This is a genomic window from Shinella sp. WSJ-2, assembly GCF_003432075.1.
Lineage (GTDB): Bacteria > Pseudomonadota > Alphaproteobacteria > Rhizobiales > Rhizobiaceae > Shinella.
In genome coordinates, this window is sequence record NZ_QWBU01000008.1 from 1 (window position 1) to 54,818 (window position 54,818).

General features: G+C 63.6%; 56 protein-coding genes and 1 tRNA gene (1 of these 57 running past the window's edge). 23 read left to right on the forward strand and 34 right to left on the reverse strand.

Annotated features, from left to right (window positions below; all coding sequences use genetic code 11):
• The 5 genes from D0Y60_RS17155 to D0Y60_RS17175 all read right to left on the reverse strand — a co-directional run.
• A partial coding sequence (locus D0Y60_RS17155) for an electron transfer flavoprotein subunit beta/FixA family protein (RefSeq protein WP_147324535.1) occupies positions 1 to 631 on the reverse strand: 631 nt, incomplete at its 3' end.
• A gap of 172 nt (positions 632 to 803) precedes the next feature.
• Complete coding sequence (locus D0Y60_RS17160; RefSeq protein ID WP_117371196.1) at positions 804 to 1,592, reverse strand: rhomboid family intramembrane serine protease; 789 nt, start codon at positions 1,590 to 1,592, stop codon at positions 804 to 806.
• 33 nt (positions 1,593 to 1,625) lie between these two features.
• Complete coding sequence (locus tag D0Y60_RS17165) at positions 1,626 to 2,204, reverse strand: cob(I)yrinic acid a,c-diamide adenosyltransferase (protein WP_117371197.1); 579 nt, start codon at positions 2,202 to 2,204, stop codon at positions 1,626 to 1,628.
• Positions 2,204 to 2,404, reverse strand: a complete 201-nt coding sequence (locus D0Y60_RS17170) for a twin transmembrane helix small protein (protein WP_117371198.1) — start codon at positions 2,402 to 2,404, stop codon at positions 2,204 to 2,206. The genes D0Y60_RS17165 and D0Y60_RS17170 overlap by 1 nt, the downstream gene beginning before the upstream one ends.
• A gap of 100 nt (positions 2,405 to 2,504) precedes the next feature.
• Positions 2,505 to 3,347, reverse strand: coding sequence for an SDR family oxidoreductase (locus tag D0Y60_RS17175; protein ID WP_245409214.1), 843 nt, complete (start codon positions 3,345 to 3,347; stop codon positions 2,505 to 2,507).
• A gap of 101 nt (positions 3,348 to 3,448) precedes the next feature.
• Between D0Y60_RS17175 and D0Y60_RS17180 the strand changes: the two genes are divergently transcribed.
• Positions 3,449 to 4,393 carry a YihY/virulence factor BrkB family protein gene (locus tag D0Y60_RS17180; protein WP_117371200.1) on the forward strand — a complete coding sequence of 315 codons (945 nt, stop codon included), beginning with the start codon at positions 3,449 to 3,451 and terminating at the stop codon, positions 4,391 to 4,393.
• Here the strand turns inward: D0Y60_RS17180 and gluQRS are convergent.
• Positions 4,340 to 5,263, reverse strand: a complete 924-nt coding sequence (gene gluQRS / locus D0Y60_RS17185; RefSeq protein ID WP_199564223.1) for a tRNA glutamyl-Q(34) synthetase GluQRS — start codon at positions 5,261 to 5,263, stop codon at positions 4,340 to 4,342. The genes D0Y60_RS17180 and gluQRS overlap by 54 nt on opposite strands.
• Before the next feature lie 45 nt (positions 5,264 to 5,308).
• Between gluQRS and D0Y60_RS17190 the strand changes: the two genes are divergently transcribed.
• Positions 5,309 to 5,959, forward strand: coding sequence for a DNA-3-methyladenine glycosylase (locus D0Y60_RS17190; RefSeq protein WP_117371381.1), 651 nt, complete (start codon positions 5,309 to 5,311; stop codon positions 5,957 to 5,959).
• A 104-nt stretch (positions 5,960 to 6,063) separates the two neighbouring features.
• Entirely contained in the window at positions 6,064 to 6,621 is a 558-nt protein-coding gene (locus D0Y60_RS17195) for an HNH endonuclease (protein WP_117371202.1), read from the forward strand.
• Positions 6,622 to 6,688: 67 nt separating this feature from the next.
• Here the strand turns inward: D0Y60_RS17195 and D0Y60_RS17200 are convergent, their stop codons facing one another.
• Positions 6,689 to 7,198 (reverse strand): disulfide bond formation protein B, encoded by a 510-nt coding sequence (locus D0Y60_RS17200; protein ID WP_117371203.1) that lies wholly within the window; start codon positions 7,196 to 7,198, stop codon positions 6,689 to 6,691.
• A 179-nt stretch (positions 7,199 to 7,377) separates the two neighbouring features.
• Between D0Y60_RS17200 and D0Y60_RS17205 the strand changes: the two genes are divergently transcribed.
• Positions 7,378 to 7,462, forward strand: a tRNA-Leu gene (locus D0Y60_RS17205).
• A gap of 256 nt (positions 7,463 to 7,718) precedes the next feature.
• Here the strand turns inward: D0Y60_RS17205 and D0Y60_RS25240 are convergent.
• Positions 7,719 to 8,633: a calcium-binding protein gene (locus D0Y60_RS25240; RefSeq protein WP_117371204.1), complete on the reverse strand. Its 915-nt coding sequence runs from the start codon at positions 8,631 to 8,633 to the stop codon at positions 7,719 to 7,721.
• Between the two features lie 175 nt (positions 8,634 to 8,808).
• Here D0Y60_RS25240 and D0Y60_RS17215 point away from each other — a divergent pair, with 175 nt between their 5' ends.
• A complete protein-coding gene (locus tag D0Y60_RS17215; protein WP_117371205.1) occupies positions 8,809 to 9,072 on the forward strand; it encodes a BON domain-containing protein in 264 nt (87 codons plus the stop codon).
• A 74-nt stretch (positions 9,073 to 9,146) separates the two neighbouring features.
• Positions 9,147 to 10,790, forward strand: a complete 1,644-nt coding sequence (locus tag D0Y60_RS17220; RefSeq protein ID WP_117371206.1) for an AMP-binding protein — start codon at positions 9,147 to 9,149, stop codon at positions 10,788 to 10,790.
• Between the two features lie 10 nt (positions 10,791 to 10,800).
• On the opposite strand, the gene D0Y60_RS17225 is transcribed toward D0Y60_RS17220, so the two are convergent.
• The 3 genes from D0Y60_RS17225 to secA all read right to left on the reverse strand — a co-directional run bounded on the left by D0Y60_RS17225 (position 10,801) and on the right by secA (position 16,356).
• Complete coding sequence (locus D0Y60_RS17225) at positions 10,801 to 12,072, reverse strand: GNAT family N-acetyltransferase (RefSeq protein WP_117371207.1); 1,272 nt, start codon at positions 12,070 to 12,072, stop codon at positions 10,801 to 10,803.
• Positions 12,062 to 13,489: an oligosaccharide flippase family protein gene (locus D0Y60_RS17230; protein ID WP_117371208.1), complete on the reverse strand. Its 1,428-nt coding sequence runs from the start codon at positions 13,487 to 13,489 to the stop codon at positions 12,062 to 12,064. The genes D0Y60_RS17225 and D0Y60_RS17230 overlap by 11 nt, the downstream gene beginning before the upstream one ends.
• A 149-nt stretch (positions 13,490 to 13,638) precedes the next feature.
• Positions 13,639 to 16,356 (reverse strand): preprotein translocase subunit SecA, encoded by a 2,718-nt coding sequence (gene secA, locus D0Y60_RS17235; RefSeq protein ID WP_117371209.1) that lies wholly within the window; start codon positions 16,354 to 16,356, stop codon positions 13,639 to 13,641.
• Positions 16,357 to 16,593: 237 nt separating this feature from the next.
• Here secA and D0Y60_RS17240 point away from each other — a divergent pair, with 237 nt between their 5' ends.
• The 6 genes from D0Y60_RS17240 (at position 16,594) to D0Y60_RS17265 (ending at position 20,679) form a co-directional block, all read left to right on the forward strand.
• Positions 16,594 to 17,493, forward strand: coding sequence for a peptidylprolyl isomerase (locus D0Y60_RS17240; RefSeq protein WP_117371210.1), 900 nt, complete (start codon positions 16,594 to 16,596; stop codon positions 17,491 to 17,493).
• 54 nt (positions 17,494 to 17,547) lie between these two features.
• Positions 17,548 to 18,780 (forward strand): bifunctional glutamate N-acetyltransferase/amino-acid acetyltransferase ArgJ, encoded by a 1,233-nt coding sequence (gene argJ / locus D0Y60_RS17245; protein WP_117371211.1) that lies wholly within the window; start codon positions 17,548 to 17,550, stop codon positions 18,778 to 18,780.
• Between the two features lie 36 nt (positions 18,781 to 18,816).
• Entirely contained in the window at positions 18,817 to 19,575 is a 759-nt protein-coding gene (locus tag D0Y60_RS17250) for a GNAT family N-acetyltransferase (protein ID WP_117371212.1), read from the forward strand.
• Positions 19,572 to 19,994 carry an 8-oxo-dGTP diphosphatase MutT gene (gene mutT / locus D0Y60_RS17255; protein WP_199564224.1) on the forward strand — a complete coding sequence of 141 codons (423 nt, stop codon included), beginning with the start codon at positions 19,572 to 19,574 and terminating at the stop codon, positions 19,992 to 19,994. Before D0Y60_RS17250 ends, mutT begins: the two co-directional genes overlap by 4 nt.
• Before the next feature lie 154 nt (positions 19,995 to 20,148).
• Positions 20,149 to 20,466 carry a hypothetical protein gene (locus D0Y60_RS17260; RefSeq protein ID WP_117371213.1) on the forward strand — a complete coding sequence of 106 codons (318 nt, stop codon included), beginning with the start codon at positions 20,149 to 20,151 and terminating at the stop codon, positions 20,464 to 20,466.
• A 33-nt stretch (positions 20,467 to 20,499) separates the two neighbouring features.
• Positions 20,500 to 20,679: a Flp family type IVb pilin gene (locus tag D0Y60_RS17265; protein WP_117371214.1), complete on the forward strand. Its 180-nt coding sequence runs from the start codon at positions 20,500 to 20,502 to the stop codon at positions 20,677 to 20,679.
• Between the two features lie 7 nt (positions 20,680 to 20,686).
• Here D0Y60_RS17265 and D0Y60_RS17270 read toward each other — a convergent pair whose 3' ends face one another.
• Entirely contained in the window at positions 20,687 to 21,553 is an 867-nt protein-coding gene (locus D0Y60_RS17270) for a methyltransferase domain-containing protein (protein WP_117371383.1), read from the reverse strand.
• Positions 21,554 to 21,614: 61 nt separating this feature from the next.
• On the opposite strand from D0Y60_RS17270, the gene D0Y60_RS17275 reads away from it, so the two are divergent.
• From D0Y60_RS17275 to D0Y60_RS17295, 5 genes are read left to right on the forward strand one after another with little or no spacing between them, the layout of a single operon-like run.
• Complete coding sequence (locus tag D0Y60_RS17275) at positions 21,615 to 22,406, forward strand: ComF family protein (RefSeq protein WP_117371215.1); 792 nt, start codon at positions 21,615 to 21,617, stop codon at positions 22,404 to 22,406.
• Between the two features lie 32 nt (positions 22,407 to 22,438).
• Positions 22,439 to 22,696 (forward strand): glutaredoxin 3, encoded by a 258-nt coding sequence (gene grxC / locus D0Y60_RS17280; RefSeq protein ID WP_117371216.1) that lies wholly within the window; start codon positions 22,439 to 22,441, stop codon positions 22,694 to 22,696.
• Between the two features lie 11 nt (positions 22,697 to 22,707).
• A complete protein-coding gene (locus D0Y60_RS17285) occupies positions 22,708 to 23,565 on the forward strand; it encodes a carbon-nitrogen hydrolase family protein (protein WP_117371217.1) in 858 nt (285 codons plus the stop codon).
• Positions 23,562 to 23,990, forward strand: coding sequence for a DUF1178 family protein (locus D0Y60_RS17290; RefSeq protein WP_117371218.1), 429 nt, complete (start codon positions 23,562 to 23,564; stop codon positions 23,988 to 23,990). The genes D0Y60_RS17285 and D0Y60_RS17290 overlap by 4 nt, the downstream gene beginning before the upstream one ends.
• Complete coding sequence (locus D0Y60_RS17295; RefSeq protein ID WP_117371219.1) at positions 23,990 to 24,568, forward strand: DUF3291 domain-containing protein; 579 nt, start codon at positions 23,990 to 23,992, stop codon at positions 24,566 to 24,568. Before D0Y60_RS17290 ends, D0Y60_RS17295 begins: the two co-directional genes overlap by 1 nt.
• On the opposite strand, the gene ubiG is transcribed toward D0Y60_RS17295, so the two are convergent.
• The 4 genes from ubiG to D0Y60_RS17315 form a co-directional block, all read right to left on the reverse strand.
• Positions 24,569 to 25,318 carry a bifunctional 2-polyprenyl-6-hydroxyphenol methylase/3-demethylubiquinol 3-O-methyltransferase UbiG gene (gene ubiG / locus D0Y60_RS17300; RefSeq protein ID WP_117371220.1) on the reverse strand — a complete coding sequence of 250 codons (750 nt, stop codon included), beginning with the start codon at positions 25,316 to 25,318 and terminating at the stop codon, positions 24,569 to 24,571.
• Positions 25,319 to 25,392: 74 nt separating this feature from the next.
• Entirely contained in the window at positions 25,393 to 26,517 is a 1,125-nt protein-coding gene (locus D0Y60_RS17305) for a mandelate racemase/muconate lactonizing enzyme family protein (protein WP_117371221.1), read from the reverse strand.
• Positions 26,518 to 26,529: 12 nt separating this feature from the next.
• Positions 26,530 to 28,029, reverse strand: coding sequence for an aldehyde dehydrogenase (locus D0Y60_RS17310; protein ID WP_117371222.1), 1,500 nt, complete (start codon positions 28,027 to 28,029; stop codon positions 26,530 to 26,532).
• Between the two features lie 9 nt (positions 28,030 to 28,038).
• Positions 28,039 to 29,181, reverse strand: coding sequence for an iron-containing alcohol dehydrogenase (locus D0Y60_RS17315; protein WP_117371223.1), 1,143 nt, complete (start codon positions 29,179 to 29,181; stop codon positions 28,039 to 28,041).
• A 95-nt stretch (positions 29,182 to 29,276) separates the two neighbouring features.
• Here D0Y60_RS17315 and D0Y60_RS17320 point away from each other — a divergent pair, with 95 nt between their 5' ends.
• From D0Y60_RS17320 to D0Y60_RS17330, 4 genes are all read left to right on the forward strand, one after another.
• Positions 29,277 to 30,251, forward strand: a complete 975-nt coding sequence (locus D0Y60_RS17320; protein ID WP_245409215.1) for a LysR substrate-binding domain-containing protein — start codon at positions 29,277 to 29,279, stop codon at positions 30,249 to 30,251.
• Positions 30,252 to 30,368: 117 nt separating this feature from the next.
• Complete coding sequence (locus tag D0Y60_RS24635; protein ID WP_147324536.1) at positions 30,369 to 30,566, forward strand: hypothetical protein; 198 nt, start codon at positions 30,369 to 30,371, stop codon at positions 30,564 to 30,566.
• 108 nt (positions 30,567 to 30,674) lie between these two features.
• Positions 30,675 to 31,484, forward strand: coding sequence for a DUF6030 family protein (locus D0Y60_RS17325; protein ID WP_147324537.1), 810 nt, complete (start codon positions 30,675 to 30,677; stop codon positions 31,482 to 31,484).
• 6 nt (positions 31,485 to 31,490) lie between these two features.
• Positions 31,491 to 32,123, forward strand: a complete 633-nt coding sequence (locus tag D0Y60_RS17330) for a hypothetical protein (protein WP_117371226.1) — start codon at positions 31,491 to 31,493, stop codon at positions 32,121 to 32,123.
• 4 nt (positions 32,124 to 32,127) lie between these two features.
• Here the strand turns inward: D0Y60_RS17330 and D0Y60_RS17335 are convergent, their stop codons facing one another.
• The 9 genes from D0Y60_RS17335 to D0Y60_RS17375 all read right to left on the reverse strand — a co-directional run bounded on the left by D0Y60_RS17335 (position 32,128) and on the right by D0Y60_RS17375 (position 43,040).
• Positions 32,128 to 33,555, reverse strand: coding sequence for a mannose-1-phosphate guanylyltransferase/mannose-6-phosphate isomerase (locus D0Y60_RS17335; protein ID WP_117371227.1), 1,428 nt, complete (start codon positions 33,553 to 33,555; stop codon positions 32,128 to 32,130).
• 227 nt (positions 33,556 to 33,782) lie between these two features.
• Positions 33,783 to 34,190 carry a F0F1 ATP synthase subunit epsilon gene (locus D0Y60_RS17340; protein ID WP_117371384.1) on the reverse strand — a complete coding sequence of 136 codons (408 nt, stop codon included), beginning with the start codon at positions 34,188 to 34,190 and terminating at the stop codon, positions 33,783 to 33,785.
• Positions 34,191 to 34,260: 70 nt separating this feature from the next.
• Positions 34,261 to 35,790 (reverse strand): F0F1 ATP synthase subunit beta, encoded by a 1,530-nt coding sequence (gene atpD, locus D0Y60_RS17345; RefSeq protein ID WP_117371228.1) that lies wholly within the window; start codon positions 35,788 to 35,790, stop codon positions 34,261 to 34,263.
• Positions 35,791 to 35,816: 26 nt separating this feature from the next.
• Entirely contained in the window at positions 35,817 to 36,698 is an 882-nt protein-coding gene (locus tag D0Y60_RS17350; RefSeq protein WP_117371229.1) for a F0F1 ATP synthase subunit gamma, read from the reverse strand.
• Between the two features lie 101 nt (positions 36,699 to 36,799).
• Positions 36,800 to 38,329 carry a F0F1 ATP synthase subunit alpha gene (gene atpA / locus D0Y60_RS17355; RefSeq protein ID WP_117371230.1) on the reverse strand — a complete coding sequence of 510 codons (1,530 nt, stop codon included), beginning with the start codon at positions 38,327 to 38,329 and terminating at the stop codon, positions 36,800 to 36,802.
• The gene (locus tag D0Y60_RS17360) at positions 38,329 to 38,895 is read right to left on the reverse strand and encodes a F0F1 ATP synthase subunit delta (RefSeq protein ID WP_117371231.1); all 567 of its coding nucleotides are present in this window, start codon (positions 38,893 to 38,895) and stop codon (positions 38,329 to 38,331) included. Before D0Y60_RS17360 ends, atpA begins: the two co-directional genes overlap by 1 nt.
• Before the next feature lie 259 nt (positions 38,896 to 39,154).
• Positions 39,155 to 39,538, reverse strand: coding sequence for a DUF4345 domain-containing protein (locus D0Y60_RS17365; RefSeq protein WP_117371232.1), 384 nt, complete (start codon positions 39,536 to 39,538; stop codon positions 39,155 to 39,157).
• A 103-nt stretch (positions 39,539 to 39,641) separates the two neighbouring features.
• The gene (locus tag D0Y60_RS17370; RefSeq protein WP_117371233.1) at positions 39,642 to 41,846 is read right to left on the reverse strand and encodes a primosomal protein N'; all 2,205 of its coding nucleotides are present in this window, start codon (positions 41,844 to 41,846) and stop codon (positions 39,642 to 39,644) included.
• Between the two features lie 57 nt (positions 41,847 to 41,903).
• A complete protein-coding gene (locus D0Y60_RS17375) occupies positions 41,904 to 43,040 on the reverse strand; it encodes an AAA family ATPase (protein WP_117371385.1) in 1,137 nt (378 codons plus the stop codon).
• A 147-nt stretch (positions 43,041 to 43,187) separates the two neighbouring features.
• On the opposite strand from D0Y60_RS17375, the gene D0Y60_RS17380 reads away from it, so the two are divergent.
• Positions 43,188 to 44,123 (forward strand): tyrosine recombinase XerC, encoded by a 936-nt coding sequence (locus tag D0Y60_RS17380; protein WP_117371234.1) that lies wholly within the window; start codon positions 43,188 to 43,190, stop codon positions 44,121 to 44,123.
• 132 nt (positions 44,124 to 44,255) lie between these two features.
• Positions 44,256 to 45,269, forward strand: coding sequence for a TraB/GumN family protein (locus D0Y60_RS17385; protein ID WP_245409218.1), 1,014 nt, complete (start codon positions 44,256 to 44,258; stop codon positions 45,267 to 45,269).
• Here D0Y60_RS17385 and D0Y60_RS17390 read toward each other — a convergent pair.
• From D0Y60_RS17390 to sucD, 9 genes are all read right to left on the reverse strand, one after another.
• A complete protein-coding gene (locus D0Y60_RS17390; RefSeq protein ID WP_117371386.1) occupies positions 45,253 to 45,753 on the reverse strand; it encodes a DUF2867 domain-containing protein in 501 nt (166 codons plus the stop codon). The two genes, D0Y60_RS17385 and D0Y60_RS17390, sit on opposite strands and share 17 nt — an antisense overlap.
• A 115-nt stretch (positions 45,754 to 45,868) precedes the next feature.
• Positions 45,869 to 47,275, reverse strand: coding sequence for a dihydrolipoyl dehydrogenase (gene lpdA, locus D0Y60_RS17395; protein ID WP_117371236.1), 1,407 nt, complete (start codon positions 47,273 to 47,275; stop codon positions 45,869 to 45,871).
• A 23-nt stretch (positions 47,276 to 47,298) separates the two neighbouring features.
• The gene (locus tag D0Y60_RS17400; protein ID WP_117371387.1) at positions 47,299 to 48,051 is read right to left on the reverse strand and encodes an SDR family oxidoreductase; all 753 of its coding nucleotides are present in this window, start codon (positions 48,049 to 48,051) and stop codon (positions 47,299 to 47,301) included.
• Positions 48,048 to 48,536, reverse strand: coding sequence for a hypothetical protein (locus tag D0Y60_RS17405; RefSeq protein WP_117371237.1), 489 nt, complete (start codon positions 48,534 to 48,536; stop codon positions 48,048 to 48,050). The genes D0Y60_RS17400 and D0Y60_RS17405 overlap by 4 nt, the downstream gene beginning before the upstream one ends.
• 3 nt (positions 48,537 to 48,539) lie before the next feature.
• On the reverse strand, positions 48,540 to 49,184 hold the full coding sequence (locus D0Y60_RS17410; RefSeq protein WP_117371238.1) for a LysE family translocator: 645 nt from the start codon (positions 49,182 to 49,184) through the stop codon (positions 48,540 to 48,542).
• 13 nt (positions 49,185 to 49,197) lie between these two features.
• A complete protein-coding gene (locus D0Y60_RS17415) occupies positions 49,198 to 49,605 on the reverse strand; it encodes an MAPEG family protein (protein WP_117371239.1) in 408 nt (135 codons plus the stop codon).
• Positions 49,606 to 49,616: 11 nt separating this feature from the next.
• The gene (gene odhB / locus D0Y60_RS17420; protein ID WP_117371240.1) at positions 49,617 to 50,846 is read right to left on the reverse strand and encodes a 2-oxoglutarate dehydrogenase complex dihydrolipoyllysine-residue succinyltransferase; all 1,230 of its coding nucleotides are present in this window, start codon (positions 50,844 to 50,846) and stop codon (positions 49,617 to 49,619) included.
• A 53-nt stretch (positions 50,847 to 50,899) separates the two neighbouring features.
• Positions 50,900 to 53,896 (reverse strand): 2-oxoglutarate dehydrogenase E1 component, encoded by a 2,997-nt coding sequence (locus D0Y60_RS17425; protein ID WP_117371241.1) that lies wholly within the window; start codon positions 53,894 to 53,896, stop codon positions 50,900 to 50,902.
• 143 nt (positions 53,897 to 54,039) lie between these two features.
• Positions 54,040 to 54,818, reverse strand: partial view of a succinate--CoA ligase subunit alpha gene (gene sucD, locus D0Y60_RS17430; RefSeq protein ID WP_117371242.1) — the 3' portion only. 124 nt of this gene lie beyond the right edge of the window; 779 of the gene's 903 nt are visible here — the last part of the coding sequence; the start codon falls outside the window, past its right edge; it ends in the stop codon at positions 54,040 to 54,042.

Genomic DNA, 54,818 nt, shown 5'->3' on the forward strand with positions numbered 1-54,818 from the left:
TGTCGACGCCGAAATCGGCCGGGCTCTTCTTGTCGAGCGGCTTCTTCTTCGCCTTCATGATGTTCGGCAGCGAGGCGTAGCGCGGCTCGTTGAGGCGAAGGTCCGTCGTGACGACCGCCGGAAGCTTCACTTCGATCGTCTGCAGGCCGCCGTCGACTTCGCGCGTCACCTGGGCAGAACCCGAACCGATCTCGACCTTGGAGGCGAAGGTCGCCTGCGCCCAGCCGAGCAGCGCCGACAGCATCTGCCCGGTCTGGTTGGAATCGTCGTCGATCGCCTGCTTGCCGACAATGATCAGGCCCGGCTGCTCGGCTTCCGCCACACCCTTGAGGATCTTGGCGACCGCCAGCGGCTCGACGGCGTCGTCCGTCTCGACCAAAACGGCGCGGTCCGCACCCATGGCGAGCGCGGTGCGCAGCGTCTCTTCAGCCTTCGCAGGACCAATCGACACCACAACCACTTCCTCAGCCTTGCCGGCTTCCTTCAGACGCAGCGCCTCTTCAACCGAAATCTCGTCGAACGGGTTCATCGACATCTTCACATTCGCAAGCTCAACGCCTGACCCATCCGCCTTGACGCGGATCTTTACGTTGTAATCAACAACGCGCTTCACTGGGACCAAGATCTTCATGGCTTCCTTCCTTCATATGCCCGCGAGGGAAAATGCGCCTTTCAGGGGCGTCCTGATTGTCGGTTGGCGACATCGATACGTGTTTTTTCCCCAAATACAATGCATCACGGGCCCTCCCCACGTGAAAACGCCGGCGTTATAAATTACCTTTACGTTCACGTCAATTTGTATCTTATTGCCGTCCCCAATGGGTCGGAGGAACGGAAGACCGGGTAGCAGCTTCCTCCACCGGCACCGGCGTCGCCTCCACATGCCGCACCGCCTTGGGCGTCACGATCGTGCGGTCGAAGAGCGGCACGCCGCGGCGGCGCAACACCAGAACCAGCAGCGCGCCAGCGACGATGCCGCCGACATGGGCGCCCCAGGAAACGCCCCCGTCACGGTTGACCGCCAGCATGTAGAACTGCTGCGCGATCCAGAAGGCGAGCGGAATGACCGCCGGCAGCGGCAGCGGAATGCGGAAGAACACCAGCACCCACACACGCACCTTGGGATGCAGCAGGAAATAGGCGGCCACCACACCTGAGATCGCCCCCGACGCGCCGATCAGCGGCGCCTCGGACTCCGGCTGAACGAGGCCGTGCACCAAAGCACCGGCCGCAGCACACAGGAGATAGAAGAGGAGAAAGCGGAAGTGTCCCAGCGCGTCCTCGACATTGTCGCCGAACACCCAGAGGAACAGCATGTTGGAGGCGAGATGCATGAAATCGCCATGCAGGAAGGCATAGGTGATGTAGGTCGCGTCCTCCGGCACCAGCACGAGACTGGGCTCGAGATCGGCGAAATCGAAAACGACCGCCGGGATATAACCGAGCCCCACCACCGCCGCATCGGAAAAGGCCTGCGTCGAAACGAGCCCCGTCACCAGCCAGACCACAACATTGATCGCGATCAGGCTGATCGTGACATATTGCACCTTGATATATTTCAGGGCGTTCGCGTCATGCAGCGGTATGAACATGGATCCCCTTCCCCAAGGCCTTGGCGGACGAGCTTACCTGTTCTGCCCCGGAACCCACAATATGTCCGTGCGCCCCTTGTCGTTCACAAAGCGCGCGGCAACGAAGAGGAAATCCGAAAGCCGGTTGATATAGGCGACGGCCGCAGCCGACACCGCCTCGCCCTCGCTCTCCTGCAAGGCGACGATGCGCCGCTCGGCCCGGCGCGCGACGGTGCGCGCCAGATGCAGCGCCGCCGCCGCCGGCGTGCCGCCCGGCAGCACGAAGGAGCGCAGCGGCTCGAGATCGGCATTGAGCGCATCGATCTCCTGCTCCAGCCGGTCGACCTGCGACTGCACGATGCGCAGCGGCTCGTAATCGAGCGTCTTGCCGGTTTCGGGCGTTGCGAGATCGGCACCGAGATCGAAGAGGTCATTCTGGATGCGGACGATCATCCGGTCGAGATCGGGGTGATCGGCAAGATGCTGGCGCACCAGACCGATGCAGGAATTCGTCTCGTCGACCGCGCCGTAGGATTCGACGCGCAGGTCATGTTTCTTGCGGCGCGGGCCGGCGACGAGGCCCGTCGTGCCGTCATCACCCGTGCGCGTGTAGATCTTGTTGAGCTTGACCATCAGCCGCGCCCGCCGCCGGTGATCCAAAGCGTGAGCATGATCAGCACGATGGCGATGGCCTGCAGCAGGACGCGCGCCTGCATCAGCTTGTTGGACGTGTTGCCGCTGCCGCCCTTGGCCATGTTGACGAGGCCGCGCACGAGCACGATGACGACGAGGCCCATGACGAGCAGGGTCATGAAGGTGAGGAAGGAAGACATGCCAACAATCCGGTTTGATTTCTGTCAGCCCTATTCACATAGGGCATTTCACGCAAAGTGCACGTCTTTTGCGGCAAAAAGCCTGCGACGCCGCGCCGCGTCAACCAAGCCGGCCGATGATGCGGTAGAAAAGCCCCGCCGGCAGTAGCTTTTTGAGCAGCACGCCCTGCTTCGCCGGCCGCGTAACGACGTAATGCGGCCGCGGCGCATTGGCGGTCAGCGCATGGCGCAACACCGCATGCACGGCCTCTGGCCCGAGCTTGCCACGCGCCGGTTTCGATTCGCCGCGCAGACGCTGGAGCTGCCGGCGGTATTCTTCCGCATGCACCGAGTTTTCGAGATCGATATTCTTCTCGATATAATGCAGCGCATTCGCGGTAAAGCGCGAGGCGATCGGCCCCGGCTCGATCAGGCTGACATGCACGCCCGAGCCCTTGAGCTCCATGCGCAGCGTCAGCGAAAGGCCCTCCAGTGCGAATTTCGACGCATTGTAGGCGCCGCGCCAGCGATAGGGCACGATGCCGAGGATCGATGAGCACTGCACGATGCGGCCATGGCCCTGGCGGCGCATGACGGGAATGACCCGCCGCGTCAGGTCGTGCCAGCCGAAGACATTCGTCTCGAACTGTTCGCGCAGCACCTCGACCGGCAGGTCCTCGACCGCGCCGGCCTGGCCATAGGCGCCGTTGTTAAAGAGCGCATCGAGCCGCCCGCCGGTGCGCGCAAGAACCGTCTCGGCAAGCGCCGCGATCGTGTCCGGCCGGGTATAATCCATCAGCAGCGCTTCGATGCCGTCGGCCTGAAGGCCCGCCAGATCCTCCTCCCGCCGCACGGTCGCAAAGACCCGCCAGCCTTCGGCCTTCAGGGCGCGGGCGCAATAGGCGCCGATCCCGGAGGAGCAGCCGGTGACGATGATGCTTCGCATGGTTTCTGGAGAAGACATGGTCATTTCCTGTACAAATTCGCCTTCGTTTCCCATATTCAACCGCAACAGACAATGAGAGTGCGGCCAAGCAACGGCCGTGAAGGGACTGGACATTGCCAATGCCGACCGCCATCCGACTAACCTACAAAGTCGTCTTCGATGCGATCTGGCATTTTTCCGAGGATGACGGCTGGGCGATGGGCAGCCATGTCGCGCTCTCCACCCTGCTCGCCATCTTCCCCTTCCTGATCTTCGGCACCGCCCTTGCTTCCTTTCTCGGCGCCGACCAGTTCGCCGAAACAGCGGTGCATCTCATCTTCGACACCTGGCCGGAATCGATCGCCGCCCCCATTTCGCGCGAGGTCGTCGCCGTCCTCACCATCCCACGGGGCGGCCTCCTGACGGTCTCCGTACTCGCCGCCGCCTACTTTGCCTCGAACGGCGTGGAGGCGCTGCGCATCTCGCTCAACCGCGCCTATAGGGTCGCCGAGACGCGCTACTGGTATGTCACGCGCCTCGCCAGCCTCGGCTTTGTCATCGCCAGCGTGCTGGCGCTTGCCGTCATCAGCATCGTGCTCGTCGCAGCACCGCTCGCGGTGCGCGCCACCGGCGACTGGCTGCCCTGGCTCACCTATGTCTATTCCTGGGTGGAAAGCTGGGGCCTGTTCGGTACGATCCTCGTCCTGTTCATCGGCCTCCTGATCGCCCATCTCTGGCTACCGGCCGGCCGGCGCAAAATCGCCGACGTGCTGCCCGGCATCGTCCTCACGCTGCTCGCCTGGGGGATTGGCGCCTACACCTTCGCGTCCTATCTCGCGACCTTCGCCAATTACGTCTCGACCTATGCCGGCCTCGCCTCGATCATGATCGCGCTGGTCTTCCTCTACATCGTCGGCGTGATCTTCATTCTCGGGGCCGAAATCAATGCCGCACTCCTGAAATACCGCGTCAAGCATGTCATCCTCGACAAGATCAGGGGCGTGAAGAAGCCCGCACCCGTCGTCGACGATTCAATGGAAGACGAAGCCATAGCCCGCGAGCAGGGCGCGAAGGCCGGTCGGTGACAGGCCCTTCTCCCGGTAGGCGGCAATGCCGGTATCCTGATTGCTCTTGGACAGTTTTCGCCCATCCGGCCCCGGCACCAGCCCGTGGTGCCGATAGGCCGGCGCCGGCAAGCCGAGAAGGCTCTGCAACAACCGGTGCACGGAGGTCGCATGAAAGAGGTCCTGTCCACGCACGACATCGGTGACGCCCTGCTCCGCATCGTCGAGCACCACGGCGAGATGGTAGCTGACCGGCGCATCTGGCCGCGAGAGGATGACGTCGCCCCAGCGCTCCGGCCGCGCCGACACGACACCCGTCTCGCCCTCCGGTCCCGCACCGGCCTCCGACCAGCCCAGACTGGCAGGCGCAAGCGCCAACGCCTTGTCCATATCGAGCCGCCAAGCGTGCTGCCGTCCCTCGGAAATCCATGCCAGCGCCTCGTCCCGGTCGAGCCCCCGTTCCTGCTTCGGGTAGAGCGGCGCACCGTCGGGATCGCGCGGCCAAACCCCGCCGATGGCCTCGTGCGCCTGCACCTGCGCCTTCACCTCGCCACGGCTCAAAAAACCCGGATAAAGCAGACCCATCGCCTTCAGGCGCTCCAGCGCCGCAGCATAGAAGCCAAGATGCTCCGATTGCCGCCGCACCGGCTTTTCCCAGTTAAGTCCCAGCCAGGCGAGATCGCGATAGATCGCCGCCTCGAATTCGGGTCGCGAGCGTGCCGGATCGATGTCTTCGATGCGCAGCAGGAAGCGGCCGCCGCAGGCTGCGGCAAGATCATGGTTGAGGATCGCCGAGAGCGCGTGGCCGAGATGCAGGAGCCCGTTCGGGCTCGGCGCGAAACGGAAGACACGCGATTTTGACAAAGCATTGTGCATGAGGTCTTCTGCCATGACGAGGCGCGCACGACAACAAAAGGGCGGCTCACGACAATGCAATTGCACATGATCAAAACGGATGCCGACGTCGCGGCCGGTCTCGTCGATCTCGCGCTGATCGACGTGCGCCTTTTTAACGTCATCGATAAGGCCGGCCCTGTGCCGCTACGCCGTCTGCCGCCCGGCTATCGCGGCCTTGCCGGCATCATCGTCGCGCAGATGGTGTCCCGGGCGAGCGCCGATGCGATATGGCGCCGGCTGGAAGAGACGGCGGGCGACATCACGCCTCACCACATGCTTCGGCTTTCCGATGAGGACTGCCGCACCATCGGCCTGTCGCGCGCGAAGGCCGAGACGTTGCGCCGCGCGGCCGACAGTGTCGATCGCGGTGACCTCGATCTCGATGCCATTTGCCACATGGAAGCCGCCGCCGCGACGCGGAAGCTGACCGCCATCAAGGGCATCGGCCGCTGGACCGCGGATGTGTATCTGCTGTTCTGTGGCGGCCACCCGGACATCTTCCCCTCGGGCGATGTCGCGCTTCAGAACGCGGTTGCCCACGCACTCGGGCTTGGAATGCGGCCAACGCCGCAGGAACTCGACACTATCGCCGAAAAATGGGCACCCTGGCGCGGCGTGTCGGCCCGGCTTTTCTGGGCTTATTATGCGCGGGAAATGCGCCGTGAGGTCGCGCCGATCCTGGAAGGATGAACCCGCGAAAATCCATAGTTTCCGCTTTTCCATTCCGGCTTCACAATGCTGTAACAACGGGCCTAATATAGAAGGGCAGATGCCGAATCGATCAGGAGAAGCCCTTGACGATTTCTGTTTCACCACAGGCCCTGCCAGCTCTCGTACTGAATGCTGACTACCGGCCGCTGAGTTATTACCCCTTGTCGCTTTGGTCCTGGCAGGACGCGATCAAGGCCGTGTTTCTTGACCGCGTCAACATCATCGCCGAATACGAGCATTCGGTGTCTTCGCCGAGTTTCACGATGCGCCTGCCGAGCGTCGTGTGTCTGAAAACCTACGTGCAGCCATCACGTCATCCGGCCTTTACCCGGTTCAACGTGTTCCTGCGCGACAAGTTCGAATGCCAGTACTGCGGGTCGCCGGACGACCTGACCTTCGACCATGTCATCCCGCGCGCCCATGGCGGCGAGACGACCTGGCAGAATGTGGTCGCCGCCTGCTCCCCGTGCAATCTGAGAAAAGGCAGCAAGCTGCCGAAGCAGGCGGGTATGCACCCGCATCAGAAGCCCTACCAGCCGACGGTTCAGGATCTGCACAATAACGGGCGACTGTTTCCACCCAACTATCTGCATGAAAGTTGGATGGACTATCTCTACTGGGACGTCGAACTGCAACCCTGACGCATCAGGCGCAAAACCGAAAAACGGTTTTGCGGCGATAGCATGCGTTTGAAACGGGTTGCGGGCATCACGCTTTCGTCGACTGCACGCCCTTGAAGGCGATCGCGGCGAGGATGAGGCTTGCAATCACATTCCAGCCGGCAAACGACAGGCCGAGCAGCCGGAACGACGCCTCCGTGCAGGACGGACCATGCTTGGTGTTGATGTCGGACAGGAGGTCGCCGGCATTCTGCGTGACGCCCTGCGCCGTCGTCGCGCAGGTTGCCGGTCCCTCCCAGAAGCCCCATTCGACACCCGCATGATAGACGCCCATGCCGGCACCGACGAGCATCATGATGCCGGCGACGGCGAGCAGCAACCGCGTCAGCCAGACCGGCCCATTGAACAGCGCTGAAAGCAGCGCCGCGACGGCAACGGGAATGCCGTAATAATAGGGATCGCGCTGCAGAAGGCAGAGCGCACAGGGAATGTAGCCGCCGATATGTTCGAAGGCGAGCGCACCGCCGACGGTCGCGGCCATGCCAAGGGAAAGCAGACCGGCGGAAGCCTTGCGGGAGAGATCGAGGGAAGCCGTCATCAGTTCGTCCAATCGAGCCGGCGGAGATGCCGACGAAACGGCGCCGAGTTCTATCAGGTGCGCCAACATTGTAAATCACCGCACGGAGAAGTGATAGCGTCGGTCTCTTCCGATCGCAGGCGATTTGCCGGTTGCCGCCCGCCCAAGCATCGTGTAAACGGCGATGGCTTCAGTGCCGTGCCCCATTGGCGGAACTGGTAGACGCGCTCGACTCAAAATCGAGTTCCGAAAGGAGTGCTGGTTCGATTCCGGCATGGGGCACCAAAATCACCACATCGCTATTCGACTTGAGACGGTTTCCTCGTGGGAAAACCGCGCCGTTTAGGGCGCGGTTGTAAAATCTCCATACCTTGGAGAAAAAATTCGTTTTTTAGCGGGAACAAATTTTGCAGGGCCGCATTTACTGTGTGCAACTGCAGACACCCCCGGATGCGGTTGTGAGGGGGACCCGAGAGCGATGTGCACGCTCTTGGGTCTCAACCATTTCAGGGGGATGTCTTCGCAGATATATGCGAACCTCTCAGAAGATGAAGTCGGTTCCGATAAGCTTCAGCGAAGTATCAAGCACTATCGTAAAATCGGCCTTGCCGTTTCCATCGGTGTCCCCATGGATGAACGTATCGCCGTTCTTGATCTCATACCGCAGTTCACCGGCCTTGTTATGGAATTTCTGCGTGCCGATGAAAGAGAAGTCCTGCAGGCCTTTGGCGGTGCTCGCATCAAAGGCGCTGAGATCGATCTTGTCTTTCTGTGTTCGGCTGAAATCGAAGATCTTGTCCGGCGCGGTCGTCAGTGAATCCGTCTTCGTGCGGAAGACGAACGTGTCCGCACCGGCACCACCGTAGAGCTTGTCAGCACCGGCACCGCCTTCCAGACGGTCGTTGCCCGCATCTCCCTTAAGCGTGTCGTTGCCGGCATCGCCCTTCAGCTTGTCATTGCCGTTGCCGCCTATGAGCGTATCGATGCCGTTGCCACCCGACATCGTGTCATTGCCATCGTAGCCGTAAAGCGTGTCGTTGCCGTCGCCGCCCCAGAAGACGTCGGCATATTTCGTCGCCTTGATGACGTCGTTACCCGAAAGAAGCGCGTTCAGGAACGTGCTTGAGTTGCCGCTGTTGATGGCCTTGGTCAGAGCCGGGCCGGAAAGCGAAAGGCCCGTGATATCCAACACCTTCGCACTCTCGGCAATCGCCGTAAAGGACGTAAGCGTACCGGTCTTGACGCCGATGACTTCGCCGTCGGCATCCTTGGCATAGGTGAGACCCTTGCCGAGGAATGTCATCGACGTGTCTTCGTCAACGTCCCAGAACTTCATGGAAGTCGTCGTAAATTTTTCTCGGTCGAAATCAAAGATCGACTCGAGCTTCTCGGAAATGAATTCGCTGAAACTGGCGCCCGACTTCGAGGTAAAGCCGCTGATATTGATGTTGCTCATATGCTATTCCCGGTTGCGATGTAAGAGGTCTAACCGCAACACGCCGTCGGCGGCAACGTCCATTCCGGGGCGGATCTGTTCGACTTCGAAACAATGCTAATCCTCTCTTAAACCGCAGCGAACAAATGCCGTCGATCGGCGTTTCCTTCCGTTAACCCGACCATAGGAGCGCGTCATGGTTTTCAAGGAAGCCACTTTCAAGGGCGAAAAACCCGAGCATGCCGAGCCGCCCCATCCTGCCTGGCTGGAGGCGCAGGTGGCCGATGCCCTGTCCGTCGCCGGTGACGTGGATGCCTCCGATGTCACCGTGACCTGCAAAGGCCGGCGGATCATTCTTTCGGGCAGTATCGGCTCCGCAGAAGAGGCCGAGCGCGCTGTCATCATCGCGGCGTCGGTGAAGGAGGTCGAGGAGATCGACAACCGTCTCGCCTGGCCCTGAGCCCGCAAAAAGCCGCCATTGCCGCCACCCCCTCCGAAATGCTAGTTGCAGTGCAGCAAACTGGAGTGGTGCGGATGCTCTTGGAGAGATCGACCTATGATGCGCTGTACGGGGATTTCCGATGGGACATCCCCGACAGGTTCAACATCGGCACCGCCGTCTCCAATGCCTGGGCCGTCCGCGCGCCGGATCGTGTCTGTCTTCAGCATTTCCTGCCGGATAGCGCGCCCCTTTCCATGACCTATGGCGAACTCGCCGCCCGCTCCGATGCCTTCGCCGCGGCGCTTGTCGCTGAGGGCGTCCAGAAGGGCGACCGCGTCGCGATCCTTTTGCCGCAGGGCTTCGAAACCGTGATCGCCCATGTCGCGATCTACAAGCTTGGCGCCATCGCGTTGCCGTTGGCGCTGCTGTTCGGCGCAGATGCGCTGCTGTTCCGGCTGAAGAACGCCGAGGCCAGAGCGATCGTGACGAACCGCTTCGGTGCCGAACGTTTGGGGCCGATCCGCGCCGAATTGCCGACGCTCGATCTCGTCGTGACCACGCAGCCATCGGACGATCCCTTGGCAAAATCCTTCCAGGATCTTGTCGAGAGACATGCCGGCCCCTTCGCCGCCGTCGACAGCGGCCCCGATGATCCGGCGATGATGATCTACACCTCGGGAACGACCGGCCCACCGAAGGGCGCGCTGCATGGCCACCGCGTTCTGCTTGGCCATGTGCCGGGCTTCCAGATGCACCACGAATTCCTGCCGCAGCCGGGCGACCGCATCTGGACGCCGTCGGACTGGGCCTGGGCGGGCGGACTTCTCAACGTGCTGCTGCCGGCGCTGCTGCTCGGCGTGCCCGTCGTCTCCTCGCCGGGCCAGAAATTCGATCCCGACATGGCCTATCGCATCATGCAGGACATGGATGTGCGCAACGCCTTCATTCCGCCGACGGCGCTGCGGCTGATGAAGACCGTCGCCAATCCGCGCGAAAAATACCGGCTGAACCTGCGCACCATCGGCTCGGCAGGCGAATCGCTCGGCCGCGAGACCTGGGAATGGGTGCGCGATACGCTCGGCATCACCATCAACGAATTCTACGGCCAGACCGAGTGCAACATCGTGCTCGGCTCCATCGGCAAGCTCGGCGTTTCCCGGCCGGGGCCGATCGGCAAGGCGGTTCCGGGCCATGTCGTCGCAATCATCGACGCGGCCGGCAAGGAAGTGTCGCGCGGCACCGTCGGCCAAGTCGCCGTCAAGCGGCCCGACCCCGTCATGTTCCTCGGCTACTGGAGGAACGAGAAAGCTACGGCGAAAAAGTTCATCGGCGACTGGATGACGACGGGCGATCTCGGGCGCATGGACGCGGAGGGTTACGTCACCTTCTTCGGCCGCGACGACGACGTGATCACCTCCTCAGGCTATCGCATCGGGCCGAGCGAGATCGAGGATTGCCTGGCCGGCCACCCCGCCGTGCAGCTCGCCGCCGCCGTCGGCAAGCCGGATCCGGTGCGCACGGAGATCGTCAAGGCCTATGTGATGCTGCGCCCGGGCTATACGCCCTCGCCGGCGCTGGCGGTGGACATCCGAGAATGGGTGAAGTCGCGGCTCTCCATGCACGAATATCCCCGCGAGGTGGACTTCGTCGACAGCCTTCCGCTCACGACATCGGGCAAGGTCATCCGCCACCTGCTGCGCAAGCGCGCAGCGGAGGAGACGCCCTTCGCCGCCTGAGCCTCTGGCTTTAGCGGCGGGCGAGCGAGCGGATCTTGTCGCGCAGCAGGCGCGCCACGTTGCGTGTGTTGCGGTAGAGGTGCAACTGGGCTGCCACCTGACGCACGTCGCGGTCGCGGTTCTGCTGCAGGCCGACGACCAGCGTGCCCATGTCTTCGCGCTCTTCCCAGAACCGGCTCATGACCGGGTGATCCGGCACCGCGCAGGAATCCGAGCGCGCGATATTGGCGTCGTCGAGATGCCATTCGGTCAGTTCCGCCACCAGAAGCTTGCCGGGCGAATATTTTGCGAAGTCCTCGTCATAGGCCGTCTTCCAGGTATAGGCCTCGCCGCCCATCATGAAGACTATCATCGAGGCGATAGCGCGGCCGTCGAGGTCGAGCGTGTGGATGCGCACGCCGTCGGTCTCGGCGAGATTGCTGATCGCCTCGCGCGCGAAGGCGGCGCGGTAGCGGTCGTTGATCATCGCCGTGCGGCCACGGCCCTTCCAGCCGCCGGCCTCGAGCAGCAGGAACTCCTCCATGCGCAGCCGGATATCGGCCGGTTGGCGGGCGACATTGTAGTTGAGCACGCCCAGCGCATCGAGCTTGCGCCATTGCCGGCGCAACTCGCGGAAATGCTCCGGCGCGATGGCCTTTTTCAGATAGGTCTGGCCATCGAGCAGGCTGTCCAGCATCGGCCGGCGATAGGTGTCGGTCACGGTGACGGGGAGGTTCCGGCCAATCGCGACGGCGCGGATCAGCTGGGCGAAGGCGCCGTTGAGGCGCAGATCCGGAAGGACGAGAATGGCGGGAAGCCCCGTATTGGGACCGCCCATCACCTCCAGAAAATTATCGAGCGTTTCAGCCGCCTCCTCGGCATCGACCAGTGGCGTGCCAAGAGGACCAAAGGGATTCGACCACGCGCGCAGGATGCTCGAGCCGATGGAGAAGCCGGGCTTTTCGACGGAGAACGGCATGAGGAAGCGCATACGGCTGCGCCCGCCCGCCTCATCGCGAATGACCGAAAGGCGCACCATGCGATCTTCCAGGCGCGGCATGGCGGGCGCCAGGAAACGGCCGGTGAAGAAGACGTTCGGCTCCATCACGCGGTTCGACAGGAAGTCGAGCTCCTGCTGCAGTTCATAGCCGGCATTCGCGGGATAGATGGCGAGCGAACGGCCGGAACGGCCGATGGCAAAACGCTGGTCGGCCGGGGGCTGGGCCAGCGGCGGCGCCGGTGGAATGGCCGCCTGGGCGCGGCCCGCAGCGATCGTGTGGTCGAAGCCGTGACTATCGGTCATGGTGGTCCGTCCCGTTGGCAAGTTTTGCCGTCACCGGATCGGCGAAGGCGAAGAGAAGAATGGAAAGTTTTTGCCGCACGGCGATATGCAGCAGCAGCGCCTCGACGACCATCGCGCCGGCCGTAGCGGAGGCCGCCCCGACGAGGCCGAAGAGCGGAATGAGCGTGACGTTGAAGGTGATGTTGGCGGCAAGTGCGGTGGCATAGACGGCAACGCAGAGCCTCTGCTCGCCGCACATGGTCAGCAGCACCTCGCCCGGCCCGACAAGCGCCTTGGCGAGAATGCCGGCAAAGAGGATGAACATCAGGCCCCAGCCCGCCGTGAAGGCCGGGCCGAATAGCGATAGCAGCAGATGACCGGCCGCCAGCACGGAAAGCCCGACGGCCAGCGACGGCCAGAAACTCCAGCGCGCCGTCTCGCCGGCAAAACGCGCCAGCCCCACGCGGTCGCCGGCGGCGAACATCGCGGAAAAACGCGGCGCGGCGGCAGCCTTCACCGAGAAGAACACGAAATGCACCAGCGCCATCGTCTTGGCGGCGGCGAAATAGATGGCGACGCTTTCCGGATCGAGGAACAGGCCGACGACGATGACATCGGAATTGGTGAGCAGGAAGCCGAAGCCCTCGATCAGGAAGATCGGCAGCGCCGCCTTGATCCAGAGCCCGAACTCGACCTTGTGCGGGCCGGCGAGATAGCGCTTGCCGAGCCTGCGCACGATGTTGAAGAACTGCGCCACCGTGGTGAGATAGGTGGCGGCAAGCGCTGCCACCATCGCCGTCAGCGCCGTGTGCGGCTCGCCCAGCCACACGGCCAGGACCATGAAAACGAGGATCAGCAGCGGACGGATGATATAGGTCGGGCTCAGCGCCACGACGGCCCAGCTATGGGCGCGCGCTGTGCTTTCGAGCACGTCGCCGAGCGCGATCATCGGCATGCAGAACAGGCCGACGAAGAGCGGCACGACATAGTAGCCGGCGACGTGGTCGCGAAAGAGCCAGAGCACGAGAAACCCGACCACCGCCAGCGCCGTCGATGAGAGCATCGCGAAAATGCGGGCCGTCGAGGTGAGGCCGCGGATTTCCGCATAGGCGCTGCGGCCGACATAGTCGGGCAGGAAACGCACGACCGTGGTGTGGAAGCCGAGACAGGACATGTCACCGAAAATGACGACGATCGCCCAGACGAAGACGAAGATGCCGTATTCGAACTCACCCATCACGCGGGCAAGGATGATCTGCGAGATGAAGGCGATGGCCGCGCTGGCGACGCGGATGGCAAAGGCGATCAGAGCCATGCGCTGCGCCAGGTTGCGCGGGTCGTCGCTGGCGAGAATGGCCGCGACGGCGCGCAGCAGAGGCTCAGCCTTGCCGCGAAGGCTCGATGGCAGCAACCTCTCCGCCGATTGAATGACCGCCATCAACACAGGAACCCGAACGCTACGCAAAACTCTACCAGCGTCAGTCTTGTCAGATCAGGGTTAACAAACGGTTGGATACGCGCCCTGTGGCGGCCAGCGCCCGAAAGAAAAATGCCGCCCGAAGGCGGCATTTTCCGTTTCCATTTCCATCAGGCCTGTTCGAAGGCGCCGTGGCAATGTTTGTACTTCTTGCCCGAACCGCAGGGGCAGGGTTCGTTGCGCGCAACATGGCCCCAGGTCGAGGGATCGTTCGGATCGCGGTTCTCAGCGGCAACAGCCATGAAGCCACCACGGCCTTCGCCGAAATCGTCCTCGCCGGTCGTACCGTCGATGTGATGGCCTTCCATTTCCGGCGGCACCGGTGCCGGGCTGTCGGCCGCCTGGCGCACCAGTTCTACGCGCATCAGCTGCGACGTCACGGTCTGGCGGAGGTTGGCGAGCAGCGCCTGGAAGAGTTCGAAGGCCTCGGCCTTGTATTCCTGCAGCGGATCGCGCTGGGCATAGCCGCGGAAGCCGATGACGGAGCGCAGGTGATCGAGGTTGACGATGTGCTCGCGCCACAGCATGTCCAGCGTCTGGAGCAGCACGGAGCGCTCGACATAGGTCATGATCTCGGGGCCGAAACGTTCCGCGCGGTCGGCGGCGGCGGCATCGGCGGCCTTGTGCAGGCGCTCCAGGATGTCCTTTTCGTCGATGCCTTCCTCGGCCGCCCAGGCTTCGATCGGCAGGTCGAGGTTCAGCTGTTCGAGCACACCCTTCTTGAGGCCGGCCACGTCCCACTGTTCGGCATAGGCATTTTCCGGAATGCTCAGGCGAACGAGGTTTTCGACGACTTCGTTGCGCATGTCGGACACGATCTCGGACAGATTTTCGCTGTCCATCAGCTCGATGCGCTGTTCGAAGATGACCTTGCGCTGATCGTTCAGCACGTCGTCATATTTCAGGAGGTTCTTGCGGATGTCGAAGTTACGGGCTTCGACCTTCTTCTGCGCACGCTCCAAAGCCTTGTTGATCCAGGGATGGACGATCGCCTCGCCTTCCTTGAGACCCAGCTTCTGCAGCATCGAATCCATGCGCTCGGAGCCGAAGATGCGCATCAGGTCGTCCTGCAGCGACAGGAAGAACTTCGAGCGGCCCGGGTCGCCCTGACGACCGGAACGGCCGCGCAGCTGGTTGTCGATGCGGCGGCTTTCGTGACGCTCGGTGGCAAGAACATAGAGACCGCCGCCGGCAAGCGCCTTTTCCTTGAGCTGCTTGACCTCTGCGATGATCTGATCGCGCTTGGCGTCACGCTCCGGGCCTGGCTCCATTTCGGCGAGATCGCGCTCGAGGCGCATTTCAAGGTTGCCGCCGAGCTGGATGTCCGTGCCGCGGCCGGCCATGTTGGTGGCGATCGTCACGGCGCCGGGAACGCCGGCCTGCGAAACGATATACGCTTCCTGTTCATGGTAACGGGCGTTGAGGACCTGGAAATCCTTGAAACCGGCCATGCGCAGACGCTCGGCGAGGTATTCGGACTTCTCGATCGAGGTCGTGCCGACGAGAACGGGCTGGCCCTTCTCGCGCGCATCCTTGATTTCCTGGATAATCGCCTTGTACTTCTCCTCGACCGTCCGATAGACCTCGTCGTCCTCGTCGCGGCGCTGGATCGGCAGGTTGGTCGGCACTTCCACGACTTCGAGGCCATAGATGTTGCCGAATTCCTCGGCTTCGGTGGAGGCCGTACCGGTCATACCGCCGAGCTTGGAATACATGCGGAAATAGTTCTGGAAGGTGATCGAAGCCAGAGTCTGGTTTTCCGGCTGGATCGTCACTTTTTCCTTGGCTTCCAGCGCCTGATGCTGGCCTTCCGAATAGCGGCGGCCCGGCATCATGCGGCCGGTGAACTCGTCGATGATGACGATCTCGTCGTTGCGGACGATGTAGTCTTTATCGCGGGTGAAGAGCTTGTGAGCCTTCAGCGCATTGTTGATGTGGTGAACGATCGCGACATTCTCGACGTCGTAAAGCGATTCGCCCTTGAGAAGGCCGGCCTGGCGCAGCAGATTTTCCAGCTTCTCCGTACCCACTTCCGAGAAGTTGGCGGAGCGCTGCTTCTCATCGATCTCATAGTCACCCTCGTCCAGCATCGGAATGAAGGCGTCGATGGTGGTGTAGAGGTCCGAGCGGTCGTCGAGCGGGCCGGAAATGATGAGCGGCGTACGCGCCTCGTCGACGAGGATCGAATCGACTTCGTCGACGATGGCGAAGAAGTGGCCGCGCTGCACCATCTGGCCGCGCTCATACTTCATGTTGTCGCGTAGATAGTCGAAGCCGAGTTCGTTGTTCGTCGCATAGGTGATGTCGGCGGCGTAAGCAGCGCGGCGCTGGTCGTCGTCGAGGCCATGCACGATGACACCGGTGGTCAGGCCGAGGAAGCCGTAGATCCGGCCCATCTGGGCGCTGTCGCGGCTGGCGAGGTAATCGTTGACCGTCACGACATGTACGCCCTTGCCGGCCAGCGCATTAAGATAGACGGGAAGCGTCGCGACGAGCGTCTTGCCTTCACCGGTCTTCATTTCGGCGATCGACTTCTCGTGCAGGATCATGCCGCCGATCAGCTGGACATCAAAGGGGCGCAGGCCGAGAACGCGGAACGCCGCCTCGCGGGCGACCGCGAAAGCCGGCACCAGAATGTCGTCGAGCGTCTTGCCGTTGGCGAGCTGCTCGCGGAATTCCACTGTCTTGGCGCGCAGGGCTTCGTCGGACAATGCCTTGATTTCAGGCTCCAGCGCATTGATGGCGTCGACGCGCGGCTTGTAGGAACGGACGCGGCGATCGTTCGAGGAACCGAACAACTTGCGGGCAATGCCGCCGAGGCTGACCATCAGGATGGTCCTTTCTTTATGGCGCCCGGCGCGTGACAGGTCGCACGTTTATTTGCGCGCAAAGCCGTGAAACGCCCGGAAACTGTTCTGGACGCGGGATTGCGTGACAGATAAGAGGGGGGTCGAATGATGTCAACGGCTCAGGCGGTTGCACAACGGCCACATTCTGGTGGTGTTGAGGCCCCTGGCACCGGATATCTCCCGATTCCGGCGAGGATGTGAAAGGTCTCATCGATTATGTTCAAGTATAGCAAGCTCGCAGCAGTCGCCGTCATCGCGATTGCCGCTGCAACGGCCGGCGCTCATGCGGAAGACGCAGCGGCAGACCCTGTTGTTGCCAAGGTCGGCGCCACGGAAATCCACGAATCGGAACTCAAGCTAGCAATCGCCGGCCTCGATCCGCAGCTTGCCAACCTGCCGGACGAGCAGAAGCGCGTTGCCGCCCTCTCCTCGATCATCGACGTCAAGCTGCTTGCAGCGGACGCCGACAAGGAAGGCCTGAAGGACAGCGCCGACTTCAAGCAGCGCCTCGCCTTCCTCACGGACCGCGAGCTGCACAATGCCTATTTCAAAAAGCACGTCGTCGATGCCGTCACCCCGGAAGAGGTGAAGGCGCGCTACGAAAAGGAAATCGCCGCGATCACGCCGGAAGACGAAATCCGCGCGCGCCACATCCTCGTCAAGACCGAGGAAGAGGCCAAGGCGATCATCAAGGATCTCGACGCTGGCAAGGATTTCATTGAAATCGCCAAGGAAAAGTCGACCGACCCGAACAAGTCCGAAGGCGGCGACCTCGGCTATTTCGGCAAGGGCCGCATGGTTCCGGAATTCGAAGCAGCCGCCTTCGCATTGGAAAAGGGCGCCTATTCCAAGGAGCCGGTGAAGACCCAGTTCGGCTTCCACGTCATCAAGATCGAAGACAAGCGCAAGCAGCAGCCCCCGGCACTCGACCAGGTCGAGCCGCAGGTTCGCCAGCTCGTCATGCGCGACAAGTATCTCGAGCTTCTGGCGAAGGCCAAGGCCGCAGCCCCCGTCGACATTCAGGACGCGACGCTGAAGACCGCCTATGACGCGGTCAATAAGCAGGAAGCTGCCGGCGAAGGCGAAGCCGCCCCGGCAACGGAAGGCCAGCAGTAATAAATCATGGCCCGGCGTTTACCGCCGGGCCTTTCTTCACACAGGAAAGCACGTATGTCCGGTTCCATCTCCCCGCTCGCTCCGAAGACCTATGCCGAAATGCCGCCCGTCCGCGGCGTGCGCATGGCAACCGCCGCCGCCGGGATCAAGTACAAGAACCGCACCGACGTGCTGATGATGGTGTTCGACCGCCCCGCAACGGTGGCAGGCGTCTTCACCCGCTCCAAATGCCCCTCCGCTCCGGTCGATTTCTGCCGCGCCAACCTGCCCGGCGGCGTTGCCCGCGCCGTGGTGGTCAATTCCGGCAATGCCAATGCCTTTACCGGCCGCAAGGGCCGCGAGTCGACCAAGATGACGGCGCAAGCCGCAGCCAAGGCGATCGGCTGCGCGGAAAGCGAAGTCTTCCTCGCCTCGACGGGCGTGATCGGCGAGCCGCTGGACGCCACGAAATTCTCCGGCGTGCTTGACGGCCTTGCTACCTCCGGCACCGAGGATTTCTGGTTCGAGGCCGCCAAGGCCATCATGACGACGGACACCTATCCGAAGGTCGCGACACGCACCGCAGACCTCGGCGGCGTCACCGTCACCATCAACGGCATCGCCAAGGGTGCGGGCATGATCGCGCCCGACATGGCGACCATGCTCTCCTTCGTCGTCACCGATGCCGCCATTCCGGCGCCCGTACTGCAATCGCTGCTTTCGGCCGGCGTCGGCCCGACCTTCAATTCCGTCACCGTCGACAGCGACACCTCGACGTCGGACACGCTGATGCTCTTCGCCACCGGCGCCGCCGAAGGTCAGGCACCCGTAACGGCTGACGACGCCACGCTCGACGGCTTCCGCGCCGCCCTCAACGATCTGCTGCACGACCTCGCGCTCCAGGTCGTGCGCGACGGCGAAGGCGCGCGCAAGATGGTGGCCGTAACCGTCGAGGGCGCTGAAAACGACAATGCCGCCAAGCGCATTGCGCTCTCCATCGCCAATTCCCCGCTGGTCAAGACCGCCGTCGCCGGCGAGGACGCCAATTGGGGCCGCGTCGTCATGGCCGTCGGCAAATCCGGCGAGATGGCCGACCGCGATCGCCTCGCCATCTGGTTCGGCGACGTGCGCGTTGCCGTCGATGGCGAGCGTGACCCGACCTATTCCGAGGCCGCAGCAACGGCCGTTATGAAGCAGGAAGACATTGCCGTTCGCGTCGAGATCGGCCTTGGCAATGGCAAAGCGACAGTCTGGACCTGCGACCTCACCAAGGAATATGTCGAGATCAACGGCGACTACCGCAGCTAAGGGGTAACCACCGTGACCCCTTCCGGACAGAAGACGATGAGCGACCTTCCCAAAGTCCGCCGGCTCGAAGCCGTCGGCTTTCGTGCCTGGCCCGCCGCCAGCGCGCAATATGACGGCAGCTGGCTGTGCCGGCTGACCGCCGGCCATCCCTCGCGCCGGCTGAACTCCGTCAACCCGCTCGATCCCTCCGACATCAGGGACATCGCCATTCGCCTGGAGAAAGCCGCCAAGCGGTTTTCCGATTATGGCCGCCCGCTGCTGGTGCGCCAGACACCGCTGACACCGCCACAGCTGATCGCCTTCATGGATGACGCCAGATGGGCCGATATCGGCCAGACGATCGTCATGACGGCGAACCTCGCCGATCTCTCCCGAGAGGAAGGCGTCGACCACCTGCCGAGCCGCGATGTCGGCCGGTTCGTCGATGCCCGCATCCGCGTCGCCGGCGACGATCCGGCCCTCAAGCCAGGCCTGACCGAGATCATCAATGCCATCAAGCCGGAGGTCGGCCTCTTCATCTTCGAGGAGGCGGATTTCGGTCCGACGGCTGTCACTCTCGCCGTGCAGGACAACGATCTCGCCGGCATCCTCCAGCTCGGCGTTGCGGAAGAACGCCGCGGTCGGGGCACCGGCACGGCCGTGCTGCATGCGGCGCTGCGCTGGGCCAAGCTCAAGGGCGCGCGCCAGGCCTGGGTGCAGGTGGAGGCGAACAATGCGGCCGCCATCGCGCTCTACCGCCGCGCCGGCTTCCAGGACGTCTATCGCTACAGCTACCGGGGGCCGAACACGGCATGACCGAGATGACAGCAAAACCGCGCCGCATCCTGCTCGTCGCCGCCTGCGCGCTGGTCGATGCGGATGGCCGAATTCTTCTGGCGCAGCGCCCCGAAGGCAAGTCGCTGGCCGGCCTCTGGGAATTTCCCGGCGGCAAGGTCGAACCGGGCGAGACGCCCGAGGAGACGCTGATTCGTGAACTGGACGAGGAACTCGGCATCACCACGAAAATCCCGTGCCTCGCCCCGCTCACCTTCGCCAGCCACACCTATGACGACTTTCACCTGCTGATGCCGCTCTATGTCTGCCGCCGCTTCGAAGGCACGGCGCATGGGCGTGAGGGCCAGGCCGTCAAATGGGTCCGTCCGAAAGCCCTGCGCGATTATCCGATGCCGCCGGCCGACGAGCCGCTGATCCCCTTCCTCATGGATCTGCTCTGAACATTTCAGGACATGCGCCATCCACATAAAATGCTGGCAATCCGGCATTCGGCAGGGATTTACCCTCAATTTTTCAGTTCTCGTTAAGCAATCATTTAGCACCATCGTTCAAAGATTGGGCCTAACGTTGCAATGAATGCTTACGAGACCTGTTATGCGTGACGAAGACTTCTGGAAAACCGTTCAGGAGAAGGATTTCACGCCGGCCGGCGATACCCGGACCGGCGCTCTCAATCTTGCTCTGCTGTTCGGCACGGCCGTAATTGCCCTTGCGCTCGTTCTGACGCCGGTCCTCTCGGCCAAGTCCGACAAGCGCATGATGGCCAACGTGCCCGATGAGTTCGACATGATCTCGACGGGCTCAATCCCGTCGGAAACCGGCAAGCGCTACACGGTTCGCCGCAGCGTCCTGCAGGAAATGCCCGGCGCCGTCTGCATCATCGATGACAACGGCCGGGGTAACGGCTGCTGAGCCAAAGGACCGAGTGGGTCGGGGAGAGCGGGAATGGTGTCGAGACTGCTGAAATCCTTCCTCTCCGCCACAGACGGCGCGACGGCGGTCGAGTATGGTTTGCTGGCGGCACTCATCGCCATTGGCCTGCTTGGCGGCCTCTCAGCCTTCAGCGGCAGTTTGCAGGGCACGTTCGACATCGTCACCGCCGCAATCGAGGACGCCCGGCAATAAGCTTGCCTCAATCCCGCCCCTGCTTGAGCGCATCGGCAAGACGCATCGTCGCCGAGCCCGGCTTCAGTGGCTTCTGCTGGCTTTCATGCGGCGCCCAGCCCGAGACGTAGATGATCGAAAAACTCGCCCGGATACGCCCGTCCGGATCGGAAAAGCGCTCCGCATAAAGCTCTGCCGCGCGCAGGAGAATGCCGCGCGTCAGCGGCCGCCGGCTGCGGCCGGTCAGCGGATTGGCCATGCCCATCGCGCGCAGGTCCTTCATCAGCGGGAAGATCGAATCGTAGCGGACCGTATAGGTCTCCCTGTCCGTGACCGGCAGCGCAAAACCGCCCCGCTGCAGGAGCGCCCCGACATCGCGCACATCCGGAAAGGGAATGACCCGCGGGCTCGCCCCTCCGGTCACCTCGCTTTCGGCCGCCAGCAGCACCTCGCGCAGTTCCTGCAAGGTCCCGCTGCCCGGAATGGCGGCGAGGAACAGCCCGTCCGGTTTCAGCGCCCGGCGGATCTGTACGAAGACGCCGGGTGTATCATTGGTCAGGTGCAGCGCGAGCGGCGAGACGATGAGATTGGCCGATTGCGGTTCCAGCGGCACCGTCTCGAGCGGCGAAACGGTGAGCGCCTCGCCCGGTGCGGCGAAACGCACATCGCTCTCTACCCGTTCGAGGCCATCTACCTTGCCGGTCGCGGCGATGGCGTGGGCGGCCGCGCCGGTATGACCGTGCAATTCGACGGCGCGTTCGAAACGGCGATCGATAACGCTAAGGCGCTCGGCCAATTCCTGCGCCACGATATCGAGAAGAAAGTCGGCCGGCCCGCCGGCGAGGGCGCGGCGGCGGTTGGTGTCGATCAGGGCGTGGTCGAACAGCGTTTCCATGAACATTGTCCCTTTCGGATTTCCTTCGCTTTGGCCGCTAAGGGCCGCTAATGTCAACCGCATGGGCGAAATCAAGGCCGAGGCAGTACCGGCAGTTCCGCTCCGGCAGGTTTTCGCCCGCCGGCTGCTCAGCCTTGCCGGGGCAGCGCTCGACCTCGTTTATCCGCCAGCCTGCGCCGGCTGCGGCGTCCTAACCGGCAGCAAGGCGAGCCTCTGCCCGAAATGCTGGTCCAGGCTCGCCTTCATCGAGCGACCCTATTGCGAGGTGCTCGGGACGCCCTTCTCGCACGATCTCGGCCCCGGCATCCTCAGCGCCGACGCCATCGCCAACCCGCCACCCTTCGACCGCCTGCGCTCGGTCGCGCTCTATGACGACCTCGCCCGCGTGCTCGTACAGTCGCTGAAATACCGCGACCGCACGGACCTTGCACCGATGATGGCGGGGTGGATGCTGCGCGCCGGTGATGGCGCCGTCGAGGCGGCCGATCTCATCGTGCCCGTCCCGCTCCATCGCTTTCGCCTCGTCTGGCGCAAGTTCAACCAGGCGGCGGAACTGTCCCGGGCGCTTGCGGCCGCCTCCGGCACACCAGTTCTCTTCGACGTCGTGCGCCGCACGAAACGCACCCGCCGTCAGATCGGGCTTGGGCCGCGGGCCCGTGAGGAGAATGTGCGCGGCGCCTTCTCGATCACCCAGGAAGGCCGCGAAAAGCTTTTCGGCCGCCACGTCGTGCTGGTCGACGACGTCTACACAACGGGCGCCACCGTTTCGGCCGTCACCCGCACATTGAAGCGCGCCGGGGTTGCGGATGTCACCGTTTTGACCTTTGCAAGGGCGCTTCCCGGACCTATATAAAAGATGATTTTTCAAGCTCTGGAGCGGAAAACATGTCTTCGGTCGTGATCTATACGCGTCAATTCTGCGGCTATTGCAGCGCTGCGAAAAAACTCCTGGAGACGAAGGGCGTGACCTTCGAGGAGCATGACGCAACCTACGCGCCTGAGGTCCGCCAGGAAATGATCCAGCGCGCCAACGGCCGCAACACCTTCCCGCAGATCTTCATCAACGACCGCCATGTCGGCGGCTGTGACGACCTGCATGCGCTGGAACGCGCCGGCGAACTCGACGCCCTGCTGGCCGCCTGAGAGGACAGGATATGACCGTCACGATCGCCGCCCTCCAGATGTGCTCCGGGACGGACCCCGTCCGCAACGTGGAGACGATGCGGCGGCTCGTGCGTGAGGCGGCCGCCAAGGGCGCCGTCTATGTCCAGACACCGGAAATGACCGGCGCACTGCAGCGCGACCGCGCAGGCCTGCGCGCCATCCTGCGCGGCGAGGATGACGATCTCGTCGTCGCCGCAGCCGCGGAGCTTGCGAGCGAACTCGGCATCCACGTCCATGTCGGTTCCACGGCGATCGCGCTGGCCGACGGCAAGGTCGCCAATCGCGGCTTCCTCTTCGGCCCTGACGGCGCAAAAATCTGCAGCTACGACAAGATCCACATGTTCGACGTCGATCTCGACAATGGCGAAAGCTGGCGCGAAAGCGCAGTCTATTCGCCAGGCGCCGTCGCCCGCATGGCCGATCTGCCCTTCGCCAAGCTCGGCTTTGCCATCTGCTACGACGTCCGTTTTCCCGAACTCTTCAAGACGCAGGCGCAGGCCGGCGCCGAGATCATCTCCGTGCCCGCCGCCTTCACCCGCCAGACGGGCGAGGCGCATTGGGAGATCCTGCTGCGGGCCCGCGCCATCGAGAACGGCGTCTATATCATCGCCGCCGCACAGGCCGGCGTACACGAGGATGGTCGCGAAACCTTCGGCCATTCCATCATCATCGACCCCTGGGGCCGCGTTCTGGCCTCTGCCGGCGGCACCGGTGAGGCCGTCATTCTGGCCGATGTGGATATCGCCGCCGTCAAGGCAGCGCACGACAAGATCCCCAATCTGCGCAACGGCCGCGCCTTCACGCTCGATCTTTCGAGCCCATCGGCGAAGGGAGGCGTCGCCGCGTGATTCGCTACGAACTCTCCTGCGACAACGGCCATCCCTTCGAAGGCTGGTTCGGCTCGGCCGGCGATTTCGACCGCCAGCAGACGATGGCGCTTGTCACCTGTCCGTCCTGCGGCTCGCCGCATGTCGCCAAGCGCCTGATGGCACCCTCCGTTTCCACCGCGCGCAGGAAGGAGACGCGGCAGGAAATGGTCATGCAGGCCGGCCAGAAGGAAATGATGAACAAGCTGCGCGAGATCGTCACGGCGATCCGCGCGAATTCCGAGGATGTCGGCGAACGCTTCCCGGAAGAGGCGCGCAAGATTCACTATGGCGAGACTGAACAGCGCGGCCTGATCGGCAAGGCCTCGGCCGAAGAGGTACGCGACCTCTTGGAAGAAGGCGTCGAGATCGCCCCCCTCCCCATCCTGCCCGACGATACCAATTGATGCGCGGCCATCACCTTGCCGTCTACAATTTCGGCCTGCATGTCGACGATTACGAAAGTCCGCTCGTCCTGGGCTTTCGCCTGCGCGAGCCTTTGAATTTCGAAGCGGCGAAACGGGCGCAAGGTTATGTCGGCCGCTCCGGCTACGACGATGTCCCGGGGCCGGAAAGCTGGGGCGAGAAGGTCTATCCGCGTTTCATCCGGGACAGCGGTTTCGAGGATGCGCCCTCCTCACTCTCGCTCTGGAGCAGCCTCGAAGCCCTGATGGCCTTCACCTATAGCGGCGTGCACGCCGATGCTCTGAAACACGCCCGCAATTGGAACCAACGCCAGGCCTGGCCTGCACTGGTGCTCTGGTGGGTGAGGGAAGGCACGCAGCCCGTCTGGGCCGATGGCGCCGAGCGGCTGGAATTCCTGCATGACAACGGCCCGACAGCCCGCGCCTTCACCTTCAAGGCACCGTTCTGTCCAGATGGACAGGCCATCGTCATCGACCGGGAGCATGTAAAAGCCATTGCCGGCCGGAATGCTACCGGACAGCAGGACCTGCTGGATATCGTGAAGACGCTGAAAGCCTGATCAGGCCGAGGCGCGCCGCGCCACCAGCATGTAGTTCACATCCATGTCCTTCGACAGGTTCCACTGGTTCAGCAGCGGGTTGAAGAACACGCCGGTGCGGTCCGTCACCGTCAGGCCGGCAGCGTTGAGCGGCTTTTCGATCTCTTCCGGACGCACCAGCTTCTCATATTGATGCGTGCCGCGCGGCAGCCAGCGCAGCACGTTTTCCGCGGCGAAGATCGCCAGCGCTGCCGCCTTCATCGTGCGGTTGATCGTGGCGACGAAGGTCATGCCGCCGGGGCGCACCATGGAGGCGCAGGTGGTGAGGAAGAAATCGACGTCGGAGACGTGCTCGACCACTTCCATGTTGAGCACCACGTCAAAACTCTCGCCGGCCTCGGCCAGCGCTTCGGCCGTCACCGCGCGATAATCGACGGGAACGCCGCTGCCCGCCGCATGGGCCTTGGCGATGCCGATGTTCTTTTCGGAGGCATCCGCGCCGAGCACATCAGCCCCCATGCGCGCCATCGGCTCGGAGAGCAGGCCGCCGCCGCAGCCGATATCGAGGATGCGCAGGCCTTCCAGAGGGCGATGCGCCTTGGGATCGCGGCCGAACTGGCCGCAGACCATGTCTCGGATATAGGTGAGCCTGATAGGATTGAACTTGTGCAGCGGACGGAATTTGCCCGTCGGGTCCCACCACTCGGCGGCCATCGCCGAAAAGCGGTCGACTTCCGCCTGGTCGATCGTCGTGCGGGCTGCCTCGCTCATGGTGTGTTCTCCTTCGCGTCCGTATCCCCGTGAAGTCGGCCTCCACGGGGCGGATGTCAAGAGGGCGAAGCGTCTCAGCCGATGCGCGTCGCCTTCAGCCTGTCCTCATCGAGCGCGATGCCGAGCCCCGGCGCTTCGCCGAGCATCAGCCAGCCGTTCTCGTGACGCAGGGGTGCCGCGAGAGGATAATCGCGGCGCTCCTCGCTCCATTCCGGCGCGTCATAGGGATATTCGAGGAAGGGCGCGTCGCCGGCACCCGCCGTCAGATGGGCATTCGCCAGCACGCCGATCCCGTTCGTCCAGGAATGCGGGGTGAAGGTGACGCCCGCCTCGCGCGCCTGGAAGGCGAGCCGCCGGCAGCCGGTAATGCCGCCGACCAGCGCCACGTCGGGCTGGATGACGTCGAAGGCCCGCTCCTCGATGATGTCGCGGAACTCGTAGAGTTCGCGGGTCATCTCGCCGCCCGCGATGCGGATATCCGTCGCCTCCTTCAGCGCCTTCATGCCCTTGCGGTCGGAGCGGTGCAGCGGCTCCTCCATCCAGTAGATGCCGAGCCGTTCCAGTTCGCGGGCGACGACCAGCGCATCCTTGAAGGTCCAGGGCAACGTCGTGTCCCAAGGCATGCGCCAACCCTGGTTGCAATCGACCATCAGCTCCAGCCGGTCGCCAACACGGGCGCGGATGGCCTCCAGCGCCTTCACATCGTCGCGCCAGCCATTGCGCCCGCCGGCGGAGGAGGAGAAGCGCACCTTCATCGCCGGAAAACCCTCGGCGATGTAGCGCTCGGCCTGATCGGCCATGGCGGCGGGATCGCGCAGCACGCCGGAGGAGGCGTAGAGCCGCACACGATCGGCTCTCCCGCCCAGCATGCGCCAGACCGGCTCGCCCGTCACCTTGCCGGCAAGGTCCCACAGCGCGAGATCGAGCGGCCAGCAGCGGCCATAGTGGAAGTTGATATGGGACAGGACCTCGTAGTGCCTTTCGAGATGGCGCGGGTCTTGCCCGATGAACAGGTCCTCGTGCCCCTCGAACCCCTTCATCAGGTCACCGGAACCGATGCCCTCACGCCCCTCGTCATCCCGCACCCGCACGATCGTCGCATCGAACTGCCGGCGCGGACGGCCATCCCAGCTGGCCTTGAACGGCGGATCGAGCGGCAGCCGGTGATGGCTGATCTCGATGGAAACGATCTTGCTCATTGTCCCTCCCTCTCAACCGAACTGCTGCCAGATCGTCTTGTAGTCGCAATATTTGTCGATCGCATGCACCGAGCGGTCGCGGCCGAAACCGGATTGCTTGAAGCCGCCGAAGGGTGTCGCGAAATTCGACATATCATAGGTGTTGATCCAGACCGTGCCAGCATGGATGGCTTCGGAGAAACGATGCGCCCGATCCATGTCGCGGGTGAAGACCGCACCGGCCAGGCCGTAGATCGTGTCGTTGGCGATCGCGAGCGCCTCCTCCTCCGTGTCGAAGCCTATGGCCGCGAGAACCGGGCCGAAAATCTCCTGCCGGGCGATGCGCATATCGTTCGTCACGTCGGTGATCACACCCGGCGAGACGTAGTAGCCGCCCGTCTCCGTCAGCACGCGCTCCGCCCCGAAGGCCCGGCGACCACCATCCTTCTCGCCGGTCTCGATCAGTCCGAGCACCTTCTCCATATGCTCCGCCTCGATCAATGCGCCGATCTGCGCCGACGGCTCGAAGGGGTGCGCGAGCGCGATCTCGTGCTGCACCACTGCCTCGATCTTGGCAATGAGCGCATCCTGCACCGAGCGCTGCACGACGAGGCGCGTAGCGGCATGGCAGGTCTCGCCGGAATTGTAGAAACAGCCCCAGGCGGCGGCACTCGCCGCCACGTCGAGATCGGCATCCTCGAACACGACGAGCGGCGACTTGCCACCCAACTCCAGCGCCACGCGCTTGAGGTTCGATTGCGCCGCATAGCCCATGATCAGCTTGCCGACCTCCGTCGAGCCGGTGAAGGCAACCATGTCGACATCCATATGCAGTGCCAGCGGCTTGCCGACCTCCTCGCCGAAGCCGGTGGCGACATTGAACACGCCGGCCGGAAGCCCGGCCTCGACTGCGAGTTCCGCCAACTTCAATGCGGAAAGCGAGGACTGCTCCGCCGGTTTCAGCACCACGGAATTGCCCGCAGCAATCGCCGGTCCGAGCTTCCAGGCATCGATGATCATCGGATAGTTCCACGGCGTGATCGCCGCGACGACGCCGAGCGGCACCTTGCGCACCAGGGCGCGGGCCTTCGGCCCCGTCGGCGCAATCTCGTCATAGAGCTTGTCGATCATCTCGCCGTAATACTGGATACCATCGGCGCAGAGCCGCACATCGACACCGAGCGACGCCTGCACCGGCTTGCCGACATCGAGCGTTTCCAGAAGCGCCAGTTCCTCGCCATGGGCACGGATCAACTCGGCCCAGCGCAACATGACCTTCTTCTTTTCCAGCGGCTCCTTGCTACGCCAGATACCGCTGGCGAAGGCCTTGCGGGCCGAAGCCACGGCCGCATCGACATCGGCGGCATCACCACGGGCCAGCACCGCGCCGGGCTGGCCGTCCATCGGCCGCGTGCGGGTAAAGCTGCGGCCCGAGGCTGCGGGCACGGCCTTGCCATCGATGAAATGCCCACGCGCCAGCGAGAGGCCGGCAAGGCGCTGTTCCCAATAGGCACGGCTATACTGTTCGGTCATGGCGGGTCCTCAAAGCGTACGGGGCAGCGCCATCACAGTGGCGGCGATCGTGTCGATATCGGCATCCGAGACCTCACGGATCGTCGCGCGGCGCATCGGCTGGTTTTCCTGCGCGCGCATTTCGCGGGCGAGATCCTCGGCGGAAAAGTCGGCGAAGGCCTTGGGCAGCACGCGCACGATGCCGCAGCGGTCCATGAGATCACTGACGAAACCCGGCAGCAGCGTCGGATCCGAAAGGCCACAGGCGCGTGCCGCAGCGGCAAACTTGGCCGTATCGGCCTCGGTGACCCAGCCCAGCGTCGCCTCGAAACCCAGCGCCGTGGCAAGCCCATGATGAACAGGTGCAAGGCCGGCCAGCGCGTGGCTGATATTGTGGGCGATCGCCGTACCGCAATTGTCGATGGCCACGCCAGCGTAGCAGGAACCGAGCAACACCTTGCCACGCGCTTCGATATCCGCCGGGTTCTTGACCGCCGTCTCCAGCGCCTCCGCCAAAAGGCCGAGCGCCGCATGCGCATAGAGCGCCGCGCCGGGATGGGCATTGCGGTTGGTCGCCGCCTCGAAAGCGTGCACGAAGGCATCGAGGCCGCACCAAGCCGTCAGGTTGGCCGGCAAGGTCAACGTCAGCGCCGGATCGAGCAGGACGAGATCGGCCTTTGTCTCCGGCCCCCAGATCCAGAGTTTCTTGCCTTCCGGCCCAGCGAAGATCGTCGTCGCGGAGGTCTCCGAACCCGTACCCGCCGTGGTCGGCACCATGATCTTCTTCAGGGGCGTCTTCGGCAACGGGTTGGCGGCCAGCGCATAGTGCATCGGGTCTCTGTCGGCCGCTGCAACGCAGGCCGCGATCTTGGCGATGTCAAGCGCCGAACCGCCGCCGATACCGACGACGATATCCTTTCCGCGCGCAGCACGGCTTGCCGCCTCGACATGGGTGAGCTTCGGCTCCCCGGCAAAACCGGAAAAAAACTCCGCCGCAATCCCTTCCGCGGCGAACTGGGCGGCAAGACGCTCGCCCAGTCCGTTGGCAGTGAGAAAGCCGTCGATGACGACGAGCGCGCTCCGGGCTTCCAGCGCGCCGGCGGAGGAGGCGATGCTGGCATGGATGCCTTCGCCGAAACGGATGTCGGGTACGAATGAGGTCGCGAATGTCACGGAAATTCTCCGGAAATAATAGTCCGCGAACCCTGCATCACGATTTCAGATTTTCAAATCCTTGGATTTTTCAGGCTTTTTGATAACTTCAAATCATGAAAGCAACGATGCTCGCCCATATCCCACTGGAGGCCTTCCGCGTCTTCGACGCCGCCTGCCGGCACATGAACTTTTCCCGCGCCGGACGGGAGCTGAACATCACGCAGGCCGCCGTCAGCCGCCGCATCAAGGGGCTGGAGGATCATCTCGGCGCGCCGCTCTTCACCCGCCAGGGCAAGAACCTGACGCTGACGCCGCGTGGCGAAAAGCTGTTCCAGCGCGTGCGCGCCTCGCTCGATTATCTCGAGGAAAGCCTGGAGCCGTTCCGCACCGGCGCCGGACCGAGCATCGCGCTTGCCGCCAGTGGCTCGGTCTCACATCTGTGGCTTGGAAAGCGGCTACGGGATTTCTTCCGCGACCATCCCGACGTCGCCATTCGCCTCGCCACATCCGATAGCCCGGCCGACCTCGCCTCCGAAAACAATGATCTCGTAATCCTCTATTCCGCCGGCGAACATCCACGCTGGGACCTGACGCTTCTCGTGGCCGAAGAGCTAGCGCCCGTCGCCGCACCCGGTTACATCGCCCGCAAGGGGCTCGATGCGGCAACGGTCGATCTCAAAGACCTCGCCGCGCTCGACCTCATCGACTACGAACGCTTCAACGCCAACTGGATTTCCTTCCGCCCCTGGCTGGAGCGCGTGGCGCCGGAGACCTTCCGGCGCATGACACCGCCGCGGCCCCATCTCACCTTCTCCACCTATGCGCTCGCCATCGATGCGGCGCTCAGCGGCGACGGCGTGGCCCTTGGCAGTCTCGGCCTCATCGCGGACCAGCTGGACAAGGGCACGCTCGTGCAACTCGGACGCTCCAGCCTTTCGACCGGCTACGGCTATTATCTCGGCCTGCCGAGGTTCCGCACCGCGCCGCCGGCCGTGCTTCAGTTGCACGAGCATCTGCTTAACGCCCGTGCGACCGCCGAAATACCTGACCGGCCGCAACAGGTTTCTGTTGGCGACACAGGCAAATAGTGTCACACTTTGGAACAGACAGGACCGATTCCGCGGCGAGGGGATGCGCTAAAGAGTGGGATGTCTTCGAAAGGAGACAAGAGGTGTTTTGCTTCTCCTGGGACAGGATCGGGGAGAATGACGCTGACTGCCCTTCTCATGGCTGGCTACACATTCATCGCGTTGCGCTTCATTGATTGCAGCCTGCGCGAGGGTGAGGACAATGGCGGCCAATGGGACATCGAACGCGGGCTTGGCCTGCTGCTCTGCCTTGTCTGGCCGCTCGCGCTTGCAGGCACTCTGCTTGTAGCCTATCAGGAGCGGGAGATCGGCTGATCCCACAAGCCTTTGAGGCCCTGCCTTTGCAGAAGGCCAGGCATCGGCCGCACAGGACGGGCAATGGCGCGGGTCGGTATGACGCAGCGAAAGCAAGGCAGATCCGGCTTGATCGTCTTCGGGCTCTTCGCCGCCGTGCTGCTCGGGGCGATCGGCGCAACGGTGCTGCTTGCCAACGACTATCGCAATCTCAACCTGCTGCTCGCCCGGTTCGGCTATGCGCCGATCAAAGCTGAGCCGCAGCAACGTGCGCTTCGGCCCTATGAGCTGAAGGGCAATCGCATGCCGCGGCCCAAAGGCCTTATCTCGGAGCGCCTGCTCGTGCCCACCACGCCGATGCAGACGAAATTCGTCCGCCCCATCCGCAAGGAGCCTGAGGCGCTCTGCGAAGCACTGCGTCGTGCCGGCTTCGTCAATTCTGGCTGGAAGGCCGGCCTTTTAGACAAGGCGAGCTGGGAGTGCCAGTCCTACCGCGAGTTCCCTCGCGCGGATGCAGGTGCAGCCGCTCCCTCATCCGCCTTCCTGTCGATCAAGGGCAATGCGGAGGCACGCATCTCCTCCTTCCGCATCAAGCTGAACATCGAAGACAAGGCAACGCAGGGTGCCGTGACCGATGCCGTCATTGCCGCCATCCGCGTCTTTCTCGACGAAATGCGCTGGGAAGACGCACCGGACATCTTTGCCGACATCCGCGCGCTGAAAGAATTCGACATCATCCGCTTCGGCAACCGCATCCTCCTGAAAAAGGAGTTCAGCGAGACGCCACGCTACAATTTCATCGTCACGCCCGACCGAAACCGCAATCGCGGCTCCTATCTGCCGGACTATTTCGACCGCGGCCGCTGGCTGCCGCTGCGGGAAAATTTTGGCGAGCGGCTTGATGTGCCGGGCAGCACCGCGCAAAGTTCGGTGGAATAAGTGGGTATGGTGGTGGTTTCGGCAAGAACGCGCAGCGTGATCAATCAAGCCCTCGTCACGGCGTTTCTCTGCATCGCGTCCGCCCCTCCCATCCTGGCTGCGGGTCTACAGTCCGGCCCATTGACTGATGAGCCGATCTGGACCGACAGGCCGGTGCGGGTCGATCGCAAGAAACAGACCCTGGAGCGAGTGGAAATCGAGCAAAAAATCATACCGCTCATCCTGCGGCCGACGACGCGTGTGAAAGTCTTCGACAGCACGTCCTTTGAGCACGATGGCCGCCTCTATGTGCTGGCAGACGCCGTTGCGGTTCATCCCAAAAAACTGTGTCGCGGCGATGACCAGCATCTTGTTGCCTGCGGCCAGCAGGCCCGCATCTATTTCCGCCGGCTGATCGCGAACCGGACGCTGACATGCGAGCAGGATTTCCGGCTCGGCACCGTTTCCTTCCTGCGCTGCGCCGTCGCGGAGACGGATCTCGCCCAGACGCTCGTCACGAAGGGCGCTGCCTGGGCCGCAACGCCGCGGCTCGCCCTTCAGCAACAGGCTGCGATGAAGCAGCGAGCAGGCATCTGGCTCGACGCAGAGTGCCGCGCGCTTGGCCGCTGCCCGCCGCCAAAGCGGCGGGGCGAGAAATAGCGGCTCAGCCGCGGCCGAACTCGTCCTCGATGCGGATGATGTCGTCCTCGCCGAGATAGGAGCCGGTCTGCACCTCGATCAGCTCGAGCATGATCTTTCCGGGATTGGCGAGGCGGTGCAATTCCCCCTGCGGGATATAGACCGATTCGTTTTCGCGCAGCGGGATCGTCTTGTCACCGATCGTCACCTCGGCCGTGCCGCGCACGACGATCCAGTGTTCGGAACGATGGTGGTGCTTCTGCAGCGATAGCCGCTTGCCCGGCGTCACGAACAGGCGCTTCACCTGGAAACGCTCACCGTTCAGCACCGACGTATAGCCGCCCCAGGGACGGTAGGCGGTGGGATGCGTCTCGGTCAGCTTCGCTGTCTTCGGCAGGCTGGCGAGATGCTTCACCAATTTGCCGACGTTCTGGCTGTCTTCCATGCGACCGACATAGACTGCATCCTCGCTGGCGATGACGGCGATGTTGTCGAGGCCCTGCACGGCGACATGGATATCGCGGGAGATGACCAGTGAATTGCGGGTGTCGAGCACGGTCGTGCTGCCATCGGCGACATTGCCGGCATCATCCTGCTTGCCGGTCTTCCAGACGGAATCCCAGCTGCCGAGATCGGACCAGGTGATCGGCGAGGGCACGACGGCCGCGATCGGCGTTTTCTCGAAGATCGCATAGTCGACGGAAATGTCGGGTGCACGGGCGAAAGCCGCCTCGTCGAGACGCTCGAAATCGAGGTCGTGCTGCGCCTTGGCCACGGCCTCGGCCGCGGCGTCCAGCACCTCGGGCGCGTATTGGCGAAGCTCGCGCAGGAAAAGGCCGACCGGCAGCATGAACATGCCGGAATTCCAGAGATAGCCGCCTGTCTCCAGCATCGCGGTAGCCTTGTCGCGATCCGGCTTCTCCACGAAGCGGCGCACGGCATTGGCGCCGTTGCCTAGGTCCTCACCGATCTCGATATAGCCGTAGCCGGTGGCCGGTTCGTACGGCGTGATGCCGAACGTCACGAGGCGGCCGGCGTTCGCAGCGGTGCGGGCCTTGGCGATGCAGTCGAAATAAGTCGCGTCCGCGTCGATCTCGTGATCGGAGGCCAACACCTGCATGATGGCCTGATCGCCATGCAGACGGGCAATGAGCGTGGCGGCGGCCGCAAGTGCAGGTGCCGTGTTGCGCGCGACCGGCTCGAGCAGGATCGAGGTTAGTGCCACACCCGCAGCGCGCGCCTGTTCGGCGACGAGGAAGCGGAAGTCATTGTTGGTGACAACGATGGGCGCGTCGTAGAGCGACTTGTCGGCGACGCGCGCCAGCGTCTTCTGGAACAGCGTCGTCTCGCCGAGAAACTCAAGGAACTGTTTTGGCGCGGAGGAGCGCGAGAGCGGCCACAGGCGCGTGCCCTTACCGCCGGCCATGATTACGGGTACGATCTTGCTGCTCATTGGTCCTGTCCTCACGCGAAAGCCCGCCTTCATGGCGGACGGCATATGGAAGCCACTCTCCCGCGACGCCGTAAAGAAAGAGCAAATGCCGCCTTCCGGTTGTGCCGCAGGGGGCCGTTTTCCTGGAGATAAGGTAAAGAGGACCTTCAGCCGGAAACCGACATTTGACAGGCAACAAAAAACCCGCCGGAAGGGCGGGTTCGATGGTTGCAGGTTCGGCTGAAGGATCAGACCGGAACGACGATGCCCTGGAGCGTCGTGAGTTCTGCGAGATAGGTCTCGATGCCGAACTTCTGGTCGTCAGACTTGGCATGGGCCAGTTCCGCGCGGGCGGCTTCGATACGGCGAGTGATCTCGTCGCTCTTGATGTCGGCGGCCGGAACGGCGGATTCGGCCAGCAGCGTGCAGCCGGTCGGGATGATGTCGGCGAAACCGCCGAAAACCACGTAGCGGTCCTTGCGGCCATCCGCGAACTTCACGGTGACGACGCCCGGCTTGATCGTCGTCATGGTCGGCGCGTGGTTGGCCATGACGGTCATCTCGCCCTCGGTCGCCGGAATGACGACTTCGCTGACACTGCCGGAAACCAGCAGGCGCTCGGGGGAGACGAGTTCAAAGTTGAAATTGTCAGCCATGACCATTCACTTCTTCTGATTTCATACGGCCGGAAAAGAGGGCGCCCTGTACGGGCGCCCGCCAATCTTATCAAGCGGCTTCAGCAGCCAGCTTCTTGGCCTTTTCGATGGCTTCTTCCATGGAACCGACCATGTAGAAGGCAGCTTCCGGCAGGTGGTCGTAGTCGCCGTTGACGAGGCCCTTGAAGCCCTTGATCGTGTCTTCGAGAGCGACCAGCTTGCCCGGCGAACCGGTGAAGACTTCGGCGACGAAGAACGGCTGCGACAGGAAGCGCTCGATCTTGCGGGCGCGGGCAACGGCCAGCTTGTCGTCTTCCGACAGTTCGTCCATGCCCAGGATGGCGATGATGTCCTGGAGAGCCTTGTAGCGCTGCAGGGTCGTCTGGACCTTACGGGCGACTTCGTAGTGCTCTTCACCGACAACGATCGGGTCGAGCATGCGCGAGGTCGAGTCGAGCGGGTCAACGGCCGGGTAGATGCCCTTTTCGGCGATCGAACGCGACAGAACGGTCGTGGCGTCCAGGTGGGCGAACGAGGTTGCCGGCGCGGGGTCGGTCAAGTCGTCGGCGGGAACGTAGATGGCCTGAACCGAAGTGATCGAACCCTTGGTCGTGGTCGTGATGCGTTCCTGCATCTGGCCCATGTCGGTCGCGAGCGTCGGCTGATAGCCCACGGCCGACGGGATACGGCCGAGCAGAGCCGACACTTCGGAACCAGCCTGCGTGAAGCGGAAGATGTTGTCGACGAAGAACAGAACGTCCTGACCCTTGTCGCGGAAGTCTTCAGCGATCGTCAGACCCGTCAGAGCGACGCGAGCGCGCGCACCCGGCGGTTCGTTCATCTGGCCGTAAACGAGGGCTGCCTTCGAGCCTTCGCCGCCGCCGTGCTTGTTAACGCCGGACTCGATCATTTCGTGGTAAAGGTCGTTGCCTTCGCGGGTGCGTTCACCCACGCCTGCGAACACCGAGTAACCACCGTGCGCCTTGGCGACGTTGTTGATGAGTTCCATGATGAGAACGGTCTTGCCGACGCCTGCGCCGCCGAAGAGGCCGATCTTGCCGCCCTTTGCGTAGGGAGCGAGAAGGTCGACGACCTTGATGCCGGTGACGAGGATCTGCGCTTCCGTGGACTGCTCGACGTAAGCCGGAGCTTCCTGGTGGATGGCGCGGCGACCGGAGGTGACCAGCGGACCGGCTTCATCGACGGGCTCGCCGATGACGTTCATGATGCGACCGAGCGTTTCGTCGCCGACCGGAACGGTGATCGGGGCGCCCGTGTCGGTGACCGGCTGACCGCGAACGAGACCTTCGGTCGAGTCCATGGCGATCGTACGGACAGTGTTTTCACCGAGGTGCTGGGCAACTTCGAGAACGAGGCGGTTGCCGTTGTTGTCGGTTTCCAGTGCGTTCAGGATGAGCGGCAGAGCGCCGTCGAAAGCGACGTCGACGACGGCGCCGATAACCTGGGTAACGCGACCGGTCGCGCCAGCTGCGACCGGAGCCGCCGCCTTGGTTGCAGCAGCAGCCTTCGCCGCCGGCTTACGAGCTGCCGGCTTCTTTTCCACTGCGGCGGTTTCCTTGGGGGTAGCTGCCTTAGCCATGTGTCTTACCCTCTTTGTCCTGGTCCTTAGAGCGCTTCAGCGCCCGAGATGATTTCGATGAGTTCCTTGGTGATCTGAGCCTGGCGCTGACGGTTGTAGTTCAGCGTCAGCTTGTTGATCATTTCACCAGCATTGCGGGTCGCGTTGTCCATGGCGCTCATCTTGGCGCCCATTTCGCCGGCGACGTTCTCGAGCAGGGCCCGGAAGATCTGCACCGAAATGTTGCGCGGAATGAGGTCGCCGAGGATCGCGCTTGCGTCCGGCTCGTAGTCGTAGATCGCGGTGGCGCCCGTCGTTTCAGCGACGGCTGCCGGAGCGGACGCCGGAATGAGCTGGAGCGCGGTCGGGATCTGCGCGATAACCGACTTGAACTCGGAATAGAACAGCGTGCAGACGTCGAATTCGCCCTGTTCGAAGAGACCGATGACCTTGCGGCCGATCTGGTCTGCATTCGCAAAGCCGATCTTCTTGACTTCGCGCAGGTCGACGCGGTCGATGATCAGCGAAGCGAATTCGCGGCGCAGGATATCGAAGCCCTTCTTGCCCACGCAGATGATCTTGACCGTCTTGCCGCTGGCCAGAAGCTTGCGGGTGTGGTCACGCGCCAGACGCGCGATCTGCGAGTTGAAGCCGCCGCACAGGCCGCGTTCGGCCGTGCAGACGACGAGCAGATGAACCTGGTCCTTGCCCGTGCCGGTCATCAGGCGCGGCGCGCTATCGTCCTGGCCAACGGCCTGGGCGATGTTGGCGAGAACGGCGCTCATGCGCTGCGAGTAGGGCCGGGCGGCCTCGGCCGCTTCCTGGGCACGCCGAAGCTTCGCCGCGGCGACCATCTTCATCGCCTTGGTGATCTTCTGCGTCGCCTTGACGGAGGCGATCCGGTTTTTCAGATCCTTAAGTGAAGGCATCCGTTTTCCGTCCTGTGACACGACCTCGAGAGGTCATGCGTCAATCAAAGTTCCTGGACTGCCTGCGCGCCGGAGGCGCGCAGGGCATGAACCGTTCAATCTCAGCCGAAGCTCTTGGCGAAAGCGTCGAGAGCGGCCTTGAGCTTGCCCTTCGTGTCGTCGCTGATCGCCTTTTCGGTGCGGATCGTGTCGAGGATCGACTTGCCCTCGGAGCGCAGGTAGGCCAGCAGGCCCTGCTCGAACTTGCCGACCTGAGCGACAGGAAGCTTGTCGAGGTAACCGTTGACGCCCGCGAAGATGACCGCGACCTGCTCTTCCGTCTTCAACGGCGAGAACTGCGGCTGCTTCAGGAGTTCGGTCAGGCGTGCACCGCGGTTCAGCAGGCGCTGCGTTGCGGCGTCGAGGTCCGAGCCGAACTGGGCGAAGGCTGCCATTTCGCGGTACTGGGCGAGTTCACCCTTGATCGAGCCGGCGACCTGCTTCATCGCCTTGATCTGCGCGGACGAGCCGACGCGGGAAACCGACAGACCGACGTTAACGGCCGGGCGGATACCCTGGTAGAACAGGTCCGTTTCAAGGAAGATCTGGCCGTCGGTGATCGAGATCACGTTGGTCGGGATGAACGCCGAAACGTCGTTACCCTGGGTTTCGATAACCGGCAGAGCCGTCAGCGAGCCAGCGCCCATGTCGTCGTTGAGCTTTGCAGCGCGCTCGAGGAGACGCGAATGCAGGTAGAAAACGTCGCCCGGGTAAGCTTCGCGGCCCGGCGGGCGGCGCAGCAGGAGCGACATCTGACGGTAGGAAACGGCCTGCTTGGAAAGGTCGTCGTAACCGATGAGGGCGTGCTTGCCGTTGTCACGGAAGTATTCGCCCATCGCGCAACCGGCGAACGGTGCGAGATACTGCATCGGCGCCGGGTCGGACGCCGTAGCGGCAACGATGATCGAGTACTGGAGAGCGCCACGCTCTTCGAGAACCTTCACGAACTGGGCAACCGTCGAACGCTTCTGGCCGATAGCGACGTAGACGCAGTACAGCTTGTCGCCGTCCGGGCCGTTGTCGTGGATGGCCTTCTGGTTCAGGATCGTGTCCAGAATGATGGCGGTCTTGCCGGTCTGGCGGTCGCCGATGACGAGCTCGCGCTGGCCGCGACCGACCGGGATGAGGGCGTCGATGGCCTTGAGGCCGGTCGACATCGGCTCGTGAACCGACTTGCGCGGAATGATGCCCGGAGCCTTGACGTCAACGCGGGCGCGCTGCTTGGCATTGATCGGGCCCTTGCCGTCGATCGGATTGCCGAGCGCGTCGACGACGCGACCGAGCAGCTCCGGACCAACCGGAACGTCCACGATGGCGCCGGTACGCTTGACGGTGTCGCCTTCCTTGATGTCACGGTCGGAACCGAAAATAACGACACCGACGTTGTCGCTTTCCAGGTTCAGGGCCATGCCACGGATGCCACCGGGGAATTCGACCATTTCGCCGGCCTGGACATTGTCGAGGCCATAAACGCGGGCGATACCGTCACCGACGGAGAGCACCTGACCGACTTCAGAGACCTCTGCCTCTTTGCCGAAGTTTTTGATCTGATCTTTGAGAATTGCGGAAATTTCCGCGGCGCGGATATCCATCAGCCGACCTCTTTCAGTGCAAGCTTAAGAGTAGAGAGTTTGGTGCGAAGGGAGGTGTCGATCTGGCGCGATCCCACCTTGACGATCAGACCACCGAGAATGGACGGGTCGACGGTGACGGCGATCGCCACGTCTTTGCCGGTGACGCCTTTCAGCGCCGCCTTCAATTCAGTTTCCTGCGCTGCGGTCAGCGCATGGGCAGAGGTGACATCGGCGGTGATTTCGCCACGGGCGCGGGCCGCGATGACACGGTAAGCCTTGATCATGCCGGGAACGGCAAACAGGCGGCGATTTGACGCAACCACCTTGAGGAAGTTTGCCACGAGGCCAGTGATGCCTGCCTTGTCGGCAACGGCGGAAATGGCCTTTGTCTGATCTTCGGCGGAGAAGACGGGGCTGGTGATCAGCCGCTTCAGGTCTTCGCTTTCATCGATCAAGGCCTGGAAACGGTCAAGATCGGCGCCGACAGCGGCAGCGGAGCCAGCTTCCTGCGCGAGGTCGAAAAGCGAAGACGCGTATCTTTCTGCAACACCGGAAACGAGCTGGGATGTGTCTGCCACGGGCACAAGCTTCTCTTTTTTCATTCAAGAAGCAGGGCAGCGGCGGGGCTACAGTCCTAAGCTTCTGAAATCGTTGCGGTATTCTTCAGCTCCCACAGGCTTTTTTGCCCGTTTTTTCTGAATTCGCGGTTCGTCTAGCATAGGAAACCGGGACTCGCAACACGCCGGACGCAGGAATGCGCCATAAGTCGGCCACAGTCGGAGCAAAAGTTGACTGCGCGAACTCTGTTCTGGCGCAGGCGAAGCAGAAAATGGCGTTTTTCTCTCAAAGAAAGCCGAAAGCATAGCCGAGCGGCAGCGCCGCAAGCACCGTTTGGACGAAAAGCACCAGAAGATTCTTCGCGCTGAACGAACCGTCCGACATCAGCGAGAGAATGCGGCCGAAGGCGGCAAGCGCGAAACCGCCGCCGATGGCCATATAGATCCAGCTCTGCGCCATAAGCAGCGCAACAATGGCAAGCCCCGCATAGAAGCCGCCGGCCGACCGCACGAAGGCAAGCCCTTCCCGGGTAGCTTCTTTGGGTTGCAATCCTGCGAGCTTCAGCGCCGTGCCAGGAGCAAAAAGGCCGAAGAGGCCCAAAAGCCCCGTGGCGATGGCCGCACAGAAGGCGAGAAGTTCGCCGGTTTCGGTGGGGATGTAGAATTCCATCTCGGCTTTTCTCCAGAACTGCCCGCCGCCCTCTATCGCACAACCGCAGGGCGGGCAGAAGCAGACGGCAAAAATTCGCACAAGTCTTTGTTAACCACGCTCCTCACAGGAAGCTCTGCGGGTCGATGTCCAGTTGCACCTGTAAAGACGCCCGTTCCTTCGGCCCGTTGGCGAGCATGGTGCGCAGGAAGGTCTGCATGTCGCTGTTGCGTCGGCCGTGTACCAAAAGGCGGAACCGATGGCGCCCACGCACGAGCGCAAGAGGTGCTTCCGCCGGCCCGAGAATGGAGATGCCGGAAACCTGCGGCGCCGCCTGCCGCAAACCGCGCGCATGCGCTTCGGCCTCGTTGCGGGTGTCGGCCGAGACGATGACCGAGGCGAGCCGCCCGAACGGCGGCAGCAGCGCCTTTTCCCGCTCGCCGATTTCGCGATCGTAAAAGGCCTGAGCGTCGCCCGAGACGATGGCCTGCATAACCGGATGCGCCGGCTGATAGGTCTGGATCAAGCCGTGGCTCTTCAGGCCAGAGCGTCCCGCACGGCCCGTCACCTGCGAGAGCAGCTGGAAGGTGCGCTCAGCCGCACGCGGATCGCCGTTCGACAGGCCGAGATCCGCGTCGACGACGCCCACCAGCGACATCAGCGGGAAATTGTGTCCCTTGGCGACGAGCTGCGTGCCGATGACGATATCCGCCTCCCCACGCGCAATGGCCTCCAGCTCCAGCCGGAGGCGCTTCACGCCCATCAGGTCGGAGGAAAGGACGATAGTGCGCGCCTCGGGGAAATGTTTTTCCACCTCCTCTGCGATACGCTCCACCCCTGGGCCGCAAGCCGCAAGGTGATCGAAGGTGCCGCATTCCGGGCATGCTTCGGGCGTGCGCTCGGCATAGCCGCAATGGTGGCACTGGATCTGCCCACGAAACCGGTGCTCGACCAGCCAGCTCGAGCATTGGGGGCACTGGAAACGGTGACCGCAGACCCGGCAGAGCGTCAGCGGCGCATAGCCACGACGGTTGAGAAACAGCAGCGCCTGCTCTTCCTTTTCGATGGTGCGCTGGATGCCGCGCAGCAGGATCGGCGACAGGAAACCGCCGCGCGCCGGCGGATGGCGGCGCATGTCGACGAGATGCAGGTCCGGCAGGGCCGCATCGCCGTAGCGCGTCGGCAGGTGCAGCTTGCGATAGCGCCCGACATCGCTGTTGACCCTGCTCTCCACCGATGGCGTCGCCGAGACCAGCACGGCGGGAAAATCGCCGATGCGGGCACGCACCACCGCCATGTCGCGTGCATTGTAGAAGACGCGGTCTTCCTGTTTATAGGCAGGGTCATGCTCCTCGTCGACGATGACGAGGCCGAGATTTTCGAAGGGCAGGAACAGCGCCGAGCGCGCGCCCGCCACCACCCGCACATCCCCCGTTGTCACCTGCCGCCACACGCGCTCGCGGGTGCGCGGCGCGAGATCGGAATGCCATTCGGCGGGCTTCGCGCCGAAGCGATCCTGGAACCGTTCGAGGAAACTCGCCGTCAGCGCGATTTCCGGCAGCAAAATAAGGACCTGCTTACCGCGCCTCAGCGTCTCGGCAATCGCCTCGAAATAGACCTCCGTCTTGCCCGAGCCAGTAATCCCGTCGATCAGCGAGACGGAGAAGACACCCTTCTGCACGCTCTCCACCAGCTCCGCCGCACTCTCCGTCTGCGGCCCTTCGAGCCGGGGCACGACATAGTCCGGATCGGGTGCCGCTACCACCGGCGGCGGTGGCAGGAAGACGGTTTCGAACGTGCCCTGCTTCATCAGTCCGTCGATGACGCTGGACGAGGTGCCCGCAGCATGGGCAAGCCCCGACTTTGTCCAGGCAATGCCATCCTCGACCATTTCCAGCACACGTTCGCGGGCACTGGTCAACCGCTCCGGCCGATGGCCGGTGAAGCGCAGTCCCTCGATCATCGGCTCGGGGTCGAAAGCGGTCGGCGCGCGCAGCGCCATGCGGGCGACGAGGCCGGGCGGCGTCACCGTATAGGCGGAAACCCAGTCGAGGAAATCGCGCATCTCCTTGGAGAGCGGCGGGCAGTCGAAGACTTTCTCGATCGGCCTGAGCTTCTTCGGATCGACCTTGCCGTCATCGCCGCCATCCCAGACGACACCCGGCACCAGACGTGGCCCGAGCGGCACCTGCACGATGGAGCCGGGCTGCACGGCCATGTCCTCGGGCACCGTATAGGAATAGGGCACGGGTGTTGGCACCGGCACCATGACGGGCACCGTGCGCGGAAAAAGCCTGTCTCCAAAAAGATTGGTCGAATCGCTGCTCATAGAGCGCGACCATGCCCCCGCGGCCGCGGGAAGAAAACCGCAAAGATCGCAGCTCCGTTATTCGCCATCGTCATCCATCGCGCCGGTGAGCCGCATCCCGTCGATCCAAGTCGCCCCGTCATGGCGCACGACGCGCTTTGCCCTGACGCCGCAGCGCGTCTCCACTTCCAGCGCCAGCCGCTCGGAATGGGTGACGATCCACAGCTGGCTTGACTGCGCAGCGCGCGCGATCATTTCGGCCAACGGCGGCAGCATGTCGGGATGGAGGCTTGCCTCCGGCTCGTTGAGCGCGATCAGCGGCGGCGTGCGATAGGAGAGAAGCGCTGCGGCGAGCGCCAGAAAACGGATCTGCCCGTCGGACAGCTCGCGCGGCTGGAAGACACGTTGCGGAAACTGCGGGAAGACAAGGCCATAGGAGGCGAACTCTTCCGGGTTCGGCACCGTGAGCCGCGCCCCGCCAAAAGCATCCGCCACGGCGCGGTCGAGATCGATGGTGTCCTCCCGCGTCCAGGTCAGCGTGGCGAAGACTGCCGCCATGTTCGCTCCATTCTCATCGAGCAACGGGGCGGTGACGGCAAGGCAGGGCTGACGCAGCGCCGAATCGCGATCCGAACGGAAGCCATGGAAGAAGCGCCATTGCGAGACGGCACGGCGGAAGGTGCCGATTTCCGGATAATGCCCGGCATCGCCCAGCAGGGCCATGGCCGTCTCCGAGGTCATCGCCTGCTCGGGATGCTCGACCATGCGCCCCGTCTCGTTGCGCACCAGGATACCGGGGCCGGCACGCTTCATCACCGTCACCGGCCGGCGGCCGGTCTCGATGGTCAGTTCCTCGGCCTTGACCTGCGGTTCGAAGGCGAAGCCGGCAGCGGCCTTCGGCGGCCGCAGCCCTGCTTCGACGCGGTAGCGGAAGGTGATCGCCCGCTCCTCGTCCAGAAGCTCGGTTTCGAGGCGGATGCGCACCGGCTCGTTCGCTCGCCGCTTGCCCGTCCAGAGCGCCGAGGCCATGCCGCCCTCCGCCGCGATCTCATGCGCAAACGTCCCGCGCACCGCTGCCTGCACCAGTTGCAGCGACCGGTAGAGGTTCGATTTGCCGGCACCGTTCTCACCAACGAACAGGTTCACCCGCCCGAGATCCATGCGGATCGAGCGCAGGGAGCGATAATTTTCGGCGGACATCGACCGCAGCAGCATGGTTTCACCCGGCTTCTTGAACAAGGCGCTCTCTTACAGCCCACCGTGTCTAGAGGAAGGCGGCCCACTTTGCCCAGCCTTTTGGCTGAACGTTAGCAAAACCCTAACGCAAATCGCCGATCCTGCGGCAAACCGCGAAGGCAGGACATGACCGAACTTCTCATCATCGCCGATCCCGCGCTCTTGGCCGAGCGACAAGCCTGGCTTGCATCGCTTTCAGACGAGCGCCGTCTCGCCGGCCACACGCTCGATGCCTATGAGCGCGATACCCGACAGTTCCTCGCCTTCCTGACGCACCACCTCGCCGCCCCCGCCCGCCTGAAGGACATCGGCAATCTGCGCCCGGCGGACCTGCGCGGCTTCCTCGCCGCCCGCCGCCGCGACGGCGCGGGAGCCCGCACGCTCGGACGCGGCCTTGCCGGCCTGCGCTCCTTTCTGCGCCATCTCGAACGCAAGGGCCTTGCCAATGCCGCAGGCGCCTCGTCCGTGCGTTCGCCCAAACAACCGAAATCCCTACCGAAACCGCTTTCCGACCGCCAGGCCATCGCCGTCGTCGATGCCCATGAGCAGCTTGCCGAGGAGCCATGGATTCGCGTGCGCAATGCCGCCGTTCTCACCCTTCTCTATGGCTGCGGTCTGCGCATCTCAGAGGCCCTGTCGCTGACGCCGGCCGATTTCACCGGCAGCCCCACATCCTTGCGCATCACCGGCAAGGGCGACAAGACGCGTATCGTGCCGCTGATCGCGCCGGCGCGGGTCGGCGTCGAGGATTACATCAAGCTCTGCCCCTTCCCGCTTGGCGCTGACAAGCCGCTCTTCCGCGGCGCGCGCGGAGGACCGCTGCAACCAGCCATCATCCAGCGCGAGATGCAGAAGATGCGCGGCGCGCTTGGCCTGCCCGATAGCGCCACGCCGCATGCTTTGCGTCACTCCTTCGCTACCCATCTTCTGGCCGGCGGCGGCGACCTGCGCACCATCCAGGAGTTGCTCGGCCATGCCAGTCTCTCGACGACGCAGGTCTATACCGGCGTCGATTCGGCGCGATTGCTCGAAATATATGACCGGGCGCATCCCCGCGCCTGACCCCGTTAAGGGATTATGAGGATGAGGCGACTAGGGTCCGCGAAAAATGCACGGAGTTCGACCATGACAGTCCTTCTTCACAAGAGCCGCCTGGCACTTGCCGACCGGTTGGCCGATGCCGGCCTCTGGCTGATGGCCGCGATCCATGCGCTGATCGCCCTCTCCTTCCTCGTCATGCTTGCCGGCCTCTCCCCGGCGCGGGCGGAGGATCTGCCGACCTGCACCGGCAACAATCTGCTGACCAAATATGAGCAGGAGGATCCGGCCGGCTACGCCAAGCTGCGCGCCGAGGCGGACGCCACGCCAAACGGCAAGGCGATCTTCTGGAAGGTCGAGAAGGAGAGTAAGCCCGCCTCCTGGCTGCTCGGCACCATGCATGTAACGGATCCGCGCGTGCTCGCCATGCCGGAAGCCGCCCGCATCGCCTATGACAAGGCCGCCACCGTCATCGTCGAATCCGACGAGATCACCGACGAGAAGAAGGCGGGGGCGGCGATGATGGCGCGTCCCGATCTCATCATGTTCGCCGACGGCAAGTCGATCACCGACTTCCTCACGCCCGAGGATAAGGAAAAGCTGGAGAAGGGCCTGAAGGGCCGCGGCCTGTCGCTTGCAGCTGTCGCCCGCATGAAACCCTGGATGTTGATGAGCTTCGTGGCGCTACCCGCCTGCGAAGTCGCCCGCAAGACGGCTGGCGCCGCCTTCCTCGATCAGCAGCTTGCCAAGAATGCGCTTGCCGAAGGCAAGGTGCTGAAGGGCCTGGAAACGCTGATCGAGCAGATTTCCGCGCTGGATTCGCTGGCCGTCGAGCCGCAGATCAAGGGCCTCGTGCAGACCGTGGATCTCGGCGTTGACGGCCTGAAGGACGTCATCGAGACGATGAGCCAGCTTTATCTCTCGGGCGATACCGGCATGATCATGCCGATGATGCGCGCCGCAGCACCCCCGGGTGAAGGCGCGGACGCCTATGCCGAGTTCGAGCAGCGCATCATCGTCGATCGCAACCATACGATGGCCGACCGCGCGACGCCGATCCTCGATGGCGGCAACGTCTTCATGGCCGTCGGTGCGCTGCATCTCGCCGGCCCGGAAGGCGTAGTCGAACTGCTGCGCAAGAAGGGTTTTACCGTTACCGCGGTGAACTAAGCTTCAGCGCCCGCCGGCCGATGCCCGACAACATGGTGCGTACGATCAGCTTGTGAAACGGCATGACGGTGGCGAGATAGACCCGGCCGAGCAGGTTGTTGCGATGGACGAGCGTCATCACGCTCAAGGTCTGGCCGGTGGGCCGGTCCGCCATCACATCGATGACGATGCGGAAATCGAGATGCCGGTCGTCGAAACCCAGCACGACGCGCTCGTCGGTCGCACTCACCACCGGAAAACCGCCGATCTCCGTCTCCGAGGTCCTCACCTCTTCGGCCGCCCCCTTCAGCCCGAAAGGCGCCACGATAGCGTTGCGCAGCACCATAAGCCTGCGCACCCAGCCCGGCGGATGCTCCAGCGCCAGCCGCGCCGCCTCGCGTGCCGTCAGGTGCTCCACCGGCAGGCCGAGCGTGAAACGATCCGCCCAGTCGGCGGTGGGGAGCAACGGGTGCGGCAGGGAGACGGGTCGCGATACCGGAGACATGAAACCATCCTTTGTGGCCTTCATGCTGCGCCCGTTCGCAGAACGAAAACAGGCGGCTGGTTGTCGCAGCCGCCTGAAGAATGTTTAGCCTAAGCGAACGCGCTTCGGCCTCCGATCACATATGGATCGGCTTGAAGAAGGTCGCCAGCGCGGCTTCCTTCACGGCTTCCGACATGGTCGGATGCGCATGGCAGGTGCGGCCGAGATCTTCGGAGGAACCGCCGAATTCCATCAGCACGGCGGCCTCGTGGATCATCTCGCCGGCGCCGAAGCCGACGATGTGAACGCCGAGAACGCGATCGGTGTCCTTGTCCGCGAGAACCTTTACGAAACCGTCCGTCGCCAGCATGGCGCGGGCGCGCCCGTTAGCAGTGAAGGGGAATTTGCCGGCCTTGTAGGCAATGCCTGCGGCCTTCAGCTCTTCCTCGGTCTTGCCAACGGAGGCAACTTCCGGCTGGGTGTAGACGACGCCGGGGATGACGTCGTAGTTCACATGGCCGGCCTGGCCGGCGAGGATTTCGGCGACGGCGACACCCTCGTCTTCCGCCTTGTGGGCGAGCATCGGGCCGCGCACGACGTCGCCAAGCGCATAGATGCCGGGAACGTTCGTCTGGAAATGCTTGTCGATCTCGACGCGGCCACGGTTGTCAAGCGCGACACCCGCTTCCTTGAGGCCGAGACCTTCGGTGTAGGGCTTGCGGCCGGTGGCGATCAGCACGACATCGGCGTCGATGCTGGTGGCCTCGCCGCCCTTGACCGGCTCGAAGGTCACCTTGGCGCCCGAACCCGCCTTTTCGACACCCGTCACCTTGGCGCCGAGCTTGAAGTCCATGCCCTGCTTGGCCAGCATGCGCTGGAACTGCTTGGAGACATCACCGTCCATGCCGCCGAGGATGGTGTCGAGATATTCAACGACCGTGACCTTGGCACCGAGGCGCGCCCAGACCGAGCCGAGCTCAAGGCCGATGACGCCGCCGCCGACGACGACGAGATGGCCCGGCACCCTCTCAAGCGCGATGCCACCCGTCGAGGAGACGATGACCTTCTCGTCGATCTCGACCGGGACGCCTGGAATGCCGGCCACGTCGGAACCGGTGGCAATCACAATGTTCTTCGTTTCGAGGACCTGCTCTTCGCCCTTGTCATTGGTGACGGAGACCTTGCCGGCGCCGAGCACCTTGCCGGTGCCCTGGATGCCGTCGATCTTGTTCTTCTTGAACAGGAAGGCAACGCCATCAACGTTCGACTTCACCGTCGCATCCTTGTGCGCCATCATCTTGGCGAGGTTCAGCGTGGGCTTCACGCCCTCGATGCCGAGCGCTTCCATGCCATGGGCGACGTGGCTGTAGGTCTCGGAGGCATGCAGCAACGCCTTGGAGGGAATGCAGCCGACATTGAGGCAGGTGCCGCCATAGGTGGCGCGCTTTTCGACGACCGCGACCTTCAGGCCGAGCTGGGCCGTCTTGATGGCGCAGACATAGCCGCCGGGGCCGGAACCGATAACGATGAGATCATATGCCATGACAAGTCCTTCCTGCGCGGGGCCTAGCGGCCACCGCTGACGTTGAGGGCGGCACCCGTCACATAGGATGCCGCATCGGAGAGAAGATAGAAAATGGATTTCGCGACTTCATCGGCCGTACCCGGCCGCTGCATCGGGATGAGCGACGCCATGTCGCGTGCACGATCCGGCAGACCGCCGGAGGCGTGGATTTCGGTATCGATGATGCCGGGGCGCACGAGATTGACGCGCACGCCCTCCGCCGCGACTTCGCGGGCAAGACCGATCGTGAAGCTCTCGATGGCGCCCTTGCTGGCGGCATAATCGACATATTGCCCGGCAGCACCCAATTTCGCCGCGACGGACGAAAGGTTGACGATCGAGCCGCCCCTGCCACCATGGCGCGTCGACATGCGGCGCACGGCCTCCTGCGCGCAGCGGATCGAGCCCATGACATTGACGGCGAACATGCGCTCGAGCCGCTCGGACGACATCTCGTCGACGCGCTGCGGCGTGGCGACGATGCCGGCATTGTTCACGAGTCCATCGAGCCGGCCGAACGTGCCGTCGATGGTCGAGAAGATATTGGCAAGGCCAAGCTCGCTGCCGACATCACCCTGAACCGGGATCGCCGAGCCACCGGCCGCTTGGATCTCCGCGACGACAGCTTCGGCCGCCTCCAGATTGGCGACATAGTTCACCGCCACCTGCCAGCCGGCCGCACCGGCCATGCGGCACACGCTGGCGCCGATGCCCCGGCTGCCGCCGGTGACGAGGAGAACAGGGGCTTCCTTCATGCAGCGCATCCCTTTTGCCGGAAGACATCCTGCGGCACGACCTTCGCCTTGCCCTGCTCCCACAGCGCCGAGTAGCGAAGCGATGGACCGAACCCCGACAACAGCAAGCTTTGCGCCGCCTTGGCACCCTGATCGGGCACGAGGTTGGCATCACCCGCCACGTCGAGCGCGTAGATCACGCCCTCCCAGACGGTGCAGGCGGCGATTTCCTCGCCGGTCACGTCCCCCTCGGGGCAATTGTGCATGATCATGCCGTTAGAGCGCGCGGGATCGCCGGGCATGACGATGCCATCCAGCACCAGACCGCTTGCCAGGATCTTCAGCTTGAAGTGATGGCTCGTCGCTGCCGCATCCGAACCGACAGGCTGGAAAGTCAGCTCATAGCCCCCGTCGCGATCCGCATAGATCGCATGGTCCTGCCGGCACTCCGCCGCTGAAGCGGCGGTCGCGGCAATGAGACCGGTGAGGACGAGGGCGGCACGCATGGCTCAGTGCGCCTTTTCCGTCGCGAGCTTGATGCCGAGCGCGATGAAGACGAGGCCGCTGGTGCGGTCGATCCACTGGCTGGCGCGCGAAAAGGCGGCCCGCATGCGCGGCGTCGTCATGAACAGCGAGACCCCGACGAACCAGGCGATGAGGCAGGTCGCCATGACGAGGCCATAGCCGAACTTGACGGCGATCGGCGTGTGGGCGCTGACAACCGTCGAGAAGATCGACAGGAAGAAGAACACCGCCTTGGGGTTCAGTGCGTTGGCTAGGAAGCCGAGGCCGAAGGCGCGCAGCGCCGACTGCTCAACTTTCGCCTCACCGCCGGCCTTCACGGCCTCGGCGGAAAGGTCCGCCTTGCCGGCGCGCAGGGCCTTGATGCCGATATAGACGAGATAGGCGACGCCGCACCATTTCACGATGTTGAACAGGTAGATCGACTGGGAAATGATCAGCCCGAGTCCAAGGATCGTATAGGTGACATGCACCATCAGCGCCGCGCCGATGCCGAAGGACGTGATCACGGCGGCGCGGCGGCCCTGCACCAGCGACTGGCGCATGACCATGGCGAGGTCGGCGCCGGGCGAGACGATGGCAAAGGCAAAGATCGCCATCAGCGAGGCGAGTTCAACGAGGTATTGGCTCATGGAGTGCCCCTTCCTAGAAGATGACGGTTGCCGCCATGATCGCAAGGCCGATCAGCGCTACGAGCCAGACGAGCGAACGAATATAGGGAATGCCTGCCAGATAGAGCGGAATATAGACGAGCCGGGCAATAAACCACAGCCAGCCCCCTATGAGGTCCCAGCCAGACGTATCCGGCACAAGGGCAACCGCCAGCGCAAGCGCCACGAAGCCGGGATAGGTTTCACGGAAATTGGCCGACGCGCGCGCAGCGCGTCCGGCCAGAATGCCCTTGGGATGCCGCACCTCGTCACGCGGGCCGGCGTTCCATTCAGGGCCAAGCTCTTTCGTGGCGAGCATACCCTGAAGGGCAACATGGAAGACAAGCAGAGCCACGCTCAACACGAGCAGAATCTGGATGGGCGAAGCCGCCGCCGCTTCCATGAACACCTCCCTTAGAGATCGAGAACCAGACGTTCCGGATCTTCCAGGCTGTCCTTGACGCGCACGAGGAAGGTCACGGCCTCCTTGCCGTCCACCATGCGGTGGTCATAGGAGAGCGCGAGATACATCATCGGGCGGATGACGATCTGGCCGCCGACGACGACCGGACGCTCCTGGATCTTGTGCATGCCGAGAATGCCCGACTGCGGGGCGTTCAGGATCGGCGAGGACATCAGCGAACCATAGACGCCGCCGTTCGAAATCGTGAACGTGCCGCCCTGCATGTCGGCCATCGAGAGCGCGCCGTCACGGGCGAGCTTGCCGAGACGACCGATATCCTTCTCGATTTCGGCGATCGACATCTGGTCGGCATCGCGCACGACCGGAACCACGAGGCCCTTGTCCGTGCCCACGGCGACGCCAATGTGGCAGTAGTTCTTGTAGATGATGTCGGTGCCGTCGATCTCGGCGTTGACGGCCGGGATTTCCTTCAGCGCGTGCGTCACGGCCTTGGTGAAGAAGCCCATGAAGCCGAGCTTCACGCCGTGCTTCTTCTCGAACAAGTCCTTGTAGCGGTTGCGCAGATCCATCACGGCCGACATGTCCACCTCGTTATAGGTGGTGAGCATGGCGGCGGTGTTCTGAGCATCCTTGAGGCGCTTGGCAATGGTCTGGCGCAGGCGCGTCATCTTCACGCGCTCTTCGCGCGGTGCATCGGCTTCCGAGGAAGCCGCGCGAGCGACGACCTTGACCGGCTCAGCGGCTTGGGCCGGCGTCGAAGCCGTGATGCCCTTGGCGACGGCGGCGATGACATCACCCTTCAGCACCTGGCCGCGCTTGCCAGAACCATCGACCTGATCGGCCGAAAGGTTATTTTCGGCAAGCAGCTTGGCGGCAGCCGGCGCGGCCGGCATGGCAGCGGAAGCGGCAGGCTTGGCTTCGGCGGCCGGAGCGGCGGCGACCGCCTTTTCGGCAGCAGCAGGAGCGGCGGCACCGGCGGAGGCTCCTTCGGAGATCTGGCCAAGCAGGCCGCCCGGTGCGACGGTATCGCCGGCATTCGCCGTGATTTCCGAGAGCACGCCGGAGGCGGGTGCCGGCACTTCGATCGTTACCTTGTCGGTTTCGAGCTCACAGAGCGGCTCGTCGGCCTTGATGACGTCGCCGACCTTCTTGAACCAGGTGCCGACGGTGGCTTCGCTGACGGATTCGCCCAAAGTCGGGACGCGGATTTCGGTAGCCATGAGTGTGTTCCGTTCGTTTTGTCTTTGTCGCGGTTACGGGCTGACTTGGCGGATCAACCGCCCAGCGCGTCCTCGAGGAAGGCGGCGAGCTGCGCGAGGTGCTTCGACATCAGGCCAGTCGCCGGCGATGCGGCGGCCGGACGGCCGGTGTAGCGCACACGCTGGTACTTGGCGTCGATATGGGCGAGCACCCATTCGAGATAGGGGTCGATGAAGGCCCAGGCACCCATGTTCTTGGGCTCTTCCTGGCACCACACCATCTCGGCATTGCGGAAGCGTGAGAGCTCGTTGATCAGCGCCTTGGCCGGGAACGGATAGAGCTGTTCCAGACGCAGCAGATAGACATCGTCGATGCCGCGCTTTTCACGCTCTTCCAGGAGGTCGAAATAGACCTTGCCCGAGCACATCACGACACGGCGGATCTTGGCATCCTTCTGGAGCTTGATCGGGCCGTCCTTGATCACTTCGGCATCGTCCCACAGCAGGCGGTGGAACGAGCTTTCGCCGGCCATTTCCGACAGCGAGGAGACCGCACGCTTGTGGCGCAGCAGCGACTTCGGCGTCATCATGATCAGCGGCTTGCGGAAGTCGCGCTTCACCTGACGGCGCAGGATGTGGAAGTAGTTCGCCGGCGTGGTGACGTTGGCGACCTGCATATTGTCTTCGGCGCACATCTGCAGCCAGCGCTCGAGGCGGGCCGACGAGTGTTCCGGACCCTGGCCCTCATACCCGTGCGGCAGGAGGCAGACGAGACCCGACATGCGCAGCCACTTGCGTTCGCCCGACGAGATGAACTGGTCGAAGACGACCTGCGCACCGTTGGCGAAGTCGCCGAACTGGGCTTCCCAGAGGGTGAGCGCGTTCGGGCGGGCCAGCGAATATCCGTATTCGAAGCCGAGGACCGCCTCTTCCGAGAGCATCGAGTTGATCACCTCGTAGCGGGCCTGAGTCGGCGAGAGGTTGGCGAGCGGGATGTAGCGGTCTTCGGTCTCCTGATCGTAGAGAACCGAATGGCGCTGCGAGAAGGTGCCACGTTCGCAATCCTGACCGGACAGGCGGATCTTGGTGCCTTCGACGCACAGCGTGCCGAAAGCCAGGGCCTCGCCCATCGCCCAGTCGATGCCCTCGCCCGTCTCGACCATCTGCATGCGGTTGTCCATGAACCGCTGGATGGTCTTGTGGGCGCGGAAGCCGTCCGGGATCGTCGCGATCTTGCGGCCGATTTCCTTCAGCTGCTTCATCGGCACCGAGGTCTTGCCGCGACGCTGTTCGTCCTGGTTGTCGGCCGAGCGAAGGCCCGACCAAGCACCGTCGAGCCAGTCGGCCTTGTTCGGCTTGTAGGACTGGCCGATCTCGAATTCGGTTTCGAGATTGGCGCGCCAGTCGGCCTTCATCTTCTCGAACTCGCCTTCGGAGATGACGCCCTCGGCGATGAGGCGCGACGCATAGAGGTTGACCACCGTCTTGTGCGCGCGGATCGCCTTGTACATCTTCGGCTGCGTGAACGCCGGCTCGTCGCCTTCGTTATGGCCGAAGCGACGGTAGCAGAACATGTCCACCACCACCGGCTTGTGGAACTTCATGCGGAACTCGGTCGCGATCTTGGCGGCATAGGTCACCGCCTCCGGATCGTCGCCGTTCACATGGAAGATCGGCGCCTCGATCATCTTCGCCACATCCGACGGATAGGGCGAGGAGCGCGAGAAGGCCGGGTTCGTGGTGAAGCCGATCTGGTTGTTGATGATGACATGCACCGTGCCGGCGACGCGGTGGCCGCGCAGGCCCGAAAGGCCGAGGATTTCAGCCGTCACGCCCTGGCCGGCGAAGGCCGCATCGCCATGCAGCAGCAGCGGCATGACCTGGGCGCGTTCGGACAAGGGAATGATATCGCCTTCGAAGACCTTCGCCATCTGGTCCTGCTTGGCGCGGGCCTTGCCCATGACGACAGGGTTGACGATTTCGAGATGCGAGGGGTTCGCCGTCAGCGACAGGTGCACCTTGTTGCCGTCGAACTCACGGTCCGAGGAGGCGCCGAGGTGGTACTTCACGTCGCCCGAGCCTTCCACGTCGTCAGGCGCATAGGAGCCGCCCTTGAACTCGTGGAAGACGGCGCGATGGGGCTTGGCCATCACGTTGGTCAAAACGTTGAGGCGGCCGCGGTGGGCCATGCCGAGCACGATTTCCTTCAAGCCCAGCTGGCCGCCGCGCTTAATGATCTGCTCCAGCGCCGGGATCAGCGCTTCGCCGCCGTCGAGGCCGAAACGCTTGGTACCCTTGTACTTAACGTCGATAAACTGCTCGAAGCCCTCGGCCTCGATCAGCTTCTGCAGGATCGCGCGCTTGCCTTCGGCAGTGAAGGCAACGCCCTTGTCCGGACCTTCGATGCGCTCCTGGATCCAGCCCTTCTCTTCCGGGTTGGAGATATGCATGAATTCGACGCCGATCGTCGAGCAATAGGTGCGCTCAAGGATTTCGACCATTTCGCGCACGGTCGCGTATTCGAGGCCGAGCACGTTGTCGATGAAGATCTTGCGGTCGAGATCCTTCTCCTCGAAACCGTAGTTCGAGGGCGACAGCTCGTGATAGTCCTCGACGGGCGCGGCGATGCCGAGCGGGTCGAGCTTGGCGTGCAGGTGGCCGCGGGCGCGGTAGGCGCGGATCATCATGATGGCGCGCACCGAATCGCGGGTCGCCTGATTTACACCGGCCTGATCGACGGGCGCGCCGGTCTTGGCGGCGACGGCCTCGGCCTTCGCCTGCACCTTCTTTTCAAGCACCTTCTCGACGACGCCCCAGTTGCCGTCGAGCGCCGAGACGAGTTCGCCGTTGGCGACAATCGGCCAGTTGGCGCGCTGCCAGGAGGCGCCCTTGGCCGCCTTCACGATATCGGAGGGCTTGTCTTCCAGGGCCGTGAAGAAGGCCTGCCATTCCTCGCCGACGGAGGCGGGGTCAGCCTCGTACTTGGCGTAGAGCTGTTCGATATAGGCCGCGTTCGCTCCGTCAAGGAAGGAGGTGGCCAGGAATTGTTCGTTGGCGTCTTGCCGTGCCATGGTTTCTTGCGGGCGCCGCGCCCGCCTCCCGAACGATCGTGTTGACCGGGCTCTCCCCGGTTTGCCGCCCGCCGCAAGCCTGTCCGCTTGGTGACGGGAGAGACGGATCGGCCGGCTTTCGCCGGCCCATCCAGTGTCGCATCTCAGCCCTTGAGGACTTCGACGAGGGTCTTGCCGAGACGGGCCGGCGAAGGCGAAACTCGGATGCCCGCTGCCTCCATGGCTGCGATCTTGGATTCCGCATCGCCCTTGCCGCCGGAAACGACGGCGCCGGCATGGCCCATGGTGCGGCCCTTCGGCGCCGTACGGCCCGCGATGAAGCCGGCCATCGGCTTTTTACGGCCCTTCTTGGCTTCGTCGATGAGGAACTGCGCCGCATCTTCTTCGGCCGAGCCGCCGATTTCGCCGATCATGATGATCGAGGTTGTGGCATCGTCTGCCAGGAACATCTCGAGCACGTCGATGAATTCGGTGCCCTTGACCGGATCCCCGCCGATGCCGACAGCCGTGGTCTGGCCGAGGCCTTCGTTGGAGGTCTGGAACACCGCTTCATAGGTAAGCGTGCCGGAGCGCGAAACAATACCGACGGAGCCCTTGCGGAAGATCGAGCCCGGCATGATGCCGATCTTGCATTCTTCCGGCGTCAGGATGCCGGGGCAGTTCGGGCCGAGCAGGCGCGACTTGGAGCGGTCGAGACGAGCCTTGACGCGCACCATGTCGGCAACCGGGATGCCTTCGGTGATGCAGGTAATGAACGGGATTTCCGCTTCGATCGCCTCGATGATGGCGTCCGCGGCACCTGCCGGCGGAACGTAGATCACGGAGGCATCCGCGCCGGTCTTTTCCTTGGCTTCGGCAACCGAGGCGAAGATCGGCAGGCTTTCGCCCTTGGAGCCAGTCCAGGTTTCGCCGCCCTTCTTCG

Excerpts from the sequence above, each read along its gene's own strand:
- D0Y60_RS17160 (WP_117371196.1), bottom strand. The coding sequence starts at position 1,592 with ATGTTCATACCGCTGCATGACGCGAACGCCCTGAAATATATCAAGGTG.
- D0Y60_RS17165 (WP_117371197.1), bottom strand. The coding sequence starts at position 2,204 with ATGGTCAAGCTCAACAAGATCTACACGCGCACGGGTGATGACGGCACG.
- D0Y60_RS17170 (WP_117371198.1), bottom strand. The coding sequence starts at position 2,404 with ATGTCTTCCTTCCTCACCTTCATGACCCTGCTCGTCATGGGCCTCGTC.
- D0Y60_RS17175 (WP_245409214.1), bottom strand. The coding sequence starts at position 3,347 with ATGTCTTCTCCAGAAACCATGCGAAGCATCATCGTCACCGGCTGCTCC.
- D0Y60_RS17180 (WP_117371200.1), top strand. The coding sequence starts at position 3,449 with ATGCCGACCGCCATCCGACTAACCTACAAAGTCGTCTTCGATGCGATC.
- gluQRS (WP_199564223.1), bottom strand. The coding sequence starts at position 5,263 with ATGGCAGAAGACCTCATGCACAATGCTTTGTCAAAATCGCGTGTCTTC.
- D0Y60_RS17200 (WP_117371203.1), bottom strand. The coding sequence starts at position 7,198 with ATGACGGCTTCCCTCGATCTCTCCCGCAAGGCTTCCGCCGGTCTGCTT.
- D0Y60_RS25240 (WP_117371204.1), bottom strand. The coding sequence starts at position 8,633 with ATGAGCAACATCAATATCAGCGGCTTTACCTCGAAGTCGGGCGCCAGT.
- D0Y60_RS17215 (WP_117371205.1), top strand. The coding sequence starts at position 8,809 with ATGGTTTTCAAGGAAGCCACTTTCAAGGGCGAAAAACCCGAGCATGCC.
- D0Y60_RS17220 (WP_117371206.1), top strand. The coding sequence starts at position 9,147 with ATGCTCTTGGAGAGATCGACCTATGATGCGCTGTACGGGGATTTCCGA.
- D0Y60_RS17225 (WP_117371207.1), bottom strand. The coding sequence starts at position 12,072 with ATGACCGATAGTCACGGCTTCGACCACACGATCGCTGCGGGCCGCGCC.
- D0Y60_RS17230 (WP_117371208.1), bottom strand. The coding sequence starts at position 13,489 with ATGGCGGTCATTCAATCGGCGGAGAGGTTGCTGCCATCGAGCCTTCGC.
- secA (WP_117371209.1), bottom strand. The coding sequence starts at position 16,356 with ATGGTCAGCCTCGGCGGCATTGCCCGCAAGTTGTTCGGTTCCTCGAAC.
- D0Y60_RS17240 (WP_117371210.1), top strand. The coding sequence starts at position 16,594 with ATGTTCAAGTATAGCAAGCTCGCAGCAGTCGCCGTCATCGCGATTGCC.
- argJ (WP_117371211.1), top strand. The coding sequence starts at position 17,548 with ATGTCCGGTTCCATCTCCCCGCTCGCTCCGAAGACCTATGCCGAAATG.
- D0Y60_RS17250 (WP_117371212.1), top strand. The coding sequence starts at position 18,817 with ATGAGCGACCTTCCCAAAGTCCGCCGGCTCGAAGCCGTCGGCTTTCGT.
- mutT (WP_199564224.1), top strand. The coding sequence starts at position 19,572 with ATGACCGAGATGACAGCAAAACCGCGCCGCATCCTGCTCGTCGCCGCC.
- D0Y60_RS17260 (WP_117371213.1), top strand. The coding sequence starts at position 20,149 with ATGCGTGACGAAGACTTCTGGAAAACCGTTCAGGAGAAGGATTTCACG.
- D0Y60_RS17265 (WP_117371214.1), top strand. The coding sequence starts at position 20,500 with ATGGTGTCGAGACTGCTGAAATCCTTCCTCTCCGCCACAGACGGCGCG.
- D0Y60_RS17270 (WP_117371383.1), bottom strand. The coding sequence starts at position 21,553 with ATGGAAACGCTGTTCGACCACGCCCTGATCGACACCAACCGCCGCCGC.
- D0Y60_RS17275 (WP_117371215.1), top strand. The coding sequence starts at position 21,615 with ATGGGCGAAATCAAGGCCGAGGCAGTACCGGCAGTTCCGCTCCGGCAG.
- grxC (WP_117371216.1), top strand. The coding sequence starts at position 22,439 with ATGTCTTCGGTCGTGATCTATACGCGTCAATTCTGCGGCTATTGCAGC.
- D0Y60_RS17285 (WP_117371217.1), top strand. The coding sequence starts at position 22,708 with ATGACCGTCACGATCGCCGCCCTCCAGATGTGCTCCGGGACGGACCCC.
- D0Y60_RS17295 (WP_117371219.1), top strand. The coding sequence starts at position 23,990 with ATGCGCGGCCATCACCTTGCCGTCTACAATTTCGGCCTGCATGTCGAC.
- ubiG (WP_117371220.1), bottom strand. The coding sequence starts at position 25,318 with ATGAGCGAGGCAGCCCGCACGACGATCGACCAGGCGGAAGTCGACCGC.
- D0Y60_RS17305 (WP_117371221.1), bottom strand. The coding sequence starts at position 26,517 with ATGAGCAAGATCGTTTCCATCGAGATCAGCCATCACCGGCTGCCGCTC.
- D0Y60_RS17310 (WP_117371222.1), bottom strand. The coding sequence starts at position 28,029 with ATGACCGAACAGTATAGCCGTGCCTATTGGGAACAGCGCCTTGCCGGC.
- D0Y60_RS17320 (WP_245409215.1), top strand. The coding sequence starts at position 29,277 with ATGAAAGCAACGATGCTCGCCCATATCCCACTGGAGGCCTTCCGCGTC.
- D0Y60_RS24635 (WP_147324536.1), top strand. The coding sequence starts at position 30,369 with ATGACGCTGACTGCCCTTCTCATGGCTGGCTACACATTCATCGCGTTG.
- D0Y60_RS17330 (WP_117371226.1), top strand. The coding sequence starts at position 31,491 with ATGGTGGTGGTTTCGGCAAGAACGCGCAGCGTGATCAATCAAGCCCTC.
- D0Y60_RS17335 (WP_117371227.1), bottom strand. The coding sequence starts at position 33,555 with ATGAGCAGCAAGATCGTACCCGTAATCATGGCCGGCGGTAAGGGCACG.
- D0Y60_RS17340 (WP_117371384.1), bottom strand. The coding sequence starts at position 34,190 with ATGGCTGACAATTTCAACTTTGAACTCGTCTCCCCCGAGCGCCTGCTG.
- atpD (WP_117371228.1), bottom strand. The coding sequence starts at position 35,790 with ATGGCTAAGGCAGCTACCCCCAAGGAAACCGCCGCAGTGGAAAAGAAG.
- D0Y60_RS17350 (WP_117371229.1), bottom strand. The coding sequence starts at position 36,698 with ATGCCTTCACTTAAGGATCTGAAAAACCGGATCGCCTCCGTCAAGGCG.
- atpA (WP_117371230.1), bottom strand. The coding sequence starts at position 38,329 with ATGGATATCCGCGCCGCGGAAATTTCCGCAATTCTCAAAGATCAGATC.
- D0Y60_RS17365 (WP_117371232.1), bottom strand. The coding sequence starts at position 39,538 with ATGGAATTCTACATCCCCACCGAAACCGGCGAACTTCTCGCCTTCTGT.
- D0Y60_RS17370 (WP_117371233.1), bottom strand. The coding sequence starts at position 41,846 with ATGAGCAGCGATTCGACCAATCTTTTTGGAGACAGGCTTTTTCCGCGC.
- D0Y60_RS17375 (WP_117371385.1), bottom strand. The coding sequence starts at position 43,040 with ATGCTGCTGCGGTCGATGTCCGCCGAAAATTATCGCTCCCTGCGCTCG.
- D0Y60_RS17380 (WP_117371234.1), top strand. The coding sequence starts at position 43,188 with ATGACCGAACTTCTCATCATCGCCGATCCCGCGCTCTTGGCCGAGCGA.
- D0Y60_RS17385 (WP_245409218.1), top strand. The coding sequence starts at position 44,256 with ATGGCCGCGATCCATGCGCTGATCGCCCTCTCCTTCCTCGTCATGCTT.
- D0Y60_RS17390 (WP_117371386.1), bottom strand. The coding sequence starts at position 45,753 with ATGTCTCCGGTATCGCGACCCGTCTCCCTGCCGCACCCGTTGCTCCCC.
- lpdA (WP_117371236.1), bottom strand. The coding sequence starts at position 47,275 with ATGGCATATGATCTCATCGTTATCGGTTCCGGCCCCGGCGGCTATGTC.
- D0Y60_RS17400 (WP_117371387.1), bottom strand. The coding sequence starts at position 48,051 with ATGAAGGAAGCCCCTGTTCTCCTCGTCACCGGCGGCAGCCGGGGCATC.
- D0Y60_RS17405 (WP_117371237.1), bottom strand. The coding sequence starts at position 48,536 with ATGCGTGCCGCCCTCGTCCTCACCGGTCTCATTGCCGCGACCGCCGCT.
- D0Y60_RS17410 (WP_117371238.1), bottom strand. The coding sequence starts at position 49,184 with ATGAGCCAATACCTCGTTGAACTCGCCTCGCTGATGGCGATCTTTGCC.
- D0Y60_RS17415 (WP_117371239.1), bottom strand. The coding sequence starts at position 49,605 with ATGGAAGCGGCGGCGGCTTCGCCCATCCAGATTCTGCTCGTGTTGAGC.
- odhB (WP_117371240.1), bottom strand. The coding sequence starts at position 50,846 with ATGGCTACCGAAATCCGCGTCCCGACTTTGGGCGAATCCGTCAGCGAA.
- D0Y60_RS17425 (WP_117371241.1), bottom strand. The coding sequence starts at position 53,896 with ATGGCACGGCAAGACGCCAACGAACAATTCCTGGCCACCTCCTTCCTT.